General features: G+C 25.1%; 36 protein-coding genes and 1 tRNA gene (2 of these 37 cut by a window edge). 9 read left to right on the plus strand and 28 right to left on the minus strand.

All coding sequences use genetic code 4. From position 1 onward, the window contains the following. The 11 genes from GE118_RS04000 to GE118_RS04050 form a co-directional block, all read right to left on the minus strand. Window positions 1-374: the 5' portion of a hypothetical protein gene (locus tag GE118_RS04000; RefSeq protein WP_158764122.1), read on the minus strand. The gene continues 187 nt to the left of window position 1, outside the view; 374 of the gene's 561 nt are visible here — the first part of the coding sequence; its start codon is at window positions 372-374; its stop codon lies off the left edge, out of view. A gap of 227 nt (window positions 375-601) precedes the next feature. Next, window positions 602-1936, minus strand: coding sequence for an APC family permease (locus GE118_RS04005; RefSeq protein WP_158764123.1), 1335 nt, complete (start codon window positions 1934-1936; stop codon window positions 602-604). 162 nt (window positions 1937-2098) lie between these two features. Beyond that, complete coding sequence (gene deoC / locus GE118_RS04010) at window positions 2099-2761, minus strand: deoxyribose-phosphate aldolase (protein ID WP_158764124.1); 663 nt, start codon at window positions 2759-2761, stop codon at window positions 2099-2101. A gap of 7 nt (window positions 2762-2768) precedes the next feature. Continuing rightward, window positions 2769-4064: a pyrimidine-nucleoside phosphorylase gene (locus GE118_RS04015; RefSeq protein ID WP_158764125.1), complete on the minus strand. Its 1296-nt coding sequence runs from the start codon at window positions 4062-4064 to the stop codon at window positions 2769-2771. Window position 4065: 1 nt separating this feature from the next. Further along, window positions 4066-4770: a purine-nucleoside phosphorylase gene (gene deoD / locus GE118_RS04020; protein WP_158764126.1), complete on the minus strand. Its 705-nt coding sequence runs from the start codon at window positions 4768-4770 to the stop codon at window positions 4066-4068. Between the two features lie 152 nt (window positions 4771-4922). Beyond that, entirely contained in the window at window positions 4923-5639 is a 717-nt protein-coding gene (locus GE118_RS04025; RefSeq protein WP_158764127.1) for a UpaP162 family type II restriction enzyme, read from the minus strand. Continuing rightward, on the minus strand, window positions 5632-6609 hold the full coding sequence (locus GE118_RS04030) for a DNA cytosine methyltransferase (protein ID WP_158764128.1): 978 nt from the start codon (window positions 6607-6609) through the stop codon (window positions 5632-5634). The genes GE118_RS04025 and GE118_RS04030 overlap by 8 nt, the downstream gene beginning before the upstream one ends. A gap of 46 nt (window positions 6610-6655) precedes the next feature. After that, window positions 6656-9733, minus strand: coding sequence for an MYPU_1760 family metalloprotease (locus GE118_RS04035; protein WP_158764129.1), 3078 nt, complete (start codon window positions 9731-9733; stop codon window positions 6656-6658). 45 nt (window positions 9734-9778) lie between these two features. Beyond that, window positions 9779-10756 carry a 6-phosphofructokinase gene (gene pfkA, locus GE118_RS04040; RefSeq protein ID WP_158764130.1) on the minus strand — a complete coding sequence of 326 codons (978 nt, stop codon included), beginning with the start codon at window positions 10754-10756 and terminating at the stop codon, window positions 9779-9781. A 9-nt stretch (window positions 10757-10765) separates the two neighbouring features. After that, a complete protein-coding gene (locus GE118_RS04045) occupies window positions 10766-11596 on the minus strand; it encodes a bifunctional 5,10-methylenetetrahydrofolate dehydrogenase/5,10-methenyltetrahydrofolate cyclohydrolase (RefSeq protein WP_158764131.1) in 831 nt (276 codons plus the stop codon). Continuing rightward, entirely contained in the window at window positions 11584-14073 is a 2490-nt protein-coding gene (locus GE118_RS04050; protein ID WP_158764132.1) for a valine--tRNA ligase, read from the minus strand. The genes GE118_RS04045 and GE118_RS04050 overlap by 13 nt, the downstream gene beginning before the upstream one ends. A 213-nt stretch (window positions 14074-14286) precedes the next feature. On the opposite strand from GE118_RS04050, the gene GE118_RS04055 reads away from it, so the two are divergent. Together GE118_RS04055 and tig are read left to right on the plus strand one after the other, a co-directional pair. Continuing rightward, window positions 14287-15297, plus strand: coding sequence for an NAD(P)H-dependent glycerol-3-phosphate dehydrogenase (locus GE118_RS04055; protein ID WP_158764133.1), 1011 nt, complete (start codon window positions 14287-14289; stop codon window positions 15295-15297). Between the two features lie 88 nt (window positions 15298-15385). After that, window positions 15386-16690, plus strand: a complete 1305-nt coding sequence (tig, locus tag GE118_RS04060; protein WP_158764134.1) for a trigger factor — start codon at window positions 15386-15388, stop codon at window positions 16688-16690. A gap of 43 nt (window positions 16691-16733) precedes the next feature. Here tig and GE118_RS04065 read toward each other — a convergent pair whose 3' ends face one another. From GE118_RS04065 to GE118_RS04075, 3 genes are all read right to left on the minus strand, one after another. Beyond that, window positions 16734-18605 (minus strand): ABC transporter ATP-binding protein, encoded by a 1872-nt coding sequence (locus tag GE118_RS04065; protein ID WP_233262750.1) that lies wholly within the window; start codon window positions 18603-18605, stop codon window positions 16734-16736. Window positions 18606-18615: 10 nt separating this feature from the next. Further along, window positions 18616-20412 carry an ABC transporter ATP-binding protein gene (locus tag GE118_RS04070; protein ID WP_158764135.1) on the minus strand — a complete coding sequence of 599 codons (1797 nt, stop codon included), beginning with the start codon at window positions 20410-20412 and terminating at the stop codon, window positions 18616-18618. 105 nt (window positions 20413-20517) lie between these two features. Then, window positions 20518-20594, minus strand: a tRNA-Arg gene (locus tag GE118_RS04075). A gap of 77 nt (window positions 20595-20671) precedes the next feature. On the opposite strand from GE118_RS04075, the gene GE118_RS04080 reads away from it, so the two are divergent. Continuing rightward, window positions 20672-21274: a hypothetical protein gene (locus GE118_RS04080; protein WP_158764136.1), complete on the plus strand. Its 603-nt coding sequence runs from the start codon at window positions 20672-20674 to the stop codon at window positions 21272-21274. A 9-nt stretch (window positions 21275-21283) separates the two neighbouring features. Here the strand turns inward: GE118_RS04080 and tsaD are convergent, their stop codons facing one another. The 4 genes from tsaD to GE118_RS04100 are packed head-to-tail and all read right to left on the minus strand — an operon-like array spanning window position 21284 to window position 24053. Then, complete coding sequence (tsaD, locus tag GE118_RS04085) at window positions 21284-22219, minus strand: tRNA (adenosine(37)-N6)-threonylcarbamoyltransferase complex transferase subunit TsaD (protein ID WP_158764137.1); 936 nt, start codon at window positions 22217-22219, stop codon at window positions 21284-21286. Then, window positions 22219-22782 carry a tRNA (adenosine(37)-N6)-threonylcarbamoyltransferase complex dimerization subunit type 1 TsaB gene (gene tsaB, locus GE118_RS04090; protein ID WP_158764138.1) on the minus strand — a complete coding sequence of 188 codons (564 nt, stop codon included), beginning with the start codon at window positions 22780-22782 and terminating at the stop codon, window positions 22219-22221. The genes tsaD and tsaB overlap by 1 nt, the downstream gene beginning before the upstream one ends. Continuing rightward, window positions 22782-23177: a tRNA (adenosine(37)-N6)-threonylcarbamoyltransferase complex ATPase subunit type 1 TsaE gene (tsaE, locus tag GE118_RS04095; RefSeq protein WP_158764139.1), complete on the minus strand. Its 396-nt coding sequence runs from the start codon at window positions 23175-23177 to the stop codon at window positions 22782-22784. The genes tsaB and tsaE overlap by 1 nt, the downstream gene beginning before the upstream one ends. Window positions 23178-23204: 27 nt before the next feature. Next, a complete protein-coding gene (locus GE118_RS04100; RefSeq protein WP_158764140.1) occupies window positions 23205-24053 on the minus strand; it encodes a DegV family protein in 849 nt (282 codons plus the stop codon). A gap of 55 nt (window positions 24054-24108) precedes the next feature. Here GE118_RS04100 and tapR point away from each other — a divergent pair, with 55 nt between their 5' ends. Together tapR and tyrS are read left to right on the plus strand one after the other, a co-directional pair. Beyond that, entirely contained in the window at window positions 24109-24687 is a 579-nt protein-coding gene (gene tapR, locus GE118_RS04105) for a TyrS-associated PheT N-terminal domain-related protein TapR (protein ID WP_158764141.1), read from the plus strand. Continuing rightward, the gene (gene tyrS / locus GE118_RS04110; protein WP_158764142.1) at window positions 24687-25922 is read left to right on the plus strand and encodes a tyrosine--tRNA ligase; all 1236 of its coding nucleotides are present in this window, start codon (window positions 24687-24689) and stop codon (window positions 25920-25922) included. The genes tapR and tyrS overlap by 1 nt, the downstream gene beginning before the upstream one ends. A 34-nt stretch (window positions 25923-25956) precedes the next feature. On the opposite strand, the gene GE118_RS04115 is transcribed toward tyrS, so the two are convergent. Together GE118_RS04115 and GE118_RS04120 are read right to left on the minus strand one after the other, a co-directional pair. Then, the gene (locus tag GE118_RS04115; RefSeq protein ID WP_158764143.1) at window positions 25957-34263 is read right to left on the minus strand and encodes a hypothetical protein; all 8307 of its coding nucleotides are present in this window, start codon (window positions 34261-34263) and stop codon (window positions 25957-25959) included. Between the two features lie 11 nt (window positions 34264-34274). After that, window positions 34275-35018: a phosphotransferase gene (locus tag GE118_RS04120; RefSeq protein ID WP_158764144.1), complete on the minus strand. Its 744-nt coding sequence runs from the start codon at window positions 35016-35018 to the stop codon at window positions 34275-34277. Window positions 35019-35094: 76 nt separating this feature from the next. Between GE118_RS04120 and GE118_RS04125 the strand changes: the two genes are divergently transcribed. The 4 genes from GE118_RS04125 to GE118_RS04140 all read left to right on the plus strand — a co-directional run bounded on the left by GE118_RS04125 (window position 35095) and on the right by GE118_RS04140 (window position 49547). After that, window positions 35095-36126 (plus strand): phosphatidate cytidylyltransferase, encoded by a 1032-nt coding sequence (locus tag GE118_RS04125; RefSeq protein ID WP_158764145.1) that lies wholly within the window; start codon window positions 35095-35097, stop codon window positions 36124-36126. 11 nt (window positions 36127-36137) lie between these two features. Beyond that, window positions 36138-40475, plus strand: a complete 4338-nt coding sequence (locus GE118_RS04130) for a PolC-type DNA polymerase III (protein WP_158764146.1) — start codon at window positions 36138-36140, stop codon at window positions 40473-40475. 73 nt (window positions 40476-40548) lie between these two features. Continuing rightward, the gene (gene ffh, locus GE118_RS04135) at window positions 40549-41901 is read left to right on the plus strand and encodes a signal recognition particle protein (protein ID WP_158764147.1); all 1353 of its coding nucleotides are present in this window, start codon (window positions 40549-40551) and stop codon (window positions 41899-41901) included. A 497-nt stretch (window positions 41902-42398) separates the two neighbouring features. Further along, a complete protein-coding gene (locus GE118_RS04140; RefSeq protein ID WP_158764148.1) occupies window positions 42399-49547 on the plus strand; it encodes a GA module-containing protein in 7149 nt (2382 codons plus the stop codon). A 166-nt stretch (window positions 49548-49713) separates the two neighbouring features. Here GE118_RS04140 and GE118_RS04145 read toward each other — a convergent pair whose 3' ends face one another. From GE118_RS04145 to GE118_RS04175, 8 genes are all read right to left on the minus strand, one after another. Further along, window positions 49714-49869 (minus strand): hypothetical protein, encoded by a 156-nt coding sequence (locus GE118_RS04145; protein ID WP_158764149.1) that lies wholly within the window; start codon window positions 49867-49869, stop codon window positions 49714-49716. Between the two features lie 377 nt (window positions 49870-50246). Then, window positions 50247-51470, minus strand: coding sequence for an Mbov_0401 family ICE element transposase-like protein (locus GE118_RS04150; protein WP_158764150.1), 1224 nt, complete (start codon window positions 51468-51470; stop codon window positions 50247-50249). 73 nt (window positions 51471-51543) lie between these two features. Then, window positions 51544-52338, minus strand: a complete 795-nt coding sequence (locus GE118_RS04155; protein ID WP_158764151.1) for an Mbov_0400 family ICE element protein — start codon at window positions 52336-52338, stop codon at window positions 51544-51546. Between the two features lie 336 nt (window positions 52339-52674). Beyond that, window positions 52675-52809 (minus strand): hypothetical protein, encoded by a 135-nt coding sequence (locus GE118_RS04390; RefSeq protein WP_255473566.1) that lies wholly within the window; start codon window positions 52807-52809, stop codon window positions 52675-52677. A 174-nt stretch (window positions 52810-52983) separates the two neighbouring features. Next, on the minus strand, window positions 52984-53190 hold the full coding sequence (locus GE118_RS04160; protein WP_158764152.1) for a hypothetical protein: 207 nt from the start codon (window positions 53188-53190) through the stop codon (window positions 52984-52986). Window positions 53191-53219: 29 nt separating this feature from the next. Further along, window positions 53220-53462, minus strand: a complete 243-nt coding sequence (locus tag GE118_RS04165; RefSeq protein WP_158764153.1) for a hypothetical protein — start codon at window positions 53460-53462, stop codon at window positions 53220-53222. 598 nt (window positions 53463-54060) lie between these two features. Then, complete coding sequence (locus tag GE118_RS04170; RefSeq protein WP_158764154.1) at window positions 54061-55929, minus strand: type IA DNA topoisomerase; 1869 nt, start codon at window positions 55927-55929, stop codon at window positions 54061-54063. Window positions 55930-55938: 9 nt separating this feature from the next. Then, window positions 55939-57671 carry the 3' portion of an Mbov_0399 family ICE element protein gene (locus GE118_RS04175; RefSeq protein WP_158764155.1) on the minus strand. It continues 3439 nt past the right edge of the window, so 1733 of the gene's 5172 nt are visible here — the last part of the coding sequence; the start codon falls outside the window, past its right edge; its stop codon occupies window positions 55939-55941.

The raw sequence follows: 57671 nt of genomic DNA on the forward strand, positions 1-57671 counted from the left end.
TTTAAATAATATGGATAATCAAAATGATCTAATTTTTCTCATGATAAATCAATATTAATCTCATTTAATTTATTCAAAATCTTGTTATTTATTTTTCTATCTAGATCATATAAATTTGATAATAAGAATGAATCATTATTTTTAAAATGAAAGCTTGATATATAGTGTTTATCTTTGGTTTCAAAAGTATTATTTTCAATAAATTGTTTATACTGATTGCTTGTATTTTCTTTGTAATCAATTTGTTTTACATTAGATTTAAAAAAGTAATCTTTATTTTGGAATTTAGTATATAAAACTGTAGGAATTGAAATAGATAAAGTTAATACCAAACCTGCAATAATAAAATATTTTAATTTCTTATTTTTAAGCATATCCACCTTTATCTAAGTTAATTTTTTTAAATATCATTTTTCTCCTAAGTTATATTTATATTAAAGTTTTTATTTACTTAAAACGATATTAACATATAAAAATATTTTTTTATGAAAAAAATATTTTTCCATATATATCCTTTATATATAAGTTTTTGTTTCCATAATTTCGCATATTAAAAGATAGACACTTATATGTCTATCTTTTAATTATGTTAAAATTAAATTTATACCCTCTTGGTTCTAAGAGTTCATCAAAATAAACCTATTCCTAAAAGTAAGAAGACTAAATAAGAAACTATTGATACTGTATTTGATGTTGCTCATTTTACTCCAACTAAGAAAGGAAACTCATAAATTAATATCACACTAATAATTAATAAAGATGAAAAAATATACAATATTTTTTCATAAATTGGTATTTTAACAATTTTGCTTTGTTTTTCTAATATAAATGCTGTAATATATGCTAATAAATATTGGAATAAAAATGAAATTGTACCTAAGTTAATTACTTCTTTAAATAAGCTTATTTGAGGAAAAATGTTAGGTAAAATATTAAATAATACCATTGCAATAATGATTAATGAAGTATTAAATCATATTGCGTTTTTATATTCGTTGTTTTTATTTGTTTTTGCAAGTTGCATTGGTAAATATTTTTCTTCTGCTAAAGCTACAATAATTCTTGAATAAACATTAGCACTAGTTAATGTTGAAGCAATATTATAAGTTAATAAATATGTTCCAAAAATAAAAATACTTGCTGTGCCAAAGACTATACGATAAATACCAATAAAATTATTATTAATTTTAATTAAATCAGTACCTAAAAATAAAACATATCCAATAATATAAAATGTAAAAATTGATAAAAATACAATTATTATCAATTTTTTAATATTATTGGTTTTAACATCTTTAGCGATATTAGGTATTGTTTCAATACCACCAAAAGCAAACATAAAAAATAATATATTACTAAAAATTAAATAAGTATCTATTTTACTATTCTTTGCTTGAGCAAAATTATTTTTAAAACCATTATTTACAATTGTTAAATAAGCTAAAATACCAATTCCCAAAATTAAAATAACTCATTTAACACTTGCTGTAATTAATATTGCTCATCTTGAAAATTTAAATCCATAAGTTGAAAATAAAATCAAAATAATAAAAAATATAACCGAAATTAACCTTACAATTCATAAAGTAGTGCTATTGGATGTAAATACACTAGCAACTCTTTCTAAGAATAATGGTCCTGCAGCAGAAAATAAAGGAACTTGGATTCATTGATTTCATCCTGTAAAAAATGCAAATTTTTTATATCCTGTTTTCTGTGCATAAATAAACGAACCACCATATTCATCTTTGTATTCATTAGATAATCTTGCAAAAACTAACGTAGTTACAAAAGCAATAAATGCACTTGCAAAAATAATTAGTAATCCAAAATAACCTAATTTAACTATGTCTATAATTGTAGCGATAAAACCAAAACCAATAATGTAATTAATTGATAATAAAACAAAGGTTTTATCGTTCATTGTTTTATGCATAAAATTCTCCTAATTGTTGAAAAAAGTGCAAAAAGTCTTTATTTTTAAGTCAAAAATAAACTTTTTGTTTTTTCATATATATTTTACTATCATTTTAAATTTAAGTTAAATAAAAAAATATCAAATTTTAGATTTGATATTTTTTGTATTAATTAAATATAATTAGTATCCACCTTTAGATTCTTTACCTTCAATAATAGCAACTGATCTACTGGTTCCAAATCTTGAAGCTCCAGCATTATACATTGCTATTAAATCATCAAGATTACTAATTCCTCCTGCTGCTTTAATTAACAATTTATCTCCACAAACTTCTTTCATAATTTGAACATCTTCTAAAGTTGCTCCTCTATAGCTAAATCCTGTAGATGTTTTGATGAATTCTGCACCAGATTTCATAACAATTTCTGTTGCTTTTTTAATTTCATCTTTTGTTAATAATGCTGTTTCAATAATAACTTTTAAAACGTGGTTTCCACAAGCTTCTTTAACTTTTTTAATGTCGTTTAAAACATATTCATAATCACCTTGTTTAAAACGACCGATGTTCATTACCATATCAATTTCATCAGCACCATGATCAATAGCTAATTTAGCTTCATGAGCTTTAGATTGAGTAATCATGGCTCCTAAAGGGAAACCTACAACACTTGTAATTCCAACGTTTTGTTTTTTTAATTTATCAGCTACGTATTTTACTCATGAAGAGTTAACACAAACTGTTTTAAAGTCATATTTAATAGCTTCATTGATTAATTTATCAATTTCTTTTGTAGTTCCTTCAGCTTTTAAATATGTATGATCAATCATTTTGTTATATTCCATAATACTCCTATTGTAATTTATCTAAAATTATTTTATTTTCAACTTGTTCTTGATTAATTTTGTATGCATTTGATAATTCTGAAACTAATGCTATATCTATTGGGTTAGATGAATATAAAGTAAATAATACATCTCCAATTTTTACTTCTTCATTAGTTTTTTTGTTTAATGTAATTCCTGCCTCAAAATCAATTGAATCTTCTTTAGTTTTTCTTCCTGCACCAAGTTTCATTGACACTAATCCAAAAGCTAAACTATCAAAAATTTCTAAATATCCATTTTCATTAGTCTTTACTTCTAATTTATATTTGGGATTTCAAAAATCTTTTGATTTTAATTTAGCAACATCTCCACCTTGAATTTCAACAAATTCATAGAATTTAGCTAAAGCTTTTTTATTATCAATTACTTCTTGTACCATTTTTAGACCTTCATTATGATCTTTTGCAATTTTAGCTTGTTCTAAAATAGTTGCACAAGATGAATAAACTAACTCATTAAAGTCTTTTGGACCCTTACCTTCTAGAGTTCATATTGCTTCTAGCACTTCATTTTTATTACCAATTTCTCTACCAATTGGACGATTCATATTAGTAATTTCAGCTCTTACATCAACATTTAATTCTTTACCAATATTAATCATAGTTCTTGCAAGATCTCTTGCTTGAGCTAAATCTTTCATAAATGCACCATTACCACATTTAACATCAAGTAAGATTGCATTTGATCCAGTTGCAAGTTTTTTAGACATAATACTTGAAGCAATTAAAGGAATTGATTCAACTGTTGAAGTAACATCTCTTAATGCATATAATTTTTTATCTGCTGGTACTAATTGAGCACTTTGTCCAATTACTGCGATTTTATGTTTTTTAACTTGTTCTATAAAATCTTGTTCTGATACTTCAACATTAAATCCTGGAATAGATTCTAATTTATCAATAGTTCCACCAGTATGACCTAAACCTCTACCAGACATTTTAGCTACAGGTGCTCCACAAGCTGCAACAATTGGAGCTACTGCTAAAGTAGTTTTATCTCCAATTCCACCAGTTGAATGTTTATCTACTTTAATTCCTGGAATAGCAGATAAATCAATAACATCTCCTGAATGCATCATATATTTAGTCATAGTAGCTATTTCTCTAGGATTCATCCCATTAAACATAACCGCCATTAAAAATGCACTCATTTGATAATCAGGAGTTTGATTAGTAACATATGATTCAACTAAGAACTTAATTTCTTCATTGGTTAATTCTTTATTTAAACGTTTTTTTTCAATAATATCAACTACACGCATATTATTTTGCTAAGTTTAAAGCAATCTCCATCATACGTTTAAATGCAAATTGACGTTCTTCAGCTGAAGTTTCTTTTTGAGTAATAATGTTATCACTAATTGTTAATAAGCAAGCTGCTTCTTTGTTTAAAACTTCAGCATTGGTAAATAATGCATATGATTCCATTTCAACACATAATGATTCTGTTGTAGCAATTCTTTCTTCAACAGGTACTACTGAATAAAATACATCAGATGAATGAACTCTACCTTTGTGTAATGGAATGTTTAAATCATTAGCAATTTCTTCGATTTCTTTATTTAATTCTTTACTTGGAAAAGCTAAATTACCACTTTTTCCTAAAGCTAATTTTCTATAAGAATCTCCATCAGCATATGCTTCAGTTGCTAAAACAACTTCATATAAATCTAAATCTGCTTTATATGATCCTGCTGAACCTATTCTAATAATTCTATCTACATCATAGAATTTATATAACTCGTATGAATAGATTCCAATTGAAGGACAACCCATTCCACTACCTGCAACAGTAATAGGTTTTCCTTTGTATGTCCCTGTATACATGAACATATTTCTAACTGAGTTAACTTGTTTAAACCCTGGATCTAAGAAGGTTTCTGCTATAAATTTAGCTCTTAATGGATCTCCTGGCATAATAACTGTTTTTGCTATTTCACCTTTTTTAGCTTGAATGTGTGGTGTCATAAAAATTTCCTCCTAAATTAAAATTAATTACTTATATATTCTTTGTTATTTATAACAAAGTTCAATCATTATAATTTTACCACTTAGTAGATTAAGTGATATACCTGAATCAAATACTATGACCAGTATTCTTTTTAAGAAATTTATTAATTTTATTTTGTTTTTGTTTCGTACATACTCTCAATAAAGTGTAGTGTCTGATAATTTGATATTTCTTGTTCTTCGTTGAGTCTATTTTTCTTTAAGAAAGAATCACTGATTATTAATCTACCTGATTCTTTCTTAAAACCTTTATTTGATCAATTTCTACTATCTTGATTATGTCCATTGATAAAAGAAACTTCTTCAAGTGCATAGCAAGTAAATCTTTGAATTTGCATTTTTTTGTAATATTCTATAGTTTCAGTTTTCATTGCAGTTTGTTTATTATCAATTGAATAAATTACTTTTAGTAATATGTAATAAAAATCCTTACCACTATTGTATTTCTTTTCATAATCAAAATGCAACTTATTTATAGCAGCTACAGCATTATTTTGACTATTTATATTCTCTGTTTTAATATTTATTAAAGCATCAAATTTATTGCAAGATAGCACAAAGTCATAACTACTATTTTGCGTTGATTCACCTTCTCTTCAAATAACTCAATCTTTATTATTCTTAAATACATTTTTAAATTTTTGATATACAAATTCTTCTAAAATGTACCCTAAAGCTGTAGATGTTCTTAAGCAACTATATTTAGATTTCAACAAATTTAAATCTTCTGCTTTTATTTCTATTTCATAACCATAAACTTTAAAAATATTATCTATTTCTTTCAACAAAACTTCTTTAAGGCTGTTTAATTCTGTTCAATTAATCATATTTAAAAACTTCTTTTATTATTTTAACTATTTCTACTGATAGCTTTGCTGGAACAGCGTTTCCAATTTGTTTTAAGATGTTTGATTTAGTAGATGTAAAAATAAAATCATCTGGAAAACTTTGTAATCTTGCAAGTTCTCTTGGTGTCATTACTCTATTTAAAACAGGATGAAGATGCACTCCACCATGGTTTTCTTTAACAGTGGTTGAAGGCCTATCATAAAATTGACGTCTAAATGCATCAGAGTAGTTTTTCATTGGACTTTTACCTTGAGGAGTTTGTTTAATTTTTTCAATCATTTGAGCTGTATGTTTTGTGAAAATATGATTAAACTCTTTATTTTCTGGAGCATCTTCTAAGTCATAAATTGCATCTTTAACTGTTTTAATTGGTAATTTAGTTTCTTTAATTTTATTAATAACTTCAATTACCTTATTCTTATCTTTTTCTTTTGCACCAATAAAGATTACTCTTTCACGTTTTTGAGCAACTCTAAAATTAGATGCATCTACTAAAACATATTCTGAATAATAACCAATTTCTTTTAACATTGAAATGATTTTATTAATTACTAATTCACCATCTCTTTCCTTAAAAGATAAGATACCTTTAACATTTTCTAAAACGAACAAATTACAATTTGTTCGTTCAATTACATCAATAGTGTATTTATAAAGCTGATTTCTTTCATCATCTTTATCTCTTTTACCAGCCATTGAGTATCCTTGACAAGGAAAACCACCAATTACAATATCAATTTGATTTTTAAATTTTGCTTCAATTTCTTCTCGAATTTTAAGATCTGTAATATCTCTTATAGGTTCATTTTTACCATAGTTTAAGTTATAGGTATCTAAAGCAGGTTTTCAAAATTCAACTGAATAAACAATATCAAATCCAGCTTTAAAAAATCCATAACTTAATCCACCACAACCTGAAAATAAATCAATAACTTTAACTTTCTTCATTATCCCCCTTTAACTCATTAATTATATAGTGAATATAATTAATTATTTATGAATGCTGTTTTAAAATTAATGATTTATGATCACTATCTAAATCAAAATAAGGATAAATTGTTTCTCTAGTAGAAGTTGCATTAGATGAACTAGTTGTTTTGGTAATAGATTTTCACCCAGGTTCTAATAATTTAACACTAGGTATTGTTAAATCCATATCTAAAATCTCATTCATTTGAGGTTTATTATCATTATTTAAATCTTTTCAGAATTTTAATTGATATTTATTAGCTGAATAATTTATCTTAATTTGATTTTGTGTGTAATATTGATAGTATTTTGTTTCAGGATAAATTCTATTATTAATTTGTCATTCTCTAGTTGTACTTAAGTTATCTCCTGAAGTTAAATTAGCTCCTTTATCAATTTCTTTGTGACCAAAGAAATTAAAAGTATCTTGATATTTAATCAATGTGCTTGATAAAATAGTTCCATCACTTATAGCAACTATTCCTGAAGCTTCTTTATTAGGTAAATATCCTATAGCATCAAAATATAAAATATCTTGTCCTGAATTAGCAAATGATATTTTATATTTTGAATTTTGTAAAACCTCTTGATTTGAGTCTCTAAATATAACTTGAGCAACTGATTTTCCATAACCCATATAATCTAAATATAAATCATAAAATTCCCTAGTTCTATCATTACTTCTATTAGCATCAAAAGTATGTATTTGATTGCTTGAAGGACTAGATGCATTAGCTTTTTCAGTGTATAAAAATGTATCAAATTTAAATACATTATTAGGATACATTATGCTATTTTCATTAAATAAATTAGGATAATTAAATAAATTAAGTGCATAAACTTTTGATCAATCTTCAGAATATGCATTTGGATAAACATTAGTTTTTCCTCCATTAAATGCATAAGTACCATAAAAATTAATATCAGTTGGTTTAGAAAATAAATTAACACTTCCTTGATTTTTCATATCAAAATAAGGTTCATAACCAAATTTGGTATATTCTCTAGCAAGTAATTCATCCATTCCATAACTATAAGCTAATGAATGATTATTTAATAATAATCCTTCATTAACAAAAGGTGAGATTGTATAAATTGGATTATTGATACCATTAAATGAATAAACAACACCTTCATTACCAATTCTTCATAAATCATGTAAGCTTAAATTATTTCACAAAGTAATATTAGAAGTATCTGCTTGTAAGGTATTAGAATATAACTTTCTTAATTTATTAAGATCTAAATATCCCACTTTATCAAAATCAAAATTTAATAAAGTTTTAAATTTATCAACAAAAGTTTTATTTCATAATTTAGGTAACAATTTACCATCTTGATTTTCAACTAATTCAATATTTTGGACATTATTAATAGTGTTATCTTTCTTAATAGCTGTTCTTAAATAAATATAAGCTCAAAAGTGCATATATTCATGGAATAAAGTTGGCATTAATTTATAAACTAATAAATTAGCTGGCACATTAGAATAAGTTGCTGGATTAATTGATAAATAAATTGATCTAGTTTCATTAATATATGCACCATCAGTACCTAAAGGTTGAGCTTCAGTGAAATTAATATAAATATTTCTTAAATAATGAACTTCTGGACCAAAAGAAATCTTACGCTTAAATTCTTGAGCTAAAGTAACTAAACCACTAGCTCCTAAAAAATAATTATGTCCTGGAATTTTAAATTCAATAAATTTAATACCTGTATAGTTATCGACATATTCTAAGTATTCTTTTTGGCCTTGGAACATCTTTGTTGTAACAGAATTTACACCATTAGTTGCATTAATGTCTACACTTGCTAAGCTTCTATCTTGATCAAAACTTGAAAATGCATTATCTGCAATTTTAACTAATTCATTTTTAGGTTGTTTTAATTTAGTTTCTAAATTAATTAACTCTTTTAATGAATAATTATTTAATTGTTCATTAGTAAATTGGTTATTATCAAGTTTTAAAATTTTATTTATAAACTGAACTTTTAATTCTTTTTCATCTTGAATCTTATCTAAGAATTTTTGTTTAACTTGATTTAATTGCTCTGTTGTTTTACTATTTAAATCATCAATTGTTAAATTGCCTTTAATTTCAATTTGACTATATAATTGCTTGATTTGAGCAATTAAATTATTTTTAGCTGATTGTGCTAAAGCAGAAATTAAGCTGTTAACTTTGCTTTCTAAATTAGTTAAATCTTCTAATGATTTAGCATTTTGAATTTCATTATTTAAATTTTGATTATTTAATTTTGCAGCTTTATTTAATAATTGAACTCTTAAAAGTTCTACTTCTTTTTTTGATTCATTTATTAATTGCTCTTTAATTTCTAATAATCTATTGTAATCTAACTCGTTGATATTATTTAAGTTAAATTGAGCTTTATTTTTGATATGGTTATATATTAATTGTATAAATTGTTTTAACTTATCTTTTTCACGTTGAAGATCCAATAATTGTAAGACTCTAGCTTTGATTAAATTTAGTTCTTGCTTATTTTGAGCTTGATTAATTTGATTTTCTAATTCTAAATCGTTTAATGAACTAACTTGATTAATTAATTGAGTTTTAACATTAGTTAATTCATTTTGAATTTCTACCTCAATTGTATTTATCAAGCTTTTAGCTTGTTTAGAATTTGTAACAGCATTTATTGCAGCATCAAATCTATTAGGGTTATCTAATTGATATCTTAAAACATAAAGTTTAGCTTTTAAATTATTCAATTCATTTTGTTTATTATTTTCTTGCATTTTAGCTTGATTAAAATCTTGTTGCAATGATTGAATCATTTGCTTTAAATTAGTAAGATTGATACTATTAATATCTTTATTTAAAATTGTACTTATATTATTAATTTTATTTGATAAAGAATTATTTGAATTATTAAAATAGCTATCAATACTTTGTTTTAAAGTGCTAAATTGATTTTTAAGATCGTTTAATTCTTCTTGTTTATTATCTACTGGTTTAGGATTAATAGGTTCTGGTTTTACTGGTTTAGGTTGATTAGTATTAGTATTAAAACAACTAGTAGCTAATAAAACAAAATTAGTTGATAAGATTATTGGTATAACTTTTTTTAGTTTCATTTTTTCCTTTATTTAAAGAAAAAACTACTGTAAAAGTAGTTTTTTCTATTTTACTTGGCTAAGTTTTGAGAATTTAATAGCTTTTTCTCTATTGTTTAATTTAGAAGTGTTTTCCATATCTAAAGCTTGTAAAATAGGAACTCCTACAATATCATTTTTGATCATTCCAATTGCTAATCCACTTTTTCCTTGCATTAAGAATTCTACCGCTTTCATTCCCATTAAAGTTGCAAGAATTCTTTCTTGAGCACTAGGGGTTCCTCCACGTTGAATGTGGTTTAATGGATTAACTCTTGTATCTCATTTTGTAGCTGCTTGAATAACACTAGCTAATTCATTTACGTTGTAGCATTTTTCTGATACTACAATAATAATACTTCTTCTACCTTCTTGTTTAGTTAATTCTAAAGCTTTAGCTGCAACTTCTTCAGCTGAAGGTTTGTGTTCAGGTGTTAAAATCATTTCTGCACCTGTAGCTAAACCTGAATATAAAGCTAAATCAGCACAATTATTTCCCATCACTTCAACTAGCATAATACGTTGATGACTTTTAGCTGTATCTCTAATTTTATCAACAGCATCAACAATAGTATTTAAAGCTGTATCATATCCAATTGTATAATCACTTGAAGCAATATCATTATCAATAGTTCCAGGAAGTCCAATTGTTTTTACACCTAATTCGTGTAATAATTGAGCTCCCGCATAGCTTCCATCTCCACCAACAACTACTAAAGCATCAATTCCACGCTCTTTTAAGTTATTTGCAGCAACTTGTCTTACTTCAAGTTGTTTAAATTCTGGAAATCTTGCAGAATAAATAAATGTTCCACCTTGATTAATGTAGCTATCTACATCAACCATATCTGCACTAACAATATTATTGTTGTATAAACCTTTGTATCCTTCATAAACTAAAAAAGCTTCTAATCCATTTGCTTTAGCTGATTTAACTACTGCTCTAACAGCATTGTTCATTCCTGGAGCATCACCACCAGAAGTTAAAATTGCAATTTTTCTCATTGTTTCTCCTTATTTAAAAATATCAATTAAGTTTTTTAATAAACATACTACAGTCATAGGACCAACTCCTCCAGGAACTGGAGTAATAGCTGATACTTTATCTTTAACTGATTCAAAATCTACATCACCATGAATTTCAGTAGTGATTTTATCATCTAAGTTAGTTCCAACATCAATCACTATAGCACCAGGTTTAACATTTTTAGCTTTAATATATTTTGCTACCCCAATAGCTACAATAACTATATCACCACTTTCAATACCTTTAATACCAGTATTTTCATCATAAGTAGCAACATTAGCTCCTTGACGTTTAATAATGTGTGCTAGAGGTTTTCCTACAAGATGGCTTCTTCCAACCACACACACTTTTTTACCTTTAACATCAATATTATAATGGTCCATTAATTCTAATACAGCTCTTGCTGTTGCTGGAACAAAGTGTTTTTCACCATTATCATTATATAGCTTAAATTCATTTTTAGTACTTAATCCATCAACATCTTTATCGTATGGAACAGCATCTAAGATAACTTGAGTAGGAATGTGTTCTGGAAGTGGTAATTGAATAATTACACCATCTGAATAATCATTAATATCATCTAATTTTTGTAATAATCTATTTTGAGTAATATTTTCACGATATTTATATAATTTACCTTCAATTCCTAATTTTTCACATTGTTTTAATTTGTGTTCAATATATTTATTTGAAGCAGGATTATCACCTACTTGAACAATAGCTAGTCTTGGTTTTCTAGCTAAATCAAGTGCTTTAAGTTCTTTTTTTAATTTAGTTAGCTCTTTTTTAGCTAATTCTTTTCCACTTAATATTTGCATTTTAATTCCTCCTCGTATTTAACAAGGTCTTTTTGATATTTATCTAATTTTTCTTTTTCAAGTTCCACTTTTTCTTTTGGTGCTTTTTTAACAAAGTTTTCATTGCTTAAAATATTTTGTGCTCTTGTTATTTCTTTGTTTAAAAATTCTATTTTTTCAATTAATAATTTTTTATTCTTTTGCTTCATTTCATCAGTTAATTGAATAAAAATACTATTATTTTGCAATCTAATTAAATAATCATTGTTTTTTACTAAATTAGCATTAGCTAATTTAGTAATTGAATCAATAGTTTGATCATTTAATTGGTTCATTGATCAATAATTTAATACTTCTTTTTTAGAAACTTGATTATCTTCACGATATTTTCTTAATTCAGTTACTATTTCAATAATTTCATCAATATAAGCTACATTTTCATTTAATTCTAGTTCTGGTCAAGATTGCTCTAATAATTCTTGATCAAAAATTTCGCCATAAATTCTATCGGTAATAAATGGCATAAATGGATGTAGGATTATTAATGATTTTTTAAGAACTTCTAATGCACCTTTTTTAGATGGGATGGTTTTTAATAATTCAATATATCAACCACTAAGATCGTTGAAAATATAACGATAAATTTCACTTCCCATAACAGCAAAATCATAGTTTTGCATTGACTTATCGATTTTTTCTGATAATAAATAAAGTTTATTTAAAATTCACTTATCAGCATCAGTATATTCAGCATTATTATCATCTTGCATTTCTGAAATATATTTAGCTATATTTCATAATTTATTATTAACTCTTCAAGCACTTTCAACTTTTTCAGTTGAGAATTTAATATCCATACCTGGAGAAGTGTTAGTAATTAAGAATCATCTTAAAGCATCTGATCCATATTTTTCAATCATATCCATTGGGTCTACACCATTATTTAATGATTTAGACATTTTTCTACCTTGAGCATCTCTAATTAACCCATGAAGTAATAAATCATCAAATGGTTTTTGATCCATAAATTCTAAACCAAAGAAGTACATTCTAGCAACTCAGAAAAAGATAATGTCATAACCCGTAACTAATAAGCTATATGGATAATATCTTTTTAAATTATCATTTGCTTTTGGTCATCCTAAGAAAGTAAATGGAGCAATTCCAGATGAAAATCAAGTATCTAAAACATCAGGATCTTGAACTCAATCTCCTTCAGGTTTAGTTTCTTGGACTTTGATATTTCCATCTTTGTCATATCAAGCAGGAATTCTATGACCTCATCATAACTGTCTTGAAATAGTTCAATCATGCACATTTTCCATTCATTGTTGCATTGTTAATCTAAATCTTTTAGGGAAGAAATTAACTGTATCTTCACTATCAAGATTATTTAAAATTAAATCTCTAAAGTGATCCATTTTAACAAATCATTGTGGAAGAACTAAAGTTTCAACAACACTTTTTGATCTATCACTAATACCTACATTTGAGATAGTTTTTTCAATTTTTTCAATAAATCCATTATCTAATAAATATTGACCAATTTTTTCTCTAGCTTCAAAACGTTCAAGACCATGGAAAATACTATCTTTAGCATTTATAAAACCTTTTTTATCAATGGTTTCAATAATTTCAAGATTTAATTTTTGAATAATATCAATATCACTTTCAGCATGAGCACTTAATTTCATTAAACCTGATCCAAAATCAATATCTACATACTCATCAGTGATAATAGGTAATTCTTTTTTAGTTAAAGGATGAATTACACTTTTACCTAATAAATTTAAGTATCTTTCATCATTAGGATTAAATACAACTGCAACATCACTTAAAAGAGTTTCAGTTCTTACTGTAGCAATAGTTAAATATTTATCACTATCTTTAATTGGATATTTGATGTAATACATCTTTTGTTCCATTGGTTCATTATTAACTTCAATATTTGATAAAGCTGTTTGCAATTGAACATCTCAATTGATTGCTCTAACACCTTTATAGATAAGACCTTTATTGTATAAATCAATGAACACTTTTGTAACTGCTTTATTAGCTTCTTCATCTAAAGTAAAACGTTCATTTTTATAATCTAAAGCCAATCCAATGGTTGATCATTGCTTTCTAAATAAAGCTGCGTACTCATCTTTTCATTCTCAAATTTTATCTAGGAATTTTTCTCTACCTAAATCATGTCTTGTTAATCCTGACATCTTATAAATTTCATTTTCAACTTTACTTTGAGTAGCTATTCCAGCATGATCCATTCCAGGAAGCCACATAACATCAAATCCATTAAGTTTTTTATATCTAATGATAGTATCAGGAATATAAACATCTAATGCATGTCCTAAGTGTAATTTCCCAGTAACATTAGGTGGAGGTAGTAAGATTGAAAAAGGTTTTTTACTTAAATCGTGTGTTGAAAAATATTCTTTTTCTTGTCATTTTTGATCTATACCTTGTTCAACTAATTTGTGATTATAATCTTTATTCATTTCACTCCTTTGTGTAAAAAAGCATTAATTATACAATATTTAAATGTATTTATATTATAAATTATTCTAATTTTTATATAAATTTATAATGAAAAAAGCACTATATTTCATTAAAAAACTATGTATTTTGTCTATTTTGCTATATTAAATTTGTTTTTTACCTTTGTTAATTTCTAAATTTTAAATATTAATATAAAACATTATAATTAAAGTATGAGTAAAAAAAGAAAATTTGGTTTTATTGGTACTGGTGCTTGGTCTAGTGCTTTAGCGAATGTTTTAGTAACTAATGGACATGAAGTTATGATGTATGGTATCAATAAAGATGAAATACAAGCAATAAACAACGGTAATAATTATAGATATTTTGGTTCTAGTGATTTTAACGATAAAGAGTTAATTTCAGCTACTAATGATTTAAAAGAATTAGTAAGTAATTCTAATACAATTGTTCTTGGTATCCCTTCTAAATCAATGAAAGTGGTATTAAAACACTTACAAAAGAATATTAAATATAGAAAGATTGATATCATCAATCTTTCAAAAGGGATTGAACCTAATAGTGAATTATTATTTTCAGAGTTCATTAAAAAGAGATTTAAAGGTAATTTAAAAAACCTAGCTACCTTTATAGGTCCAAGTTATGCTTCTGAAGTATTCCAAAATGAGCTAACAATGATTAATATTGTGTCAGATAATCAAGAATATATGGATTCTTTAGTTAAATACTTCAATAATAGCTACTTTAAATTAATACCTTCAACCAATGTTATTGGTGCAGAGATGTTTGCTGCATTAAAAAACGTTTTAGCAATAGGATTAGGTATTATTAGCTACAAACATAGTGGTAAAAATACTCAATCAGCAATGCTTACTATTGGTATTAATGAAATTTTAAAAATCTATCAAAGCTTATATCCAAATGATTTTAATATATTTGCTGGATTAGATTTTTCAGGTATTGGAGATGTTATTTTAACTTGTACATCAGATAAAAGCAGAAACTTTACTTTAGGTTATGAAATTGCTGAATTTGGATTAAAAAGTACATTAGAGAAAAACAAAACAACTATTGAAGGTTTTGAAACTGCTAAAACACTTGATAAATTGCTTAAAAAACATGAAATCGAAGCTCCATTTTTTGCAAGTATTATTGAAGTTATTTTAAAAGGTAAAAATCCATTTAAAATAACAGACTTTTTAACAAATAGTAAAAAGTACTAATATAGCTGTAGTATTTATAAAATATTAAAAAATAATATAAAATATAAAATATATTTTTGCATTTGTGCAATAAATTAAAGGAGAAATTATGAAACACACACTAAATAATGAAAATAGTGAAGTAGTTATATCATTATCTGTATCAAAAGATGATCTTGCTTCACTAGTAGATAAAAACATTGAAAAAGCAGCTAAAAAAGTTAAAATTAATGGATACCGTCCAGGAAAAGCTCCTTTAGCAAAAGCGATACAATATGTTGATAAAGAAGACTGCTACAGAAGAGCATTAGGTCAAATCTCTGAAAAAGAATTTCCAAATGTTGCTAAATACATTGAAGAAAATAAATTAACAGTTGCTGAATTAGTTTCTGTAAGTGAAAATGTGCTTGAAAATGGTGATTTATCACTTGAATACAAATACAGCATTTTCCCTGATTTTTCAGTTGTTGATTTTAAATCATTAGATGTTAAAGTACAATCAATTGAAGTTACTGAAGAAGAAATCAAAGAATACAAAAATAAATTATTAGATTCATTATCAGTTTATGTTGACGCAAAAGAAGGTCAAACAACAGCTAATGGAGATAAATTAGTTATTGATTTTAAAGGGTTTATTGATAATGAGCCATTTGAAGGTGGAGAAGCTGAAGGATATGAATTACAATTAGGTTCACATAGCTTCATTAAAGGATTTGAAGAACAACTTTTAGATAAACCTCTTGGATGAAGTGGATCAATTAATGTTACTTTCCCAGAAGATTACTTCTCAGAAGCTTTCCAAGGTAAAGAAGCAGTATTTGATGTTACAATTCATTCATTTACTAAACTTCAAACATTTGAAGTTACAGAAGAAAATGTTAAATTATTTGGTTTAAATAATGTTAGCTCAGTAGAAGAATTTGATAAATGAATTTCAAACAAAGTTAAATTAGAAAGATTATTTGATGTATGTATGAAATTTAAATCAGATTTATCTGATGAAATTTTCTCAAAATATTCAATCCACATTCACCCTAACTTCTTATCAAACACAATTAATAAATTAAAAAATGATTTCAAAGCAACATTAACTCAATACAAAATTAAGAAAACTGAATACTTAAAATTAATCAAAATGTCTGAAGAAGACTTAGAAAAACAATTTACCAAAGAAGCATTAAAAATTGTTTCTCACCAATTAGTGGAAGTTTTCTTAGCACAAAAAATTGAATTTAAACCTACAAAAGAAGAGCTTGAAGCTTTAGCAGATAAATTAGCTGAAAAGAACTTATCAACAGGTAATGCAATGTTAGATAACTTAGCATTCTTACAATTCATGACCAAAGTAGTTGCTTTAGTATCAGAAGAAAAATCTCAAGAATTAACTAAAGCATTTGATGCATTATTACAATAATTATTAAATAAAAAATGTATAAGTAATTAAACTTATACATTTTTTATTTTGCTTGATTATTGAATTGTGAAGTATATAAATCATAATAAAACCCTTGTTTTTCTAATAGTTCCTTATGATTTCCTTGTTCAATAATAAATCCATTATCAATAACAATTATTTTATTAGCATTTTTAATAGTACTTAATCTATGAGCAATAACAAATGATGTTTTATTTTCCATTAAATGTAACATTGATTTTTGTACTATTTGTTCAGTAGCAGAGTCAATATTACTTGTTGCTTCATCTAAAATTAAAATACTTCTATTGGATAAAATTGCTCTAGTTAATGACAACAATTGTTTTTGACCTTGAGAAATATTTGCTCCATTGTTTTCAATCATTGTATTATAACCATTTGGTAAGCTTTTGATAAAGTGATGAGCTTTAGTCATTTTTGCAGCTTCAATAATTTCATCCATTGAAGCATTTGGTTTAGCTAATTTTAAGTTATCTAAAATGGTTAAATTAAATAAAAATGAATCTTGAAGTACAATAGTCATATTGTCTCTTAGAGTTTTGGTATCAATGTTTCTTAATTCATTTCCATCAATAGTAATATTACCACTAGCATAATCATAATATTTACTAATTAAGCTAATAATAGTAGTTTTTCCTGCACCTGTAGGCCCAACAATTGCAACTACTTCACCAGGTTTAGCTACAAATGAAGCATTTTGTAATTGATATTTTCTTGAATTAGGTACATATTTAAAATAAACATCTTTGAATTCTATTAAACCTTGAATTTCTTTTGGTTTAATAGTTTCATGCTCTTTTGAAGGAGCTTGAATGTGGATTAATTTGAATAATCTTCCAGAAGATGCAATCCCTATTTGAAGGTTAAAAGTACTATTTAAAATATTTTGAAATGGTGACATTAAATTTCAAGCGATTGATACATAAGTAATAATTAATCCAGCACTAGGAGTTCCATTAGCATTTTGAAAACCTAAAGAAGCTAATCCATAAGCTTGAACATCATTAAAGTAAAATAATGCAGCAATTCCTGAAATCATTAAAATAATAGTATTTGAAATAACTCCATATAAAGTATCAAAACTTTTAGCTACAACATCTCCTAAATAAGCTGTATTTCTTATCTCTTTAGTAATTTTCTTTAAACTTTCAAAAATAGCTTCTTGTTGATCAAATGAATTAGTTACTTTGGTATTTGCCACCATTTCTTCAACAAAAGCGTTTAATTTACCAAATGAATCTTGTACTTTAATAAATTGTGGTTGAGATTTTTTGATTAATAAAAACACTAATCCAAACATCAATAATGAAACAGGCACAATAATTAAAGTTAATGAACCTGAGATTAAAGATAAGATAATAATTGATACACAAATAGAAAATATATTTCCTGGAATTTGTGTTAAAACTTGAAATAATGAGTTAGCAACGTTGTTAACATCAACTATTAATGTTGAAATTAAATCACCAGTTTTATTTCTGTCATAGAAGTTCATAGGCATTTTATGAAGCTTAAGTACAATTTCTCTTCTTAATCGCTCTCCTGCACCAAAACTGACTTTTACATATAAATAATTTTCAATATATCTACAAGTTCCATAAAGTAAGAATGAAGTTACTAATAAACTTAAAGTAACTCAAAATCCTTTAGTATTAAAAATTAATTGCTTTCCTTCAATAATTGGTTGAATATATCAAGTAACAATTGAACCAATTAAAAAGCTTCCTACAATATAAAATAATGAATTTAAAGCAGAAAATAACAATCCTAAAAATAATGTTTTTTTATCAGCTAATAAGTATGAAAATAAAGTCTTTAAGGTTTTTTTGAATTTTGTATCTGTTTGGTCTTTTTTAAGCTCTTCAGATATCTTACGTGTTTCATATTCTTGCACCTTAACCTCCTTATTGTTCTAATTGGTTTTGATTAATGCTTCTGTATCATTCACAAGTTTTTAATAATTCTTCGTGTGTTCCTTGAGCAACAATCTCACCTTTATCCATAACTAAAATCTTATTAGCGTGTTTAATTGAATTAACTTTTTGAGAAATAATAACTGTGGTACAGTCATAATTATTATTAATATTATTAATTAATTTTTTAGTAGTTATATTATCTAAAGCACTAGTAGAGTCATCTAAAATTAAAATTTTAGGATCTATTAACAATGTTCTTGCAATAGATAATCTTTGTTTTTGACCACCAGATAAACTCTTTCCTCTTTGAGCTACTTTATGATCTAATCTATCAGGGAATGTTTTAATAAAATCATAAGCACAAGCATTATTTAATGCTTTTTCAACTTCTTTTTCATTAGCATTAGGTTTAGAAAAAGTAACATTACTTAAAATAGTTCCTGAATAAAGCAATGATTCTTGATATACAATACCTACTTTTGAATGTAAATCATGAGTATTAATATCTTTAACTTCATTATTATTTATTAAAATATTACCTTCAGTATATTTCATATTATTAACTAATAAATTAGCTAAAGTACTTTTACCACTACCTGTAGGTCCAATAATACCTAAAGTTTGACCACCTTCAACACTGAAATTAATATTTTTAACTGCATAATCTTCAGAAGTTTCAAAGTATTTAAAGTTAACATTTTTAAATTCAATTCCATAATTTCTTACATCATTAACTTTATTTCCTTTTGAAACAATTCTATATCCGTTTGGCACATATAAATTGTCATACTTAACATTTAAAACATCAGTAATTCTTTTGGCACTAATTTTAGCTCTAAAAAATGAGCTTAAAAATTGTGCAAAAGTAATAATACCTAAAGCAATAATAAATTCATATTCAATAAAAACATTGATTTTAGCCAATAATTGACCATTAGCATTGCCATCACCAATAATTTTTGCAGCCATTATAAAAATTAAAACTACAATTAAATTAACAATCACAAAAAACGCAGGAGTTCCTATACTAAAAATCTTAAAGATTTTTGATTCGGTATTAACTCAAGTTTTATTAGTTGTGTCAAACTTATTAAATTGTTTCTCTTGTAAATTGTATGCTTTAATAAATTTAGCTCCATTAATTGTTTCAGTAACTTCTTTAGTTATGTTATCTAAATTCTTTCTGTTTTTTTGGATTAATGGTGTAACTTTTATAAAAATAAAAGCTAAAACCCCAACTAAAACAGGAACAATTGCAATAATTGCATATGAGAATTGAACATCTGTTAAAAATGCAAAAATTAAACCAAAACAAATAAATAATGGTGCTTTAATTAATGCTGTAGATGCACTAATTAAAAACTCTCAAAAGATTGCAACATCATCATTAATTCTAGTTAATAAACTTTCTTCTTTAAATGTTGCAATATCTTTTAAACTTAATAATTGATATTTTTTAAATAATGTATTTCTATAATGATTTGAAGCGTTTTCACCAGCTCATATAATAATTAAAATACTTGAAATGCTAGTTATTCCACCTAAAAGTATTAATCCCACAACACTACCAATCAGTAATTTTAGTAAATACTTATACTCACCAATAATTTTTCATTTAAAAATTACTATTTCTTTAGTAGGTTGTTCGTTGATTAATAATGTAATAAATTGACTTAGTAACACAGGTAATATCATAGTCACAGCTATATTTATTAATGTAAAGAATATACCAAGCATAAAAAATAATTTAATCTTACGAGGTAAAATTTTAAACATTTGTATCATAATCAACCACCTTTCTAACTCTTTATCATAATAATATCTTTATATTATATATAAGTATTATGTATAAATAAGGAAATTTTATCCTTAAAAAAGGGTATAAAAAAATGGCGATCACGATAGGATTCGAACCTACGACCACAAGCTTAGAAGGCTCGTGCTCTATCCAACTGAGCTACGCGACCACGTTTAATATAAATATATCATATTTTTTAATTTTTCAAAATACTTTTTATTTTGTAAAATTAAATAAAGGAGATATATGCAAAATATCGGTTTAGAGACTTTTTATAACACAAAACAAATTAGAGACAATATTAATCGTTTATTAAAATATAAATGATGAATAATAATTTCTTGTTTAGGTAGTTTAATTGTGTTTCTTGTTATGCACGCAATTTTTATGTTTAATGTATTTAGCACTATTAAAGAAGTTTATTCTTCTAAAGAAACATATAATATCTATAAAAATATTATAAACGCAAACCCTGATGCAATTATTACTGAAGAATTTAAAATATTCGCTATTTTTTATCAAGTTATGTACAACATTGCTTGATTAGCAAGTTTTACTTATATTGTATGATTTTTAACATTAACATCTAGCTCAAAAACTTTATCAAACTTCTATAAAAGTAATCCATACTTATATAAACAATATACTAATGTTAAAGGTTTTGGAACAGCAGCATTAATTCTTTTCTTTGTTGGTTTTATGCTTCCAATTTTAGCTCCAATAATGTGAATTGTTTCTATTATTCTTTCACTTGTATTTGTAATCAAAATTAATAAAATTAAAATTGATGATGAAATTCTTGCAATTTCTTCGTATAATGTTGGAAATGTATTTAATTTTAAATTTTAAAAACCAGGATTAATCCTGGTTTTCTTTTAATCTTAAATAACAAACATTTGCAATCATCGCTCCATTATCTGTTGCATATTTTAAACTTGGAATAATAGTATTAGGATGTAATGTTAAAAATTTAGATCTAAGTTCACTATTAGCACTAACCCCTCCACCAAGCACCAAAGTTTTAACTTCATATTTTTCTAAAGCTAATTTAGTTTTATCAATTAAATAATCCACTGCAACTTTTTGAAAACTTGCAGCAATTTGATTTTTATCAAATGCTATTTCTTTCATTTTGCAACTATTTAAATAGTTTAATACTTGGGTTTTTAAACCACTAAAAGAAAAATCTAATGGGTGCTCTGTTTTTGGTTTAGTAAATGATAAATATTCTCCATTATAATTTTGAGCAATTTTATCAATAATTGGACCTCCAGGAAATCCTAAACCTGATCTTGAAGCCACCTTATCAAACGCTTCACCCACAGCATCATCTAAAGTTTCTCCTACTATCTCAAAATCATTATAATTCTTAGCTAAAATTAATTGTGTATGTCCTCCAGAAACTAATAAAGTTAATGCAGGAAAAGTAATTTCATTAGTTAAAGTTGCTGATAAAATATGACCATGTAAATGATTAATTGGAATTAAAGGTTTTTTAATTACTTGACTTATAGCACTAGCGAATAAAAATCCTATTTGTAAAGTTCCGATTAATCCCGGTTCTTTAGTATAAGCTATATAATCAAAACTATTTGGTTCATATTTTTTAAAAATCATTTCTTGAATTAAAGCAATATTTTTAACATGTTCTCTAGAAGCAATTTCAGGAATGGTTCCACCAAATTCCTTGAAAATATCAATTTGAGACACAGTAATTAATTCTAATACTTTATTATCTTCTAATACAGCAATTGAAGTATCATCGTGTGATGTTTCTATACCTAAAATTCTCATTATTTAATCGCTCCAATCTGAGGAGATTTTATATATAAAGGCTCAGTTAATAAAGCATTTGTTTCTTGATTAAAAATATCTTTATATAACTTAAAATTATCAATCATTGATTGATAATTAATTTTATCAATAACAGTTTGATCTTTAGTTTTTACTGTTATTGATTTTTTAATATCATTATTTTTTTGATACATTTCTTTATCAAAAAAATACATTTTATTCCCTTGAGCATCTAGAGTTAAAATTGATTGATTGTTTTGTTTTAATAAGATATCAAATGATGTAGTAGTAAATAAAGGAACTTTAGTTAATAAAGCAATAGTTCTAAAAAAGACTAATGAAGCTCTAACTCCAGTAAAAAAACCTGGTCCAATATTTGTATAAAGTCCATTTAAATCTTTGTATTCTAAATTATGTTTTTTCATCATATTCAAGCATTCATTAACTATAAGGTCCACTTTTTTTCTATAGTTTAAATATAAAACATGATCTATTACTTCAAAATCATCATTAAATAAAACTAAAACAAAATCTTCTGTTGCTGTATCTAAATATAGATTCATTAAATAATCTCCTTAATCTCAAAATGATGAAAATCATTATCTAATAATGATGCTTGGATTTTAATGCAATTAGCATAATTAATTTCTTTTAAATTACTTCATTCTATACACACAATATTATCTTCAAAATAATCTTCAAATTCTTCTAAATCACCTTTGTAGTTATATAAATCAATATGAACTAATCCATCATAAGTTTTCATATATGAAAAACTTGGAGAAGTTATTTTTTGCTTAATTCCTAATTTTTTACCAATTAATTGTACTAAAGTAGTTTTACCAGCACCTAAATCACCATCAAGTAAAATAATTTTCTTTTGATTAAATAAATCAAAATTATTATTTACTCACTCTTGTAATTCTTGTATTGTATTACACTTAATTTCTTTTTGCATATTTTCCTTGTTTAATAAAAAAAGACGTTAAAATAACGCTTTTTGTTCTTCTGTTAATTTCTTAGTTTTAATAACCACAATAGCTTCAGGGCCTGTATGTATAGCTATAACATTAGGTAATAAAGCTACATAAACTTTTTTATTGTGTTTAGTTTGAATATAATCCACTATTTCATTAATATCATTATTATTTGAATGCAATATTATAAATTCTGAATCATCATCCATTACTTTATCATCAATGCTGTTATAAACTGATTTTAAGAAAATTCTACCTTTACCTTCTTTGATTAATTGGCCATTATCAAAAGCAATTAAAGGCACTATTTTTAATAACTTAGCTATTGTTGCAGCAGTTGGATGTAATCTACCACCTTTAACTAAATAATCATTATATTTTGGTAATAAAGTTACTTTAAAATCATTGTTTCATTGTTCAACTTGTTTAATAGCACTATCACTATCCATTCCATCTTTAATTAATTGTTCTAAATATTTAACCATTAACGGAATTAAAATAGCTACATATAATGATTGAACAACTTTTAATTTAGGAAATTCATCCATTAATGTTAATAACATTTGATATTGACTTGAAAGATGTTTTGAAATAGGGAAAAAGATGATTTCATCATACTCTTTACTTAATTTTTCTAATTCTTGATGCACTAAACCTAAAGGTGTTGATGAAGTTTTTACATTATTACTATTTAATGAAAAATGATTAAATAAATTAGTTCCTGTAAGTTCAATTCCATCCTTATATTCCACACCATCTAAACTAACTAACAATGGTAAAAAATGTCAATTGTGCTGTGCTGCTTGCTTTTTGGTTAAACCTGATGATGAATCTACTAATATCGCTATTTTTTTCATAGTTTTATTATATTAAAAAACATTATAAATTAAATAAAGTATAATATAAAATATTATGATTTTAGTAAACAATATAAATGAAACATTCAAAAATACAGCTATTATTCTAGTTGATTCTAGAATTAATGCAACCAATCAAGTTAAATGAAATGATTTGATTTTCTTTGTTGATAAAGAAAATAATGTTGAATCTATTAATGTTTTAGATTCAGCTAAATATAACTTAAATTTAGATAAAAAATTCTATAGTTTAGATGATTCTACTTATGTAAATATTTCTCAAATAGCAAGTGATTTAGGTTTAAAAATTAAAAATGAACCTAAATTTATTTATGGAGAAGTTTTATCAAGAGAAACACATCCTAAATCACAAAAATTATTTGTTTTACAAGTAAAAATTAATGATAATCAAACTATCCAAATTGTTACAAATACCTTAGATTCTACAGTTGGTAGTGTTTTAGTATTAGCACTTCCAGGATCATTTACTTTTAAAGGTATGAGAATTATTGAAAATAAAGTGTTAAATGTCGATAGTTTTGGTATGTTAACAGGATATCAAACTTTAGGAATTGATAAAGAGGGATTAATTTTTGGAACACATACTGATATAGGAAAGGATTTTAATTTATAATGGACATTTTACATGATTTAGAAAGTAGAGGAATCTTAAAACAAATTAGTAATAGAGATAAATTAATTAAATTAGATCCTGCTACTTCTTCAGTTTATGCAGGATTTGATCCTACAGCTACTAGCTTGCACTTAGGAAACTATATTCAAATTTCTATCTTATTAAGATTTAAAAAAATGGGTTGAAAAACTTATGCTTTAATTGGTGGAGCAACTGGAATGATCGGAGATCCTTCATTTAAAGATTCTGAAAGACAACTTTTAGATAATAACACCATCTTAAATAATAAAAATCATATTCGTAATCAATTAGAATCTTTTGGTTTAGAAGTTATTGATAACTATGATTTTTATAAAGATATGAACGTCTTAGATTTTATTAGAGATGTTGGAAAAATGGTTAATGTAAGCTACTTATTAGCTAAAGATTCTGTAGCTTCAAGAATTAGTAAAGGTTTAAGTTTTACTGAATTTAGTTATTCATTAATTCAAGGATGAGACTTTTTAACCTTATATAAAACTAAAAATATATGTGTTCAATTTGGTGGATCAGACCAATGAGGAAACATAACTACTGGTTTAGATATGATTTCTAAAACCTTTGGAGATGAACATAAAGCAGTTGCTTTAACTTCTAATTTATTAACCGATTCTAATGGTAATAAATTTGGTAAATCTACAGGTGGAGGAAGTTTATGATTAGATAAATCAAAAACTAAACCATATGCTATGTATCAATTTTTAGTTACTCAACCTGATTCTCAAGTTGAAAAACTACTTAAATGATTAACTTTTTTACCAATAAATGAAATTGATGAAATCATCAAAGTTCATAATGAAAATCCAGCAAATCAATATGCTCAAAAAGTATTAGCTAAATTAATTGTTGGTGATATTCATGGTGAAAAAGAAGTTAAAAAAGCTATTACCATCTCTCATATTTTATTTGATAAAAAACTTGATTACAGTAGCTTAACAATTAATGATATGCAAGATATTGAAAACGAAATAACTACTGTTTCATTAGAAAAAGATAAAAATTTAATTGAACAATTAGTAGCTAACAAATTAGTTCAATCTAAACGTCAAGCTAGAGAGTTTTTACAAACTCAAGCAATTAAAATTAATGGACAAGCAATTGATGAATCTTATTTATTAACTTCAGAAATTTATAATAATCAATATGCTTTATTAAACATTGGTAAGAAGAATATCTTTTTAGTTAAATTAGTATAGAAAAAAGTCAAAACTTATTGTTTTGACTTTTTAATTATTCTTCTTCACGATATTCAGTAAAGTATTGAACTGTTAATTTATTATTAGTTTTATTTACTATTCTAATAAAGTGATCTGTATCATTATCACTATCTAATGAATAACTAAATAGAAGCTTATTATTAACTTCTCAATTGTTTGCATTTGAAATATCACTAGCTACTAATTCACCATCAATATAAACATCAAAAGTAGTGTTATTGCTTGGTACAGCTTTTCCATAAAGGTTAATTGAACTACCTTTAAATTTATATTCTAAATAATCATTTGCAGTCGAAGTAACTGCTGATAAATTATTTACATTTGAATTAGCTACATCTGGAGCATTTTTAACAAAATCTCAACTTCCATAGTATTTAATTTCAGGATTATTAATTCCTACAATATAGTTTTGTTTTGCAGTAGTAAAGAAGTTAACTTTTGCTAAAACAAAACCAGTTCCTTTATTTTCATGTCATGCTCTAACGTGGATATTATTTACTTTATATGATTTATCAAACATATATCTTCATTGTTGAGCTCTTCCATCATAAAGCATTAATTTAGTACCATTATCTAAAATAGTTCAAATTTGAGCTTTAGTTGGAGCATAATCTCTATGATTTCCTCAGAAGTTAAAACTATATCCTGATATTACTTGTGGTTTAGTGAAATATCAATTGAATGTAGCTTCTTTGGTATTTCAAACCTCAAATCTATTATTTCCAGGTTTTGTAACTTGTATTGCACCTGTATTTCCATTTAATGAACTATGAGATGTAGTAAATCTTGCAGTAGATTGATCTAATTGTAAGTTTTGAATATATCTTTGAATTTCTTTAGGATCTTTATTAACTCTATCTTTGAATCTTCTTTGATATTTATATTTATCATCAGTTAAAAATTCTTTTAATTTAGCATCATCAGTAGTTACATTGTTAATATAACTTGATAAACTTTGATTTAATACACTATATTTGGTATCTTCTCCTTCATATACATAATTAATGTCAAAATGACCTTTTCCACCATCATTATACGCATATAAAACAACATCATAATAAGTATTTTCATCAAAGTCTTTAAAGTTAGAATAATCTCTATCTCCTGTGCTTGTGCCTTTGTTTTGAAGCTCTCCATTAATATACAATGCATATCAATCATCTACATTTCCAACAAATTTTAATTTTCCAGATTTATTAGGTTTAAATTTAAATTTATAGCTTACTAATGTATGTTCTTTATCTAAATATCCTGTGTATCTTGGATTAAGCTCCATTGGAAACTCAATGCCAGAAATTGTTCCATTAGCTGTTAAATCATCTAATTTATTAACTAGGTTAGTGATTCTATCTTCGTTTCTACCTAAAGTGTTTATAACTTCGTTTGGAATAACACCATAGTAAGTCATAACTGGAGCATTAACTACATTTCTAACTTTAATTTTTCATTTATATCCAGGAACATAATTTTCTGGTTTATTGTGGAAGTTTGATGGAATGATTTCAACATCAAACTCATCAATTTGATCTAAGAAATTATTGTTAGCGGTATAAATTAATCTCTTTGGATTATTTGGATCTAAAGCTAAAGTTCCATTAAATTTAGAATTTTTACTAAATTTCAATTCTGATCATTGGAAGTTAGGATTAATTGATCTAATTCCTTTTTCAAAATCAAAAACATAAGGTTTACCAGCAGCAACTTGGAATGCGGCTTGATGATCACCGTTATAAGTGAATTTTTGCTTATCGCTATGGTAAAAATAATCTCCCGCTGCATAAACATTACCCACAATGTCAATTCCTGGATATTTCTTATTAATTTCTTTAACCTTAGCAAGTTTTTTAACCAATTCATCTAGTTTATTTTTATAACCTTCGTTTTGATCTCTAAACCCTTGTAATTGTTCATTATATCTTCTAACTTTGGCTTGTAAGTTTGCATCGTTAGGTTTAGCTTCTAATTCTTTTGTAAATCTTGCAACTATTCCTTGCAATAAGTTGATTTGGTCAATATTCTTCTGAATTTCTTTAACATATTTATCTGATAAATCAGCAACTAATTCATATAAATTGTTATTTCAATTATGACTTTGGAGCATGTATCCAAAATCTAACTTAGTAAACTCTGATAAGTATTCAATTGTTTCAAAAGCATTGCTTCTTGAACCATTAGTATGTTTACCATTCCAGTCACTATTTTTAACTCAATCAACAAATCTATTTTGACCTAGCATATAAATCATTGATGAATATAATGCATATCAACCATGACCACCTTTAGAACTAGAAAATTCGTTTGCCAATCCAGCTCAACCACCTTCTCATTGACCTGTAGTGTTGGCTAAGTTTCTGAATCTAGTAGTATCGTTGATGTATGATAAGTTTAAAACTGAAGGAATATTAGTTCATCCATGGTCTTTAATGTTAAATGGATCTTGGTGGTGTTGGAAGTTATGGTTGATTTCATGGTAATTTCCTCAATCTTCAGTACCAAAATCTCTTTGACCTCTAAGGTATTTACTTGCTCAACTAATAGGAGCGTATAATTGATCTCCTCCACCTCAGGCAGCAGCTCCGCCCCAAATATCATCAGCATAATTTAATGCTATTCTATTAGATTTAAATTCATTTCACATAAATGAACCTTCATAGAAGCTGTTTCATTTTTGGATAACATCTTTTGGATAAACTAAATCATCAAAGTTAACATAAGCAACTTGAGTATCACTAGTTCAAGGAGCTAAAATTGCTGAATAATTAGTATTAATCGCAAGTTCAGGAGCTACTATCTGACCACTTTTAACTTTAGCTACCTGTTGATCTCATTGCTCTTTAGTAGTAATACCATCAAAGTAACCTAACATTTCTAAACCATTATGGATAGTCATATCTAAAGTAGCAATATCTCCATTAGGTGTATATAATGATCCATTGATTTTTACATTTATTGGACCACCAAAAGGTGAACCAATTTTAATTCTATGATGTTCATCAATTTCAGAAAGGCTATAATTGAACTCACTTCTTACTTTTGGATATCTCTTACTTACCATACCGGTATTACCAAATTCATGGTTATCTCAATAATTTTGATTGATGATAAAAGTAAATGGAATATTTCCTCTTGCTTTTAATAACTTATAAGTTTCTTCACTAAATTCAATCTCTACAACTTCTCCTGGAGCAGCATAAATTCCTGTTGTATGCATTCCTAAGTAAGTGGTAGAAATACCAATTCTTCTAGTTAAACTTTGAGCAGTATCAGGAATTTGTTTTTGATAAAATCCAGCAGCTGCAGGGTGTTTTTTAAGTCTATTATTACGGATTTCATCCTTAATAAATCCTGCATCTCTATAATAATTGTTTCTATCAGGAACTTTTTCTTCCCTAACTTCATTTGCAACATTTACTCTAACACCATTATGCATTAGGTAAGAATTTGGATGATCTCTTCCAGCTTTATAGTCGTAATTTCATGCTGGATATTTAAAGTCTGATCCATATTTTTTAGTTAAAGGTGTTTCATAAACTTCGTGGTTTGCAGTTCTAGGATGGTATCCTAAATCTTGAATAAATCCATTTAAGAATCCTACTTCTTTAGATTCAATAGCTTTAAATTTCTCTGAATCATTAACTAAAGGTAATGATGAAATATCAATAGAATTGGTATTTCATTCAATATTTTGATCATTAACTATTTTTACAAAATAGGTTCCTACACTATTAATATGTAATGAATTAGTATTATTATCTAATAAATCATTATATCTATATCATTTGTAAGTAACGTTAGATAATGACTCTGTATGAGTTAAACTTAAATCTACTCCAGTAGGTGCTAAAGTTTTGCTTGAAGCATTTAATTCAACATCTTTTAATGGGTTATGATGATGTAAAGTCACTGTATTTTTAACTTCATAGTTTTCAAAAGTTACATCATTAATAAATCCACTAATGATTAATTTAACTTCTTTATCTTGATCAACTACAAATGGATCAATATCATTAACTTTATGAGTTGCACCATATACTTCATTATCTCCAGCTAATCATCTCATTGTCTTAATATTAACTTTTGAATCAATATTAAGACCTAGTTTATATTTAGCATCTGCAGATAATAAATATCCTTGATTATCAGTATAAATATTAGAATGAGCTAAAGCTTCTTTTACTAAAATAGCATCATCAGCAAATCTATCTAAGCTAGTAACTTGATTTCTAAATTTCTCATATAAATCTGCAATTGTAGTAATTGTATTTAAATTATTACTTGTTCTAGCTATTATATTTGATATCTCTTGACGATTAGCTTTAAAATCATTAATTACAGTTTTATTTAATTCAAATCCTAAATCTTGATTAATAAAACTATCAATTTTAGTATTAACTGGTTCACTTAAGTTTAATTGTTCAACTAATAAAGGAAGATTAGTTGCTAAAGCTTGATCATATTGATCATATAAATTACCTAAGCTCATTAAAGTATCATAATCAGTAGCTTTTGCATCTATACCATTGATTAATTGATTTTTAATATTAGTACTCATTGTTGAATATGAGTTAATTTTTTGAATTAAATTATTTTTATAAGCAACTCCTTGAAGTTGATTAATCACTTCGTTTAACTCACGTTGAGCTTGAGTTAAACGTTCAAGAGTAATATTGGTATCTTTAATTTTGTAGTATGAATATTCATCACTAGCAATTCTATTAGCAACATTTTTTAAATTAATTTGATCAGCAGATTTAGCAAATTTATAATCTTCAATTGCACCTTCGTGTTCAAGATAAAGTTTTAATTTTTCAGCTAAATCTCCTGCTTTGGTATTTATTGCATTAGCTGCTTTAAATATCGCTTTAACTTGACCTAAATATTTACAATTTCTTGCATCTTCTTTAAATTTATTAATTACAGCCGCTTCTAAATTAGTTAAAGCATCAAATTTTGCTAATTCTTCATTTAATTGTTCTTCTGTAATTGGTGTAGGTTTATACACTTCAATTGCAGGAATTCAGTTATTATTTTCAAAATTAATTCATTTATAAGTACCAGTTACTTTTACAGTTACATTTTTAGAATCTTGATTTTCTGGTGTATTTTCAAAATCACTTAGTGAAATTGAAATTGAGCCATTTTGATCTTTAGCTTTTTCAATACCATCAACATAGAAATTGTAATTATTAATTGTTACATTTTCTATATTATCTAAATGAACTACTACAGGTGTATTTTCATCTGGTAAATACCCACCATTAGTTGCATTTAAAAGTGTATTAGTTAATATTTCTTTTAAATCATTAAAGTCTTTAATTTTTGATTTAGCACTAGTTATTGTTTCTTTAATTTGTTCTAATTTTGGATTATATTCACTATTAATATCAATAATTCTTGAATTATCAAATAAACTTAAAATTTCTTGTTTTAAATTATTAATAGTGGTAATTTCATCGCTTAAACTAAATAATTTATCTTCTAAAGCTTCATAATTATTTAATTCAGTTAATTTATTAACTAAATTAATATTTAAAAATTCTAATACTTCATTTAATTCTTGGTTTTTAGCTTTTAATTCATGTGCTTTAGCATTTAATTCACTTAAATCATTAGTATTTGTTAAATTATTTAACTCATTTTCTAATGGAGTTGGCCCAAAGTGATTTAAAGCAGTTTTTAAATCTTGTTTTACATTATTTAAATTATCATCACCATTTAATGCATCATATTTAGTTTCGATATTATTAAACGCTTCATTTAATTTATCAATCTCAATTTCATTATTTAATTTATTTTCAACTAATAAATTAATAAATTCATCAATTGCACTAGTTAAATCATTAATATGAGATTCATTTGAATATTTGAATTTAACATCTTGAGATTTAGTGTTATTGAAGTTGTTGATTCAATCAAAAATATCACTTAATTTTTGATTGATACCTTTGTATTTTTCTAATATTTCTAAAGCATCATTTTTAGTTTCTGCATTAGTAAATTGTTGTTTAATTTGAGTTTTTAATGCATCACTTAGATATTGAAGTTGATCAATTTCTAAATAATAATTATCTTTATTATAGTTAGCTCATATTGGTTTTGCTATAGTAATAGGATGAATTGCTCTATTAGTGAATTCAATTCCTTTATAAGTTCCTGAAACTTTTGCAAGTATTAATTTGTCATTTAACACATTTAAATCATTTAAAGTAATGCTATTATCATTTTCAATTTGATCATCAATACTTCATTCTACATTGGTTAAATTTAAATCATTAACACTAGGAATGGTAATATCTATATCATTAAATGCTTCGTTAAAAATACCATTATTTGATGCTATTGGAGTTAAATTAGGTAATAAATTATTTAATTCATCAACATTAGTTATATGTGTTTTAACACTAGTAATTAACTGATTTAGTTCATTATTTAATTGAACTAAATCAGTTGAATTATTATTTAAAACATTGTCATTAAATAAATTTGAAGCTTCAGTTAATTTAGTATTTAAATTATTTTTAATTGTTTCATCTAATTTAATATTAGATTCTTGTTGCTCTCATTCGTTTAATCTTTGGTTAACGTTTTTAAGCTCATTAATAGTATTTAATAAGGTGATAGCTTGATTTTGTAATGTATCAGCATTATTTTTTATTTCATATAAACCATCATAATTACTTGTGCTTTCTAATTGATCAATAAATTGTTGTTTAATTGATTGATCTAAAGCACTTAAATCATTAATTAATCCAGATACAATTCTTGAATTATTATCTCCATCTAAATTATTAGTTCTTAATTTAATTTCATCAAATAATGAACTTAAATTAATATCTTTATATGAAGCTAATTTATAAAGTTGTTGATCATTAAATAAAGTATTAAATTCATTAACTTTAATTAAATAATTATTTTTAATTGTTGTTGAAGCATATTTAATATTTTTAATTTGATTTGAATTTGTATCTTTAATATATGCTTGAATTTCTTTAATTAAATTACTTAAATTTTTTGCTTTTTCAATCACTTCTAAAGTTTCATTTAAAGAATTAGTTTGATCAATTTCGTTATTAATATATTGTTTAGTTAAAACATCAAAATTATCTATTTGATTAACTTTTGCATAATATTTATCTTTATTAACGTTTGATCAAGGATTGTATCCAATTACTAACTTACGTGATGCTTTATTAGTAAAATCCAAATTATCAAAAGTTCCATTTACTTGTACATAAATAACATTTGATTCTTTAAAATTAAATTGATTGCTATTAATAACTATTGATTTTTGATTTGCATTAGCAATAGGATTTTGATTAATAAATCATTGAATTGAACTAATTGTTAAATCACTAGGAAAATCAACATTAGCATTTAAACTTAAATGTTCATCATCAAATAAATTATTATTATCAACTGTAATTGTAATATTAGCTAATTGCTCAGTTAATTTATTGGCTCATTTTACTAATAAATCAGCTTTTTGATTTAATTTTTCTAATTCATTAGTTTTAGCTTCTAAATCTAAATCAATATTAGTTAATTTATCATTTTTGAAATCTTGATTTAAATCATTAATATTGTTTTTTAACTCAACAAATTCAGGATTTTCTAATAAATCACTATTTGTTGCTTCATTAATTAAATCATGAGATAAATGCATTTGTTGTACTAAACTTAATGTTTGATGGTTTTTAATATTTAATTTTTCTTTAAAATCTTGTAATTGTTCTAAGCTACTAAAAGATACTAAACTTTGCTTAATATTTTCTTTGCATTCTTGATCTAAATTCATTAAATTATCAATGTTTTGTTTCATATTATTTAAATTATTAACACCAGATAATGAATTAAATTTATGCATTAAATTAGTTTTAATATTTTCTAAATCATTAGTTGCTAAATTAGTAATTAATTTATCTTTTTCATAATGTGCTTCTACTGCTTTTAATTGTTTAATTAACACTTCTTGCTCATCACTTGAAGCAAATTTAAAAATAGGTTCATTGGTTAAAAAATCTGTATTTAATTTTTTAACTTCTGATAATAAATCTTTTGATTTTTCATCTCTATGCTTAATTTCATTAAATACAGTTTCAATTTCTTTCATATTATCTAAAGAACTTATTTTATTTTTAACTTGTTTTATTTCATCGTTATTTAATGAACTTAATTCGCTTATTTTATTAAAATATGAGTTTTTTAAACGATTAAGCTCTTGGTTGTGTTTATATTTATTAACCCCAAATACTGTAGCTCCTATAGCTGCTGGAACCAATAAACTTGAAGAGATTAAAATTATTTTGTTTGATTTCTTCATTATCCCTCCTATTATCTTTTAAATAAATTGTTTTGTTTTAAATAATCAAATTCTTTAACTGTTTCTTCTAGTTTTTTTATACAATACTCATCACTAAAAGGCATTACATCTTGAGCGTGTAATCATAAAATTGTTAAATAATAAACTAGTATTTTTTGCTGAATTAAATACTCTTCCCAATAGCTTTCATATTGATTTAAAAAGATTTCTTCTTGTTCTTTATTCAAAAAAGAACCACAAATAAAATAAGCTAAATCAAAGTGCTTATCACCCATTGATGAATATTCTCAATCAACAAAATAAACTTTATTATTTTTATCTACAATAATATTTCCTTCATATAAATCATTATGTAATGGTCTATTGTTTTGGCTGTGTTTTAAAATTAAATTAATTCTTTTATAGTATTTATTTAATACATCAATATTAATATTTTTTTCTTTTAAAATTCTACGATATTCTTTAACTCTTGATGCTACATTGCTTTTTGGAAATTTTAATTCTGAATCATGCAGTGTTTTAAAGTTATTTGCAATTTGAACTAATATATCTTTATCAAAAGTTTTTTCTTTTGTTTTAATTCATTCTCATTCAACCACTTTATCAGTATTTTGAATTAATTTTGGCACAAAATCAAAATCTTTTAATAGTGAATAATCTAATTTATGATTAAATTTATTCACTATTTTTTCTTGATAAAAACTATTAGCTGTTTGATAGGAATTATTAGTATGTCCCTTTTCTATTTTTATCATTTTTTACTCCCTAATAATAATTGTATTAATTTTAAAAAAAATACTTGCTTTTATAATGTTTGATTATAATAAATATATGAATTTTCCCATAAATAAAAAATCAAAAAACTCCTTATTAGTTTCTAGAATTATTCCAGGTATAGTTTTAGGTGTTTTAGCGATAGCTATTATTGCTTTATTTAGATTATCATTATTTACTTTTAATCAACAAGATAGCACACTTAAAATTGTTCTACAATCAGTTTCTGTAGTTATATTTAGTGTGATTGTTTTTTGATCTGGATTAGAATTATCTAAAGCTTTTTATAGAAATATTTATCTATCATTATTATCAGCGATAATCTTTACTTTTTTTATTATTTTCCCTTCAGTTGGATTAGAAAATAAGGTTTGATTTTCTAATCCGGATATTGTTAAAACTTCTCCTTTAACCAATATTTTATTTAATCACCAAAAATGATTATATTTTATTATTAGCAGTTTATTTTTTGTTATTTTATTTATTTTAATTAGAATGATTCAAAATCAAAATCGTTTAATGAGACAAATAATTAATAAGTCATTAATTTTATTTATCTGTTATATCATTTTATATTTATTTTTTAATTCTTTTGTTATTTTAAACGCTCAAGAAGCTGGTTTACAAAAAATCATTTTATTTGTTTTAATTGCAATAAGTCATGATATGGGAGGATTTTTTGGTGGAAAACTTTTAGGAAATAAATTTATTAAAATCAAACTTGCACCTAATATTAGTCCTAAAAAAACTTATGAAGGAGCTATTGTTGGGGTTTTAGTCGCTTTAATTATCTCTATTGTATTTTTAATTTCATATAATGTCACATTCTTTAAAGAACCTACTTTAGTTAATCAATATTTCTTTTTAAGTGATGTTGCTAATCCTATTACATCTAACTCCATCATTCTTGCATTTTTAATAATGGCCCCAATTAGTGCTTTAGTTGGTGATTTATTCTTTTCATTTATTAAAAGAGTCAATGAAATTAAAGACTTTTCTAAAATATTTTTAGGTCATGGAGGACTATTAGATAGATTAGATAGTATTGCTTTTGTATTTGTGCTTTGAAGTATGTTTGCTTCATTTTAAAAAGGAGAGTTATGTATTATAAAGACGCACCATTTAATAATTTAGCGAAGTTTTTAAATCTTGGGGAACTTGAATCTATCCAAGATGCATACATAAAAAACTCCGAAATTAAATCATCCAAAGAAAATAAATCACTTGAATTTACTATTGTATTCACTAGAATTCCATTAGCTAGTGATTTTTTTAAACTATACAATGCAATTAATAACTATTCTGCTATTAAATTAATCGCTTCATATGAAATTAATTCATTTTATATTGAACACTCTGAAATCTCTTTTTATATTCAAAAAAGTATTGAAAATGAACCAAAATATCTCGAAATATATGATTTAATGCTAGTAATTAATGGGTTATATTTCAATAATGTCAAAAAATGTTGAGTTTTTAGACACAATAATAAAGAAATAGATCAAGATTTAGTTAATCAAGCACTAGAACACATTACCAAACAAATGAACTACTTTGGTTTTAGAAATTTCACCATCGATAGTGAATATCAAGAACCTGTTAAAGTTAGTCAAAATTTCGAAGTTGATTATAGTCATTTTAAAAAACAACTTTCTATGGCGGTTAATAATGATTTTAAATCTAAAGTTAATAACATTAGAGGTAAAACATTTAATCGTGGTGGTAAAAATTATAATGTTAACACCATTCAAGAAATTAATAATTTAGATAACTTAATTGGTAGATATTTTACAAATTTCAAAGGAATGGTTTATCGTAAAGAAATAATTGATCGTAAAGATTATTTCTTATATAAATACTCAGTTACAGATTTTAAAGACGCTATAAGAATCACAATGTTTACCAAAGAAAAACTTGCAAATGAAGATGATATCAACATCAATGAATTTGGAGATTTTTATGGTGAAGTTTCTATTGGAACCGATTTTCAAAAAATAGTAAAAATTGACAAAATGTATAAAACTGATTCAATGTTTGAAGCTAGACATGATGATGCAGAGGTCAAAAGAATTGAATTAAATGCTAAAAGTAAAATGAATACTATGGATGGATTGTTAGATCCTGCAGATATAATAAATATTGCAAAACAATTTAATCAACCTGCAGTAGCTTTATTAGATTCTAATAGTGTTCAAGGATTTCCTGAGTTTTTCTTTTCAGCAAAAAAAGCTAATATCAAACCTATTTATGGGGTGTCATTTGATGTTATACACAATGATAATCAAGTTATTTTAAATGATGATTGACAAGATATTACTTTAACTAAAGCCGAATATGCTGTATTTGATATTGAAACTACGGGTTTATCACCAAGATTTTCTGAAATTATAGAATTTGGTGCTTCAATTATTAAAAATGGTCAAATTGTAGAAAATCATCAATTTTTCATTAAAGCTTCTTCACCTTTATCTTCATTTACCACTAATTTAACTAATATTACCGATAAAATGCTTGATGAACAAGGATTAGAAGTAGATGAAGCATTAGATAAAATTTATGCTATTTTAAATAATAGAATCGCAGTAGCTCACAATGCTAATTTTGATATGAATTTTGTAATTCAAAAATTCATTCAAGCTAATAAACCTTTACCTAAAACTACTTATTTAGACTCTTTAGCTATATCAAGATTATTATTTGAAAACAAAGCAAAGCACACCTTAGGTGAGTTTTGTAAGAATTTAGAAGTGGCTTATGATTCGTTAGTGGCCCATAGAGCTGATTATGATGCTGAAGTTTTAGCTAAAGCATTTTTAAATGCAATTAGAATGCTTGAAAGCGATAAAATCTTAACCTTAGAACAATTATCTAAATTAATGACTGAAAATTACTATCAAAAAATTAGATCAAGTCAAATTAGTATTCTTGCTTTAAATCAATTAGGTTTAAAAGAACTATTTAAATATGTTTCATTAACTTTAACCAAAAGATTTTATAAATCACCTAAGATGTTTTATGAAGATATTCATAAAACAGATAATGTTTTAATAGGCTCTGGTGGATTAAAAGGACCCTTAATTGATGCTTTATTATTTTCTTCAGATTTAGAAATTGATAAATTAATAGATCAATTTGATTACATTGAAGTACCTCATCCTCAAGCTTTAGCTCATTGAATTTCAAATGATGATTTTAGTTTAGAACAAATTCAAGAGTTGCTTAAAACTTTAATTATTAAAGCTAAAAAGAAAAATAAAATCGTTGTTGCTATTGGTGATGTTAGATATGAAAATAAAGTTGATCAAATTTTCTTTAAATCATTAGTTTATTCTAAAGGTATAGGAAATACTTCTCACTTTTTATTTAATTATTCAAAAGCAGCTAGTCATTCATTAAAACTTCCACATTTACATTATTTAACTACTAATGAAATGAAAGAGCAATTTGCATTTTTAAATGATTTAGATTTAATTAATGAAATAGTTGTTAATAATCCTAAAAAAATTGCTGATTTAGTTGATGATAATATTGAAATCATTAAAAAAGATTTATATACTCCTAAATTTGATAATTCAAAAGAAAAACTTTATGATTTAGTTTATAAAAATGCACATAAAATTTATGGAGAAAAACTACCAGAAATAGTAGAAGAGAGAATTAAAAAAGAAATTACTCCTATTATTAAATATGGATTTGATGTTATTTATTGAATTTCTCATAAACTAGTTAAAAAATCAATCGATAATGGTTATTTAGTAGGATCTAGAGGATCTGTTGGATCATCTTTAGTTGCTACTTTATCAGGAATTACTGAAATTAACCCACTTCCACCACATTATATTTGTTCAAAATGTAAATATTTTGAACTTTATGATGGTGATGATATCAGTTCAGGATTTGATTTAAACGATTTAAATTGTCCTAATTGTGATATTAAAATGATTAAAGATGGACAAAATATTCCTTTCGAGACTTTCTTAGGATTTAATGCAGATAAAGTTCCTGATATTGATCTAAACTTCTCTGGAGATTATCAATCTGAGATTCATGATGAAGTTAAGCGATTATTTGGTGAAGATCATACTCTTAGAGCTGGTACTATATCAACTATTAAATCTAAAACTAGTTATGGATATGTTAAAAAAGCATCTGAAGATTATAATTTTGGTTATTCTCCTTCCTTTGTTGATTTTATTTCAACTAAACTCGAAGGAGTAAAAAGAACTACTGGACAACACCCTGGAGGAATTATCATTATTCCTAAAGAGTTTGAATCTGAAGACTTTACTCCTATTAACTATCCTGCAGATGATATTTCTTTAGACTGAAAAACCACTCACTTTGCATTTAGTTCTATCCATGATAACGTTTTAAAACTTGATATTTTAGGTCATGTGGATCCTACAGCTATTAGAATGCTAGAAAAACTTACAGGTTTAGATGTTAAAAAAGATGTACCTAAAAAAGATGTTAAAGTTATGTCTTTATTTTCTAGCACAAATGTTTTGGGCATAACTCCTGAACAAATTGGAGGAGAAATTACTGGAGCTTTAGGTATTCCTGAATTTGGTACTGGATTTGTTAGAAGGATGCTTCATGAAGCTCAACCTAAGAGTTTTGCAGATTTAATTTCACTATCAGGTTTATCTCATGGTGAAGATGTATGAACTAATAACGCTCAAGAATTAATTAATAAGCACAATATGACCTTAAAAGATGTTATTTCTTGTAGGGATGATATTATGGTTTATTTAATTCATAAAGGTGTAGATCCGTTGTTTTCTTTTAAAATAATGGAACAAGTTCGTAAAGGTAAAGGATTATCAAAAGAAGAGGAAAAACAACTATTAGATTCAAATATTCCAAGTTGATACATCAATAGTATGAAAAAGATTAAATATATGTTCCCTAAAGCTCATGCTACTGCTTATGTATTAATGGCTTGAAGAATCGCTTGATTTAAACTATATTATCCTTTAGAATACTATGCAACTTATTTAACAACTAGAGTTGATGAATTTGATGTTGAAATATTAATGAATGATATTGGATGTAAAAAAATTAACTCTAAATTAGTTGAATTAAATACTATTTCAGATAAAAAAGCTAAAGATAGTGCATTAATTCAAACTTTAGAAATTGCTAGAGAATTATATGCTAGAGGATTTTCTATTAGTAATATTAACTTAGGAAAATCTTTAGCTAAAGAATGAGTTATTGACTATGAATTTAAGTCTTTAATACCACCATTTTCTGCTATTAAAGGTCTTGGTGAAGCTGTTGCTAATAAAATAGTAGCTTCAAGAGATGAAAGAGCATATATGTCTCAAAGCGATTTCCAAAAACGTAGTGGAGTTAATGTAACTTTATTTAAAGTTATTAAGGAATTAGGTATCATTGATCATTTAAATGAAACTGATCAAATGACTTTATTCTAAATTTATTTTATTTATACAACCAAGATTAACAATCTTGGTTTTTTATATAAATACTATATTGTATAATATTGATATGTTAGGATTTATAGAAAAAAAATTACAAAAGAGTTTAGCTAAAATGGCTAAAAAAACCGTACTTAATGAAGCAGATATTCTTGAAATTACTCGTGAAGTAAAAATGTCATTACTTGAAGCTGACGTTAATTTAAAAGTTGTTAAAACTTTTATTTCAAACGTTAAAGAAAAAGCTTTAAGTAGTGGAGTAATTGGTAAATTAAACCCTTCTCAACAAATGATTAAGATTTTTCATGAAGAATTGGTTAATATACTTGGTGGAAAAGCTAAAGAATTTAAAATCGAGAAAAAACCATACATCATTATGATGTGTGGACTTCAAGGTTCAGGAAAAACTACTGCAACAGCTAAATTAGCTTACTTTTTAAGAAAGAAAAAAATGGTTGAAAAACCATTAGTAGTAGCTGCAGATATTTATCGTCCTGCTGCTGTTAATCAATTAGTTACTTTAGCTAAAAGTATTCAAGTAGATTACTTTGAGCAAGGTACAGATGTTCCTGCAGAAACCATTGTAGCTAATGCTTTAGAGTTTGCTAAACAAAATCAAAATGATTTAATTATTATCGACACTGCTGGTAGATTATCAATTGATGAAAAATTAATGCAAGAATTAGTTGAAATTAAGAAAATTGCTAAACCTAGTGATATTTTATTTATCGCTGATGCTCTTAGTGGTCAAGACATTATTAATGTTGCAAGCACTTTTAATGATAATTTAAAATTAACAGGAACTATTATTACCAAATTAGACTCTGATGCTCGTGGAGGAGCCGCTTTAAGTTTAAGACATGTATTAAATATACCAATTAAATTTATAGGTACAGGTGAAAAAGTATCTAACTTAGATTTATTCTATCCAGATAGAATGGCTGATAGAATCTTAGGTATGGGTGATGTTATGAGTTTAATCGAAAAAGCTCAAGACGTTATCGATGAAGATAAAGCTAAAAATATGATGGAAAGAATGTTCTATGGCGAATATACATTAGATGATTTATTAGAACAAATTCAACAAGTTAAAAATATGGGTAAATTTTCAAAAATATTAAAAATGCTTCCTGGTGGATTAGCAAGCAAAGTTGATCCTTCTCAAATTGAAAAAGCAGAAGAAAAAATGAGAATTTATCAAATTTTAATGTCTTCTATGACAATTAAAGAAAGAAAAAATCCTAAATTGTTAAGACAAGCATCAAGAAAAGAAAGAATTCTTAAAGGTAGTGGAAGATCTGCTCAAGAATATAACAAATTATTATCTGACTTTGATGCTATGGTTAAAAAAATGAGTCAAATTGTTAAATCAGTTAAAAATGGTTCATTTGGACCTGGTTCATTAGGTGGTTTTGGTTTATAAAAAATAGTACTAGATTAAATTTCTAGTGCTATTTTTTATTCACCTTTTGTCTAACCAATAATGATTAATTTAATTAGGATTAATAATGTAATAAATAGACATAAAAGTTTCCAAGTTATCAAAAAAACGTTAAAAAACATTGATTATTAGCTTATTTTTTAATTTTTTCAAATTCTTACATTGTAATTTAAGTTTTAAAATATTTATTATTATGAAAATATAAAAGATTAATATTATTTAAATTATTATACTAGAAATTTAATGACTGATTTTTACCAAAACCACAGTATTACTTATGTTTTAGTAAATTTTATAAGTATGAACTGCAAAAGAAATTTTTATAAAATTCATACATTTGTGGAATGAAAAATGGTATTTATTCTTATCATATTTTCTAAAATATGAAAACAAAAAGCAGATTTTTGTATATTTTTTCACATATTCCATTCTGCACACTTCATGCATATATTATAATTTTCTTTTATTGGAGGTAAAAAATGAATAAAAACTTGAAAAAATCATTAGGTTTAATAGCGACAACTATGCCAGCTGTTGCTATTTCTTTAAATCTAATAAGTGCAAGTGATGTTGCTACAGAAACATCAACTTTAACAATTCAAAATTTAATAGAATATTTAGATGGGAAACGTTATCTTTATTTACAAGGTGGTTTGAATGATAAACAAATAGATCATTATAGAACTCAATTACAAACACTTGAATCAACAAATCAAAATACTCAAGAAAAATTATTAGAAATAAAAACAAATATAGATAAAACTTATAAAGCGATGGTTAGAGGATATTTAGCGGTTTTAGCTAACTCTATCGGTGATCCTGGTAATGAAGGAGCTACAGCTCAAAATCCTGGTGAATACAATAGATATTTAGAAGGTTATTCTAATAAAATTACTTTACCTGGATATACATACGCTTGACAAAGTGCATATGTAGGAGACTTTAGAAGAACTACATTTGCAAAAACTAAAGTTGCTGTTGATTATTTATTACATGATGCAGATTATAATTTTGATTTAGATAGTGATAATGAATTTACTGATGAACAATATAAAACTAAAATTCATGACTTAAGAGATTATTTTAATAGAGAAGTACCATTGTTAAGAAACCATAATAATGCCGCAATGACATTAGGTTCAGTAGGGTTTCTAGAAGCTGTTAGAAGTAAATATTTTAGTAATATTAACGATGATGGAACTGATAAAACTGAGCTTCACGACGATTTATATAACACACATATTGGTGCAGGTGGATTTTATATTTTATCTAATTTTACTTTAAGAGATAATGGTGCAAATATTTTTGTTTGATATGGAACCACTAGAGATCAAATATCTCAAAGAGTAAATAATTATGATCAAGCGTTTAAGACACTTGTTAAAACAAGAAATAAAATAAAAGATTTTTTGACTACAGATTCTATTCAACTACTAAATGCAGACTATGTAGATAATAGTTCTTATCCTGCAGGACAAGATTTAAAACTTTGATTTGATAGAATGCAAGACGCTTGTGAAAATATGAACAATCTTGCTACCTATCCTGTTAATGGTTGAGAAAATAAAGGATTTATGAAATCTGCTAACGGTAATGCTAACTTTACCTTTGAAAAACAAAGTGGTTATCACTATCTAGATCGTTATGCTACTATAATCTTAGGAGCAGCTAATGGACCTGATAGAATGTTAGATCGTTACAACAGAATAGTAAATAATATTGATAGAGTTATTGAACGTGAGAAAAATGCTGCTACATCTAAAATTAGAAGTTTTCAATATTTAACAGAAAACGAAACCGCTGGTGCCGAGTTAGCGATTAGCAAAATAAATGATGGAACCATTAGTTTCATTCCTGATATGAGAAATGAAGCTAAAAAGTTTGCTGAAATTAATGCTTCAAGTGCTAAAGAATATGCTTTAAAAGCTATTGAAAATCTTCCTTTTGATGATATGGAGAGATTTAAGAATAACGTTCTTTCACGTACTCTTGATACAAATAATCCAGATGAGGATGTTAAGTATTTTGAAAAACAAATACTTGATACATGATTGTACTCAGTTAATTCAAACCCTTATTTAACTGATGAACAAAAAGCTTCTGGTAGTTATATAAAAACTGCTTTAGCAATGTATTACAACAGTAATTCTAGTGCAGAAAAAACTCAAAAAATGAAAGAAGTTTTTAAGGTTATTGCTGATGAAACACTACAATCTATAACACAAAACATTGATGGTCTAAAACTATACAATGCAAATGAAATACAAGAACTTAAAAACCAGTTAAATGAAGGTTTAGAAGGTCTAACAGCTGCTGAAAAATACAAAAAGATTGTAGAGAACTTAAATCTAATCACAACTAAAATTAGCAATGATTTTAATAACTATATGTCTACAAACGTTATTGATAATCGTAATGTAACTTTAGCAACTAATAATTTAATAACAATAAACTCTGATTTATTGTTATATAACGAAAATATTAAATCATACTTAAAAACAAAATTACAATTATCAAACTATCTTACAGATGAGCAAAAACAAGAATTAAAAGATAAAGTAGATAATATAACAAGTACAAAAAATATACTACCTGAGTTAAATAAAATTGCTGAATCTGTAATAGAAACTATTAAATCTAATTATGTTAATCAATGACCTGCTGATTTACAAGAAGAAGCAAGAAATGCATTAACACAAAAATTAGCTACTTTACCAAATAATATCGATTCATTAAATTCTGCTACTAATGAATTAACTACTGAATTAAGAAATAAATATCTAACTAATTTAGCAACAGTACAAAATCAGTTAGATAGTGCTGATTATTCAGCTTTTGAAGCTGAATTAAATGGTGATTTAACAGTTACTAAATTAAATGAAACAAAAGCTAAAATTATTGCTAAATTGAATGAAGATTTAGGTGCAAAAATTAGTGGTTTAAACACTTTAACTTCTAATCAGCAAAATGAAATTAAACAAAAATTATCTGATGCATTAAATAACTCAAATAATTTTGGTAATGATATCGCTTCAATATTTGATAAAACAACCAACTTAATTAACACTAATTCTGATCAATATAATGTAGATCATTTACCAAGTAATGTATTAAGCTTTAATGATTTAACAAATAATGATGCTGATCAATTTAATAAAATGAAAGAAAACTTAAAAGAATTATTAGCTTCTAATCCTCTTTCAACCTTAATTGATCCTGTAGATAATTGAGATAACATTACTAACATTGATCAATTAAATTCATTAAAAACAACTAAATTAGATGCAGCAAAAAATCAATTATTAACTAAAGTTCAAGGTCTACAATGATATAACAACAATGAATTTAATGATGAAATTACTAACTTAAACAATATCAATGATGTAAATGGTTTATATAACAAGATATTAAATGATTTAACAACTTCAGCAAATAGTGTGATTGAAACACTTAAAATAGATAATCCTACAATTGAACCAATTAATAACATTAGTACCATTAACGATTTTGACACTAAAGTAGAAGAAATCATTCAAACAGTTAAGAATAACACTAATAATTTAATTGATGCTTCTCAAAACACTGATAAATCTGCTACTAAAACATTATTAACCACTAAAACTAATACATCTAATCCATTACAAGGTTTATTAAATAATGTGAATTCAATAACTGAAAAAACAAAAGAAGACACAAAGAACGCAATTAATTCATTAACTAACTTAAACGATATTCAAAGACAATTATTTTTAGATAAATTAGAAAATGCTAATTTATCTAAATTAAATGAAATCTATAATGATGCAGCATTATTAGAGCAAAAGAAACAAACAGCCAAAGACAAAATTGCTGCTTTAGATGGTTTAGGTGATGTTTTAATTCAAAAATTCCAAAATAATGTTAATGATTTATTACCAGATCAATTTGAAAATAACTTCAATAATGCTGATGCATTATTGACTAAATATAATGAAGCAAAAAATCAATTAGATATCACTAATCCTTCATTTGTTTCAAAATCAGGTCAAGATTATGAACTTCTTTCTCAAGAATTAAAAGATAAATTAGATTCAGCATATACTGCATTAAGTAATATTAACAATAATAAAACTGAAGATAATATTTCTACAATTGATCAAGCAATTGATAATTTAAAACAAGTAATCACTGAAGCAGAACAATATAAAACTAACTTAATTTCTTCTAAACAAGATGCAATTGATGATCTAGATTTTCTTTCAGGCGATCAAAAAACAAGTTTTAAAAATCAAATCGCTGGTGCTACTTCAGAAGCTAAAATGGATACAATTATTGAAAATGCCAAATCATTAGATGATTCATATGAAAACTTGAGCACTAAATTAAATGCTGTTCCTAGTGATTACACAACAAACAAAACTAAAGCATTTAATCTAGCATCTAAAGAAACTCAAGATCAACTTGAAGCAGCTACTGAAGAAGCTACTAATTTAAACACAAATAAAAATGATAATGACACCGCTAGTGTAAATTCTAAAGCTAATGTTTTAACAGATTTAATCCTTAAAGCACAAAATGAAGTACAAAATTATTTAGATGAATCTAATAAAACAATTGATAATTTAAATAACTTCAATGACGGATTAAAAAATCATTTTAAAGATTTAATTTCTCACGCAAATACTAAAGAAGAAATTCAAGATATTATTAATCAAGCAAATCAATTAAATGATGCTTATACAGTGTTAGAAAATAAATTAGTAGAGCAACCTACTAATTATGATTTAGCAGATAATAAAGATGCTTTAGATGCATTATTAGTTAATGCTAATAATGTTAATACTAATAAAACTTTAAACACTTCAGATGCAGTGATGGATTTAGTAAATCAATTAGATACCGCTTATACCAATGCTCTTGATAGCATTAAAGCTAAAAAAGATGTTGCTAAAGCTATAGTTGATGGTTTAACAAACAACTTATCAGCGGATGAATTAGCTAATTCAAAAGAACAAATAGATCAAGCAACAACTCAAGATCAATTAGATTTAATCACAAGCAAAGCTCAATCATTAAGTGATATCGATAAACTTAATATGATTGATAATGCTAAAAAACAAGAATTAAAAGATCAAATTAAAAATTCTAACAATATTCACGATCTAAAAACACCATTTGAAAACACTAAAAAAGAATTATTAACTGAAATTGCTAACTCAGATTTATTAAATCCTAACCAAAATCCTAAATCAGATTTTGTTAATGCAAATAATGGTGATTTATTAAATGCTGCATTTGGCAAAGCATTAAATAACGCTAAATCTAATGTAAATGAATTGCTTAATACAAATATATTAACCAACCAAGAAAAACAAGATTTTGCAACTAAAATTACTGATGCAAATACTTTTAATTCATTAAAAGAATTAAAAGATCAAATCACTAATTTAATTAAAGAAAAAGCTAAACAAACAATAAATGATTTAGATTTAATTAATCAAGATCAAAAATCTAACGTATTAGATAACTTTGATAGCTTATCTATAGATCAAATTAATGATAATTACAATAATTTAGTTGATTTAAACAGTTATAAAAATCCTATAAATAATGATATTAAAGCTTTAGATCTTAAACCTAATGATCAAATCAAAATTGATCAATTATTACTTGATGCTACTACTAAACCTCAAGCAGATATAGTAAAAGCTAAAGCTTTAGCTATAGTTGAATTAGATAAACTTAGCGGTTTAACTGATGAACAAATCCAAGAATTTAAAGATCAAATTGTAAATGATCAAACTTTAGATCAATTAGGAATTAATAATATAGTCAATAAAGCTAAATTATTAAATCAAAAGAATAAATCCTTAAACGAAGTTAATAATTTAGGTGATATAACTCCAGAAAATAAAGAAAAATTCATTAATGCAATTAATAATGCTAACGACATTGAAAATGTTATAGATTTAAGTAATCTTGCATCATTGCAAGATAAAAAAGATCTTGCTACTGTAATAATTAATGAAACCGCATTAAATGAACAAGAAAAACAAGCATTATTAGATGAGTTAAATTCTCCTACTACTGATACTGAAGAAAAAGTAGAAGATATCATTGCTAAAGCTAATGCTTTAAATCTTGATAAACAAAAACAAGATGCATTAAAACAATTAGATAAATTACATCATTTATCACCTATAGAATCAAATGATTTTAGAGATAAAATAAACGCTTCAAATGATGTTTTAGAAATTAGTCAATTAATTAAAGATGCAACTTTATTAAACGAAAAAAATAAAGCAAATCAAGAAATTAATGATGATTTATTAGACTTAGATGAATTAAAAGACCAAGTAATAAATAACGTAAATAACGCTCATACAGTTAAAGAAGTGCAAGATTTAATGAAAGTTGCTAGATTGGATAATGCAAAACATAATGGTATCAAACAAATCAAACAACTACAATATTTAAGCAATCAAGAAAAACAAGATTTCATTGATCAAGTAAATTCAAGCACTAGTTCAAATCAAATTCAAGAAATAGTAAATCAAGCAATATTAAAAGATAAACAAAATCAAATTAATCAAAATATTGATAATTTAACTCACATTAGTCAAGAACAAAAAGATTTATTTAAAAACTCAGTTAATACCACATATTCAATTGATCAAATTGAAGAAATTCATCAAGATGCTAGAAAATTAAGTTCTGCTTATATTCAACTCCAAGCTTCTTATGAAAACTTTCCTGAAGAATTAAAACCTTTAGCATTAGATACTTTAAACCACGCAGATACTTTATTGTCTAATGAAGATAAAGTTTCAGTTAATAAATTAGAAGAAATTAATGAAGTAATTAAACAATTAAAAGATAATTTACCTGATGCTAAATTATTGAACGAATTAGATACTTTATTAAATAGTATGCAACTTAGCGATCAAGCTAAATCAACTCTTAAACAAAATGTAGATATTTTAAGTCCTAGTGTTAAAATTAAGCAAGTATTAGATGATGTTAAAGCTTATAATAAACAATATCAAGCAAATAATATTGATAGTTTATTAAATCAATACAAAGATTTATTAAACAAAAATAGCAATAATGAAATTGCTAAATATTTAACAAAAGATATTGATCAAAATATATTAGACAATAACTTAGTTAATACTACAAACACAAATGATTTACCAACTATAAATCAATTATTAACTTCAAAAATTGCTAGTGCTAATAATTTATCAAATGCTAAAACATCATTTGATAAATATATGAAACAATTAAATGCTTTGGAAAATCTACCTGCATCATATAAAAAATTAGTATTAGATTCAATACAATCTCAATATCATCAATTATTTGCTAAAGATCAAGTATCAGCTGCTGATGTTGAACAATTTGAACAATTTGCAAGTAAATTACTCAAAAACCAAACAGCTTATGATTCAAATATTAATTCATTACATTCTAAATATCAAGAATTAAATAGTTTATTATCTACTGATAAATACCAAAATACAAGTAAAAAAGAGCAAACGAAATTAGATAAAATCATTCAAGAATTTAATGATTTCATGACTAATAACATTGCCAAGATAATACAATTAATAATACAAATAAAGACATTAAAGCAATTCAAGATTTAATTAATAAAGCTAATATTGTAATTAATAACTTAGGTAATGATTTACAAAATACTAAATCATCATTAGAACAATTAATTAAACAACAACCAAGTTTAAACACTGTTGCTAAAAACAATTTACTTTCAGAATTAAATGATATTTCTAGCACCACTTATAGTCAAGAAAACTATGATAATTTAAGAGCTAGAGTTCATAATTTAAACTTCTTATACGCTTCTATTGCTCAATCTAAAGCAAAAGCTAATAAAGTTTTACAAAATACTAAATATCAACCTGAATTTGATAAATTAGATAAATATTGAGTGAGTAAAAAATAATTCACTTAAGCATCATTCCTGAAGGAATAATTGCTTCCTAATTTAATTCTACACAATTCAAAAATTTTTTCAAAGAAATTTTTAATTGTGCCTTCTCGTGCCAGCACGCACATATATATACGCGCACCCTTTAAAGGGTAAAATAAGAAAGCATCAAAAGTCTAACGACTATGCTATTAATATATATACTTTAGTATATATATTAAAATTTAAAAAACAATGATGCAAGATTTTTAAACTTATAAAAAGTTGCATCGCTAAAATATCACATTATGTGAAAATGTGAAAATATCAAGTTTAAAAAAATGAAAATTTTGTAGCAAATATGAAACAAATTTTTGATAGTGAGTACCTTAATATATATACATAGTATATATATTAACTATCAACATATAAATCTACCAACATTTTCATCTCCTAGCATCATGATTTTATATACAATAGACTTAATATTGTATCTAGAACCACGCTTTTTGATTAATCTCTTTAAGGAGTTATTAACGAAGCTCTCAGTAGATGATTTAACATTAACTTCGCTTTTGATAAGATTACTAATACCATTTCAATTGTTTTTAATGTATCTTAAAAATTTCTTGATTTTTTGTCTTAGTTTAGGTAGTAAATTATCAAGAACTTTCTCTTTGATAAAGTTTAAAAGGTGATTAAAAACATTTATATTTTTACTATTTATAGCATTTTCTACACTGTTATAAAGATTCATATCATTATAAAAATAATCTTTATTTTCATAGAAAATGCTATTTTCTTTATTCTTTTTCTTAGTAGCTCCAAACGTATCAAAAGTCAATTTCATAAAGTGGAATTTATCTAAAATTGGTATATAGTCTTTTGAATTAGCTAACTTTTGAATTCATTTAGCACCATCACCTTTAACAACAATTTTTAAATCTTTGTTGTAAAATGTGTCTTTTATATAATTGATTTGTTCTATTAAATACTCTATTGAAACTTTACTTGCTTTATTAGAATTTTCTAAATAAAAGAGCTCATTTTTACATTTTACTTGTTTCTTTTGAGAGTCTTTTTCTAAGTAAAATCTAAGCATTCTACTTCTTTTGCCGATAGTTTTATGCTTATTTTGCACAGAAAAGAAAGCGTCATCTATTTCAACATATAAATATTTATGTTCGTTTTTTATCACATTATTAGAGTAATCAGTAAGATTATCAATATAGTTTCATTGATTATTTTCACAAAGTTTAATATCATTATTTAAAATATTTTCATTCTTTATTCAAAAATGAATTAATTGCTTAGAAGGATTAAAAGAACTAAAAATATCCTTTGTTTTATTACCATTAATATAATTGCTAATAGCATCTTTTTTTAATTTGATATCAAATTTGGAAGTTTTAAGCTGTTCTAAATATTCATGATGATAATAAGTGAATGTTCTATATTTACCTAGTGCTTCATCATAAATTTTGTATCTAGTAAGATTAAAATAATATATACCATTAGAAGTTATAAGTTTTCTTTTTACTCTTCTTGAAACAATTCATTTTGGAAAAAATTTTAATCTTGTTTCTGTTCTAAACTTTTCTTCAATCTGATTTAAGTAAATGATAAAAACTTCATATACCATAATAATGTCTCCTTTTATATTCAATTATTTGATTACTGAATATAAATAAAAAAGCGGTAAATCCGCTTTAATATTAATCTAATGAAATATCTAAAGCAGATTCATTATCTTCTTTTTCTACTACTTTTTGTGTGTTGTTATCCTCTTGTTTTAATGTTTTTTCTTCCAAAACTTCTTGTTTTTTCTTTTGGTAATTGGTTAAAAAACTTCCCAAATCTCTAGATAAAATACCAAAAGCAAATGAATCTTTAAAATTAGATTTATCATTTTCTCAATATTCAGGAGCTTCAACTCCAAGAGCATCAACTACATTACTGAATATACATTTAAGTGATTTATCTATGATTTCATCTTGAATTTTTGCTGTTTTAGAACAAAGAACTTCACTCTCTAATATGACTTTTAGCTTTTTGTTTTTAAGTTTTTTAATATCAGCTATCTTAGTTTTTTGAAAAGTATAATCACCTTTTTGTATAAATTCATTCATTTTTATTAAAATTTCTTTTGCTTTTTGATTAGTTAAATTGTATATTTTAGGTTTTATATTTTCACTATCTAAAGCACCATAAATTTTTTCAAAATCATCCTTATTCATCACTTGGATATTGCTAACATCTACATAACTTGCTTTACCATTATAAGTGAATTCAACACTATTTTCAGGTAGCTCTCTTTTGATTATTTCTCCGTCACTATTTACTACTTCACCACTTTTACAATTAAGGTAATAGACATTAGACTTATCATATCAAATGACTAAAGGACGTAAATTATAACCTGGTTTGTGAGTTAGAATTATTCTTCCTATGTCGTTAAATGAAGCGGTTTGAATTGAAATTTTTGATTTTGGTTTTCTTATAACTTCCATATAATAAATTTTACTATTTTAGAAAAAAGTAAATAAAAAACAGCTGGAAATAGCTGTTTTACTTATTATCAGCACCTAATTATATTGTCTGGTAATATAAAAGGTACTTGCATTTACAATGGGCCTAGAACACCAATATAAACACATCCCCTACGCTTGAACAAAACATAACAGTTCTTCGCGCCCGTCGTTTAAAGGGTATATATAATTATTATAATACTTGAATTAAAAATGTCAATAAATAAAAATAAAAAATCTAGAAATTCGACACTTATATATAAAGATTTTTAAATTTTCATTATACAAAAAGATATTTATTATTCCTTAATATTAACCTTATGAAATATCTAAAGCAGATTCATTATCTTCTTTTTCTACTACTTTTTGTGTGTTATTATTCTCTTGTTTTAATGTTTTTTCTTCTAAATCATCTTGTTTTTTCTTTTGGTAATTGGTTAAAAAACTTCCCAAATCTCTAGATAAAATACCAAAAGCAAACGAATCTTTAAAATTAGATTTATCATTTTCTCAATACTCAGGAGCTTCAACTCCTAGAGCATCAACTACATTACTGAATATACATTTAAGTGATTTATCTATGATTTCATCTTGAATTTTTGCTGTTTTAGAGCAAAGAACTTCACTTTATAACATAATTCTTGTATATTTATTTTTTAGTTTATACATATCTTTTATCTTTATTTTTTGAAAAGTATAATCACCTTTTTGTATAAATTCATTCATTTTTATTAAAATTTCTTTTGCTTTTTGATTAGTTAAATTGTATATTTTAGGTTTTATATTTTCACTATCTAAAGCACCATAAATTTTTTCAAAATCATCTTTATCCATAATTTGGATATTGGTTATATTAACGTAATTTAATTTACCTTTATAACTAAATTAACACTATTTTCAGGTAGTTCTCTTTTAGTTATTTCTCCATTTTCATTTATAACTTCACCACTTTTACAATTAAGGTAATAGACATTAGACTTATCATATCAAATGACTAAAGGACGTAAATTATATCCTTGTGAATGAGCACGTATCATTCTCCCTGTTTCATCAAATGATACTGTTTCAACGGTGATTTTTGATTTTGTTTTTCTTATAAATTCCATATAATAAATTTTACTATTTTAGAAAAAGTAAATAAAAAACAGCTAAAACAGCTGCTCTATTCATCATCAACACCTACTTATATTGTCTGGGAATATAAAAGGTGCTTGCATCTATAATGGACCTAGAACACCACTATAAACACACCCCCTACGCTTGAATACAATCATAACATTGTCTCCTACGCCTCGACGTTTAAAGGGATTGTTCAGTTAAGTAATTAACCAAACTCACTATTAATATTATATCACTAGCGGAAAATAAATAGATAAAAATAAAAAAGAAAACTCCCTTTCAGGAGTTTAAAGCGTTTTTTTATTTGAAAAAGGATTGTTGGGCGATTATTAATTTTGATTCTAGGTCAAACTTAACAATCTGGATAAACAACATAAACCAGATATATTACTTATCTCACTAATCTGATAATATTATACACTTATTTTTTGATTTACAATAAAAATAAATAAAAAAGCAGCTTTATTGCTGCTTTTTGGATTTTCTTATTAATATAATATATTTAGCTAAGAAAATCTATCATAAATAGTGTATATATTATATTAAATAATAACTAAAAAGTCAAGAAAATTTATTAGAAATTACTTATTTTTTTAGTTTTTTGTTATTTTTATAAATGTTATTTCATTCTATAGAACATCCACTAGAAATTTTTGTTGATGCATCATATTTATAATTGCTACAAACTCAAAAAGTATTTCCCGTTTTTGATGTTCTTTCAATTCTGTATTCATTACAAGCATCACAAAACTTTTCTTTGCTTCTTGTGTATCTAGATTCTTTGATTTCTTGTTTTAAATTTGAATAATCTTGATTAGTTTTATTATTTAATAAGTTTGAAATCAAATTATCTTGCATTTTTAAATATGCTTGATAATTGTTTTGGCCTAGCACAATAGAATCTAAATCTTTTTCAAAATTCTTTGTAAAATCATAGTTGCAAAAGTCTTTAAATTCTCTTTCAACTATTTGATATAGTACCTTACCTTTATGAGTTAGCACTAAGTCCTTTTTATTTTTAATTGCGTATTCACGATCTAATAATATTCCACCAAATGTTGCATAAGTGCTAGGACGACCAATGCTTTTATGCTCTAACTCATTAATTAATGAAGCTTCTGTATATAACTTAGGTTCAGGATTTAAATTAACTTGTTTAACTTCTGATGATGATTTATAGCTTTGATTTAAAGTAAAAGACTTAATATCATCATCTTTGTTTAGGTATCTTACAAACCCTAAAAAAGTGAATTTTTTAGATGTTGTAATAAAACAATGATTATTTGAACTTAATTTAATTTTAGTATTTTGATATATAGCATCCTTTAATCCTTGGAGAATAGTTCTATTATATAAAGTTTCATATATACCTAGTTCTAATTGCTTATACTTATCAATTAAACTCATTGTTGTTATTTCAGGATGGACAATTCTCAAGCACTCATGAGCTTCTTGAGAATTTTCATTATTTTTATAATTTCTTACATCTTTAACATCTAAAATATCTTCAACTTGATGATATTTTTTAATCTTGAGATAATCAATAAGTTCAATCATAAAATCATTACTTATATTATAGTTATCAGTTCTTGGATAAGTAATTAATCCATCTTGATATAGCACTTGTAAAGCGTTTTGAACTTCTTTTGCTTTAACATTATACTTTTTAGTTATATCAACTAATAAAGTACTTGTAATATAAGGTTTAGGAACTTTTAATGCTTTAGGTGCTTCAGTAGTTATTTTAGTACATTGAACTTGATTAATATTTGTATCGATTTGATCTTGAGAATCATAATATTTAATATTCTCATTTTCATCAATCTCTGTTAAACTAACTTCTTTTTGATTATCACCTAAGACATTAATAGTTAATTTAAACTTATAATTTGGTTGATAATTAGCAATCTCTTTATCTCTATCTCCTAGTAATTTAACAGCTACACCTTGAATTCTACCTATGCTTTTAAGTCCTAAATTTTGTTGAATGAAACTACTTGCACGATATCCAAAAAGTTTATCATAAATCAATCTAGCAAATTGAGCATAAACTAAATTCATATTCAATTCAATTGGATTATTTATAGCTTGATTTATTGCTTTAGCAGATATCTCGTGAAAGACAATTCTTTTAGCATTTTGTAATTTTGATTTAGGTAATGAATTATAAATATGATATGCAATAGCTTCGCCTTCACGATCTGGATCTGAAGCTATATAAATATTTTGATATTTAAAATTATTAATGCTATCAAGAATATTTTTTCAAGTCTTTTTACCATTATCACTATAAACAAAACTAGGTTCATATTGTTGATTGATACCCACATTATAAAGTCCATTGTTTTCAAGTTCTTTAAAATGTCCCCCAGTAGCTACAACAGAATAACCATCACCTAAAATTTGTTTGATTTTCTTAATTTTACCAGCACCTTCAATTATTACTAAATTCATAATTCTCCTTTATTTAATACGATGCTTAAATTTACGAATATATACAAAATATCCTAATCCTAAAGTCAATATAGTTCCAAAAATACCTAATGGAATACCAATAAGTAATCTTTTTCTTGTTTCTTTTGAAACTTTATCTTCTACTTTCATTGGAACTTTAACTATAGCTTCAGGTTCTTTTTCTACAAATGCTTCATCTTTAGCAATAGCATTTTTAACTATTTTTTTATCAGTAAAGTTATTTACTTCTAATAGTATGTAGTTTTTAGCTAATCCATAAACTCCATTAATCTTAATAGTTGTAGTGATTAATTTATTATTATCACTGAGTAATGTATCAGCTGCTTTTTGAAGTTCGCTATCTTTAATTCTTCAAAATTTAGTTTCAGTACCAATTCTTGTAAAATAGGACTTTATATAATTTAAAATGCTACTTGTTATCTCACTTGATGAATAAGCATTTAATGAAAGAGGAGAGAGTTGAAATTTGGATAAATCAATCAAGTTGTTTCTTATTAATTCAACTTTTGGAGCATTGTCTTTATTATTAGTATCTAAATTTGCAATAAATTTATCATTTTCTCTTTTAGTTAAATCTTTTGATGCTTTTGTTTCATTTTCAGGTGATTGATATTGATTAACTACATCAAATGATGTCTGATTAATTGTATATTTATCAATCGCTTTAATAACAAAAGTTTCAGTTTGATTATTTAATAAGTTTTGTAATTTATTAGTATTATTAATATCAACTATTAAATAATCTAATTGATATAATAATCCATCATCAAGAAGTGATTCTTTTACATATTGAATAATTTGCTCTCTAATTTCTTTAATCTTATTAGTGTTTAAAGTTAGATTTTGCAACTTAATTTTAGCTAAATCATATTTTTTGCCATCTTGTACTTTATCATCATTAGAACTTGAAGAACTTGAATCATTATTTGAAGGAGTGTTTTTGAGTTTATCCAACTCTTTATTTAATCCATCTAAAATAGGTTTTTTATCTGTATCAGTAAGATTTGGATCTTTTTCTACTTTTTTGATTCTGTCTTCAATTTCTTTGATTTTGTTTTTAGTGATAATATCATCAAGTTGATTCTTTAATTTTTCTAATTCATCTTTATATTTTTCATCGTTTGCTTTTAACTTATCTAAAGCATCCTTTAATGCTTTTTCTAAGTCTTTAATTAATTTATCTTTTGTTTCTTTATCTATGTTCCTGTCTTCTTTGATGATGTTAATAGAATTAACAATATCATCAATCTTACTCTTATCATTTGAGCTAATAGTAAGAGTGTTAGATACATAGAAACTAATTGATCCAGAAATTAAAGCATTATTAGGAAGAATTGTAATTTTTGCTTTTGTATTACTCAATAACAATTCAATCACTTGATCAATATTAGATAATAAAACTTGAGATAAAACTAAATTATGTTTAGATAACTCTGATTGAACATAATTTGTAATTAGCTCTCTAGCTTCATTTTTAGAAGCTACAGCTATTTCTAAATCATTAATATTAATTGAACTTAAATCAAAATTTGACTTAAGTTTTTTACTTGTGAAATTAACTATTGGAATTTGATTATATCCTTTGTTGTTAGCTAAAGAAATGTTTAGTTTTTTAATATATGGATAAACAAGTTCTAAATAATTAGAAGGATTTAAGTTTTCAACTTCAATGACATTCAACATATCATTTGCTATTGAATCTAAATTGGTGATTGTATATT

Source organism: Mycoplasma sp. NEAQ87857 (assembly GCF_009792315.1).
Lineage (GTDB): Bacteria > Bacillota_I > Bacilli_A > Mycoplasmatales > Metamycoplasmataceae > Mycoplasmopsis.